Raw genomic sequence first — 54,811 nt, forward strand, 5'->3', positions numbered from 1 at the left:
GAAAAGTCGACCAAGGTCGGCATCGCTACCAAACGCTTAAAAGCTGGCTGGAGTGCCGACTATCTTGCCAAGGTCTTGGGCTTACCGACTTGATGCTTCATGCAATCGCCCTGCCTGTGCCCGCCTGCCTACAATGCGGGTTTTATAGGTGGACTTGCAAGAATATCTTGGCTAGAATCGGCAAGCAGCAGATTAATTGTCAACCTTAATTGTCAATACATAAAATCAATAAAAACCAGCTCTGGCGTTTCTCCGATTACCTCTGTTCACTTTGCCACTATGAAAAAAATATTTGCACTTCTCGTGCTTGCCGGCATAGCAAATGCCGTCACAGCGGCTGACATTGTAGGAAACGCCAAGGCAGCGACTGCCAAGGTGGAAATGTGTATCGGTTGCCACGGCATTCCCGGTTACAAGGCGACCTTCCCCGAAGTGTTCCAGGTACCGATGATCGGTGGCCAGCCGGCAAAATATATCGAAAATGCGCTGCAAGCCTACAAGAAGGGCGATCGCAAGCACCCTAGCATGAAGGGCATTGCCAGCAGCCTGTCGGACCAGGATATCGCCGATGTCGCCGCGTATTATGCGCAACAAGCCAAGCCGAACTGAGGATCAGCCCGATGAAAACACTACTCGCCGCCCTCGTTTGTGTCACCGTCTCGTTCGGCGCCAGCGCCGCCGGCAATATCAACACGGGCAAGGCCCTGGCCGAAAAATACAGCTGCGCCACCTGCCACGGCAAGGATTACGGCTCGCCCATCGACCCGTCGTACCCAAAACTGGCGGGCCAGCACAAGGATTACCTGGAACACGCCTTGACGGCGTATAAACGCGGCGACAAGGCCAATGGCCGCAATAACGCCATCATGACAGGCCAGGTAAAACCGCTGAGCAACCAGGACATCAAGGACCTGGCCGCCTACTTCCACAGCCTGCCGACGACCCTGGTGATTCACCGCTGAGTTGCATCGCCGCGTCAGGCTTTCAGCCCGACGCGGCGCGCCAGCTTGTGCAAATTGCTGGCGTCCAGCCCCAGATGGCGCGCCGCGGCGGCCCAATTATCCTGATGCAGGACCAGCGCTTGCCGGATGGCCTGGCGCTGGCTCGCTTCCACGATCTGATGCATGGATAGCAGCGGCGCCGCCGGCGTGCCGCATGTGGCCGGCGCTGGCAGTAGCGCGTCTGTGCCCGCCGGCGCTTCCAGCGCATCGAGATCGAGCATATCCGTTTCCAGGGTCACGATGTCCTTGCGGTTCGCGCCGCGGATGACGGCTTTCAGCGCGGCCCGGCTGATCACATGTTCGAGTTCGCGCACGTTGCCGGGCCAGCGGTAGTGGCAGAGCGCGTTTTCGGCGGCGGCCGATAGGCGCAGGCTGCGCAGCCCCAGGCGCGCACGGTTGAGCTCAAGGAAACCGCCGGCCAGCAGCAGCACGTCATTGCCCCGCTCGCGCAGCGGCGGAATCGGCACGGGATAGACCGATAAACGGTGATACAGGTCGGCGCGGAACGTGCCGTCGCGCACATGCTCGCGCAAGCTGCGGTTGGTGGCGGCGATCACGCGCACGTTGACCCGGCGTGGCCGGTCCGCGCCCAGGCGCTGAATTTCGCCATTTTGCAGGGTACGCAGCAGCTTGGCCTGTATCGACAGCGGCAACTCGCCCACTTCATCGAGAAACAGCGTGCCCCCTTCGGCCGCTTCGAATCGGCCTGGCCGGTCGCTGACGGCGCCGGAAAACGCGCCGCGTACATGGCCGAACAATTCGCTCTCGGCCAGGGATTCCGGCAAGGCTGCGCAATTGACGTGGATCAGCGGCTTGCCGGCGCGGCGTGACAGGCGGTGCAGGCGGTGTGCGCATAGTTCCTTGCCGACACCCGTTTCGCCCAGCAGCAGCACGGGCAAGTCCGATTCGGCCACCACCTGCAATTCATGCAGCAACTGCGTGATGGCTCTGCTCTGGCCGACAAAATCGTGTTCCTCGCGCGGCGCTTGCGCATCGGCCAGCATGGCGCCGCCCGACAGGCGCAGGGCGCGGATTTCCGTTTCCAGGCGGGTCACGCGCACGGCCGCCTCGATGGCGCAGGCCAGCTCGCCCAGGTCGCGCTGCGCGCGCGCGTCGAAGGTGCCCACCTGCAGGGCGTCGAGCGTGATCACGCCCCAGCGTTCGCCTTCCAGGTCGAGCGCCATGCCCATGCAGTCGTGCACGGGCAAGGGCTCGCCGGCCCGTTCGGCGATCAGACCATCGTAGGGATCGGGCAGGGAACTGTCGTGATGGAAGCACAGCACGCCGCGCCGTTGCAGGATGGCGGCCAGGCGCGGATGGTCGGCGATGGCGAAGCGGCGTCCCAGCGCGTCGCTGGCCAGGCCGGCCATCGCCACGGGGCGCAGGTGCTCGCCATCGAGCTTGAGCAAGGCCACGGCCTCGCAGCCGAAGTGCGCGCGCAGGCTGCCAACCAGGCGCTGCAGGCGCACGGCCACGGGCAGGTTGGCGACCAGGTCGGTGAGTAGCAATAGGTGGATAGCAGTGGTGGTCATAAGTACCATGCAGGGTACATGGAACCACGGCAAACAAGGGTCATAACGACCCTGTATTTTTCAAATCGTTGATTTAAAACAAGTTTTCCCTGGCACGTCGTTTGCGTAGGTAAGAGTGCCGAACCGGCATACAAGACCAAGGAAAGCTTGATGAAAACGACTCCCTCCCTCCGCGCCATTGCCGCCGCCGTCTGCGTCCTGGCCATGCCCCTGTCCGTGCAAGCCCAGGCGAGCCTGCCGGCCAGTGCTGCCGCCACTGTCACCAAACCCGCCACCGCCGCGGTCAAACGCTATGAACTGCAAACCAATATCGTTGACGGCAAGATGGTATTCATCGACGCCAAGGGCCAGGTCAATCCCGTGCTGACAGCCAAGGTGGGTGACACGGTGGAACTCGTGCTGAAAAGCGGCGAAGGCGCCGAGCACGACCTGCTGATCCCGCAGCTCAACGTGGCCTCAAGCAAATTCAGCGCCAATAGCGGCAGCACCACAGTGCGCTTCACGGTCACGCGCGCCGGCACGTTCACCTATTACTGCTCGATTCCCGGCCACCGCCAGATCGGCATGGAAGGCAAGCTGGAAGTGAGCGGCACTTCGCTGGCCGAAGCCGCAGCTCCGAAGGCTGCTGGCGCCGGCTCCGCTGCCAACGAGTCCAGCCAGGCTGCGGCACTGGCCCTGTACACGCCCGCGCCGTCGCCGATGCGCGGCCCCGATCCCTCGGCCGTCAGCGTGGCCGCCAACCCGGCGCAGGTACCCGCCGCCATCGGCGCGCGCGCGCCGCAAACCTTGAAGTACCGCATGGAGACGGTGGAATTGCCGGGCAAGCTCGATGACGGCACCAGTTTTACGTATTGGACTTTCAATCGCCAGGTGCCCGGCCCGATGCTGCGCGCGAAGGTGGGCGACACGGTGGAACTGACCCTGTTCAACGCCAAAGACAGCAAGATGATCCACTCGATCGACCTGCACGCCGTGACGGGCGGCCATGGCGGCGGACAACACACGCAGGTGGCGCCGGGTCAGGAAAAAACAGTCACCTTCAAGGCGCTCAATCCTGGCCTGTACGTGTATCACTGTGCCACGCCCTTGGTGCCGCAGCATATCGCGGCCGGCATGTACGGCATGATCCTGGTCGAACCGGAAGGCGGCCTGTCAAAAGTGGACCGCGAGTATTACGTGATGCAGGGCGAGATGTACACGGGCCGTCCGCACGGCGCGCCCGTGCACCAGGAACCGAACCTGGAAAAGATGGCCAATGAACTGCCCGATTACTACGTCTTCAACGGCGAAGTGGGCGCCCTGAGCAAGACGCACAAATTGCAGGCGAAAGTCGGCGAGACGGTGCGCATCTATTTCGGCGTCGGTGGCCCGAACAAGATTTCGTCCTTCCACATCATCGGCGAGATCTTCGACAAGGTATATAGCGAAGGCTCCATCAGCAGCCCGAAACACGACGTGCAAACCACCCTCGTGGCACCGGGCGGGGCGACCATCGTCGAACTCAAGGTGCAGCACCCGGGCAGCTATCTGCTGGTCGACCATGCGCTGTCGCGCGCCGGCAAGGGCGCCGTGGGCGTGCTTGAAGTGACTGGAGAACCCGTGCCCGGCGTCTACCACGCGGGCGCGGTGCAATAAATCTACCTATTCATCCTCAAGGAACTGTTATGGAAATGATCGAGCTATCCCTGGGCCAGCTGGCCCGCCGCATCCCCGGCGCCACGCGCCTGTTCGATGCGCACCGCCTGGATTTCTGCTGCGGCGGCAACAAGACCCTGCGCGCGGCGGCCGAAGCGGCCGGCGTGGATACGGCGCCCATCGTCGCGGAACTGCGGCTGCTGGCAGAGCGCGCAGATACCAGCGGCGAGCGTGACTGGCAGGACGCCTCGGCCACCGAGCTGGTGGAGCACCTCTTGGCGCGTTACCACGCCGTGCACCGCGAGCAGCTGCCCGAGCTGATACGCCTGGCGCGCAAGGTCGAGCAGGTGCATGGCGACCGCGCCGACTGTCCGCACGGGCTGGCGGAACACCTGTCGGCCATGGCGCAGGAGCTGGAAAGCCATATGCGCAAGGAAGAAGACGTGCTGTTCCCGATGATCGTGCGCGGCCAGGGCCCCCGGGCCGGCGCGCCCATCAACGTGATGCGCATGGAGCATGACGACCATGGCGTGGCCTTGCGCGCCATGGAGGCAATGACGAACGATATCACCGCGCCGGCTGGCGCCTGCACCACTTGGCGCGCGCTGTACACGGGCTTGCGCACCTTCCGTGCAGACCTGATGGCGCACATCCATACTGAAAACAATATCCTGTTCGAGCGCTTTGCGCCGGCCGTGGTGCACTGACAAAGGAAAGACCCATGGGTCCCTACAAAAAACTCTGGTTCACCCTGATCGGTGTGCTGATCGTGACGTTTTCGCTACTCGGCTACTACGGCGTCGAAGTTTACCGGCAGGCGCCGCCCATCCCCGCGCAAGTGCTGGCGCAGGATGGCCGGCAGCTGTTCGACCGCGAGGGCATCCTCGATGGCCAGACGGCCTGGCAATCGGTCGGCGGCATGCAGCTGGGCTCCATCTGGGGCCACGGCGCCTACCAGGCGCCCGACTGGACGGCCGACTGGCTGCACCGCGAACTGACGGCCTGGCTGGAGCTGGCTGCGCAAGAGCAGCATGGCAAGGCATACGCGGCGCTCGACGGCCCCGCGCAGGCGGCGCTGCGCGAAGCGCTCAAGATGGAATACCGCGGCAACCGCGTCGATGATGCACAAGTGCTGCGCCTGTCGCCGCGCCGCGTGCAAGCCATCGCCAACACGGCGCACTATTACGACCAGCTGTTTTCCGATGCGCCCGCGCTGCACGCCAGCCGCGAGCATTTCGCCATGAAGGAAAATACCCTGCCCAGCGCCGCGCGACGCGCGCAGATGACGCAGTTCTTCTTCTGGACGGCATGGGCCGCCGCCACCGAGCGTCCGGGCCAGAAAGTGACCTACACGAACAACTGGCCGCATGAACCGTTGATTGGCAACCAGCCCAGCGGCGAGAACCTCGTCTGGTCGGTCGCCAGCGTGGTGGTGCTGCTGGCCGGCGTAGGCTTCCTGGTCTGGGGCTGGGCCTTTTTGCGCAACCACGACGAAGCGCTGCCGGCCCCCGGTCCGCGCGATCCGCTCACCACTTTCGCGCTGACGCCTTCGCAGCGCGGACTGGGAAAATATCTGTTCCTGGTCGTGGCGCTGTTCATCTTCCAGGTCTTCATCGGCGGCTTTACGGCGCATTACACGGTGGAAGGACAGCAGTTCTACGGCATCGACGTCTCGCGCTGGTTCCCGTATGCGCTCACGCGCACCTGGCATATCCAGGCCGCGCTGTTCTGGATCGCCACGGGCTTCCTGGCCGCCGGCCTGTTCCTGGCGCCCTTGATCAATGGCGGCAAGGACCCCAAGTGGCAGCGTCTGGGCATCGATGTGCTGTTCTGGGCCCTGGTCGCGGTCGTCGTCGGCTCGTTTATCGGCAACTACCTGGCGATTGCGCAAGTGATGCCGCCCGAATGGAACTTCTGGCTCGGTCACCAAGGTTATGAATATGTGGACCTGGGACGCTTGTGGCAGATCGGAAAATACGTGGGCATCCTGCTGTGGCTGGTGTTGATGCTGCGCGGCGTGGTGCCGGCCCTGCGCAAGCCGGGCGGCGACAAGAACCTGCTGGCGCTGCTGACTGCGTCCGTCGGCGCCATCGGCCTGTTCTATGGTGCCGGCCTGTTCTACGGCGAACGCACGCATCTGTCGGTGATGGAGTATTGGCGCTGGTGGGTGGTGCACCTGTGGGTGGAAGGCTTCTTCGAAGTCTTCGCCACCACGGCGCTGGCCTTCATCTTCTCGACCCTGGGCCTGGTGTCGGTGCGCATGGCCACGGCGGCCAGCCTGGCGTCGGCCTCGCTGTTCATGTTGGGCGGCATACCCGGTACCTTCCACCACCTGTACTTTGCGGGCACTACAACGCCCGTGATGGCCATCGGCGCCAGTTTCAGCGCGCTGGAAGTGGTGCCGCTGATCGTGCTGGGGCATGAAGCGTGGGAAAACTGGCGCCTGAAGGAGCGTGCGCCATGGATGGAGCAGTTACGCTGGCCCATGATGTGCTTTGTCGCCGTCGCCTTCTGGAATATGCTGGGCGCGGGTGTGCTGGGCTTTATGATCAACCCACCCGTGGCGCTGTACTACATCCAGGGCCTCAACACGACTCCCGTGCATGCGCATGCGGCGCTGTTCGGCGTGTACGGCTTCCTGGCGCTGGGCTTTACCTTGCTGGTGCTGCGTTACCTGCGGCCCGACTACCGCTTCAGCCCTGCGTTGATGAAGACGGCGTTCTGGGGCTTGAACGCGGGCCTGGTGCTGATGATCTTTACCAGCTTGCTGCCGATTGGCATCATCCAATTCCATGCCAGCGTGACGGAAGGCCTGTGGTATGCGCGTAGCGAGGAGTTCATGCAGCAGCCGCTGTTGCAGAACCTGCGCTGGATACGCACCTTCGGCGACGTGGTCTTCATCGTCGGCGCCGTCGCCATGGCGTTGCAGGTGGTGCTGGGGTTGTTGTGCAAGGCGCCGAAGGCAGCTGTACTGCAGCCTTCGGCAGTGTAGCCATGTTAGCGGCGGCGGACGCAATCGATATACGCATCCGTATCGGGCGGCAAGCCCGAGCGCTGCGAAGCCCAGATCATCTGGCCCAGGCATTCCATCACTTCGTGCTGGGCTGCATGGGCCGAATCGAGGCGTTGCGTCAGTTGCTGCACGGCCGGGCGGATGCCGCGCGGCTGGTCCACCTGCACCTGCTCTGTGATCGACAGATGCATGGACAGGTGCAGGAAGGGATTGGCTTGTCCGCCTTCGACGGAATAGTCGCGCGCCAGTGCCGCTTCGACATCGGAGAGCTCGTTTTCATACTCGGGGTGTTCGAGAATCCAGTCGAGCGCGATGGCTTCCATCGGCGTGAGGATGTCATGGGCGCGGTGCTTGCGCAAAGTGTCGCAAAAGAAGCGGCGCACATCGTCGGAAGAGGGGTTGAACATGGCTGAAGAACTATGGCTAAAGGGCAGCCGGCATTGTACCGCGTACATACGCAAAGGGCATCGAGGATGCCCTTTTTGCCGTCTGGCGCCCGCTTTCATGACCTGATAGTCACCGTCATTTAATACCCTGCAGTAAGTATTATCCACTACCGCCGCAGCCTGGCGGTGCCAAATAACGGTGATAAAATCGCCGCTCTTGATATTTGCACTGGACATGACGGCGATTTTATTGCCGGTTTTTCAGCCGACAACGCAGTCCGCGCTGTCCATTGCCTGCACCTTTGCCACCAGATCTCGCTCCTGGCTTATCCCGGAGCGCGGCAGCATGCCTATCACCATCGACATTGACCTGTCCGGCCGTCTCGGCGCCGGAGTGCTGGCTGTCTTTCGTCAGATCAGCCGATAGCCGCGATGCTGCCGCCACGGTGGCGCGCAAGAATCATCCTTCAGTATTCATAAACGGAGTTACATATGCGTAAATCGCTATTACTTTTGATGTCGTGCCTGATCCTGGCGGCATGTGACAAGACCCCTCCGGCCTCGTCCGAAAAACCGGTCGACGTGCTGCTGATCGGCGCCGGCACCATGAGCGCCACCCTGGGCAGCATGCTCAAGGAACTCGATCCCTCGCTGACGATGGAAATGGTTGAGCGCCTCGATGCCGTGGCCGCCGAAAGCTCGGACGCGATGAACAACGCGGGCACGGGCCATTCGGCATTTGCCGAACTGAACTACACGCCGGAAGCGGCCGACGGCAGCATCGAGACCAAGAAAGCCGTCGACATCAACGAGCAATTCGAAATTTCCAAGCAGTTCTGGGCTTATCAGGTAGCCAACAAGCACTTGGGCGCACCGCAAACCTTCATCAACAATGTGCCGCACATGGCCTTTGTCTGGGGCGACGCCAATATTGCTTTCTTGCACAAGCGCTATGAGGCGCTGCAAAAGCAAAACTTGTTCAAGGGCATGCTGTACTCGGAAGACCAGGCGCAGATCGCGCAATGGGCGCCGCTGGTCATGCAAGGCCGCGACAAGGGGCAGAAAGTGGCCGCGACGCGCATGGAAATCGGTACCGACGTCAATTTCGGCAACCTCACGCGCGGCCTGGTAAGCTACCTGACGGACAGCCATGGCATGGTCCTGCACCTGCGCCACCAGGTGGAAGACATCCAGCGCGGCGCCGATGGCGTGTGGAATGTGACGGTGAAAGACTTGAACGCCGGCAAGGAAAAAACCGTGCGCGCCAAGTTCGTCTTCATCGGCGCCGGTGGCGGTTCGCTGCCGCTGCTGGAAAAATCGGGCATTCCTGAAGCCAAGGGCTACGGCGGCGTGCCGGTGGGCGGCCAATGGCTGGTCACCACCAATCCGCAACTGGTGGCGGCGCATGCGGCCAAGGTCTACGGCAAGGCATCCGTCGGTTCGCCGCCGATGTCCGTGCCGCATCTCGATACGCGCATCATCGATGGCAAGAAAGCCCTGCTGTTTGGCCCGTTTGCCACCTTCTCGACCAAGTTCTTGAAAAACGGTTCGTGGATCGACTTGCCTGCCTCGATCGGTACGGGCAATGTGAAACCGATGCTGCAAGCTGGCTACGACAATATTCCACTGACGAAATACCTGATTGAACAGGTCATGAACACGCCGGAAGACCGTTTGAAAACCCTGCGTGAATACTTGCCAAACGCCAAGATGGAAGACTGGACCCTGCAAAACGCTGGCCAGCGCGTGCAGATCGTCAAGGATGACCCTGTCAAAGGCGGCTTGCTGCAGTTCGGCACGGAAGTCGTCGGTGCCGCCGATGGCAGCATCGTTGCCTTGCTGGGCGCCTCGCCCGGTGCCTCGACCGCGCCGCCTATCATGATCAAGGTGCTGCAAACGGCCTTCAAGAGCCGCCTGGCGACACCGGAATGGCAAGCCAAGATGGTGGAAATGGTACCCTCGTATGGTCAAAAGCTGAACAGCGACCCAGCCCTGGCCAACAAGATCCGCCACTACAGCAGCAATATCCTGGGTTTGAAAGCGATCACCCTGGATGTACCGCCAGCACCAGCGCCTGCGGCCAAGTAAGTTGACTGGTCCGGCAGGGTGTTCCTGCCGGCATGAAAAAAGGGGCAGCCTGGTCAGGCTGCCCCTTTTGCGTGGGAAATTGCATTCATTGCGGCGGATTACCCCTTGCCCGGCAAGATCAGCTCCGGCGTACATCCTTCGGCGGCAATGCCGTCGCAAGGCCGGGCCAGTGCCGCGCCATCCTGCGCGCGTGGCGCGTGGGGTTGGCGCAGGTAGCGCGAGGTATGGCGGTGCGCTTGCTGTGCATTGCCATGCACGGGCCAGGTCAGGAAGCGGGACAGCTCCTGCAAGGCGCGCTGGTACACATCGCGTTTAAATTCAATCACGACATCGAGCGGGACCCAATATTCATGCCAGCGCCAGGCGTCGAACTCGGGATGGTCGGTCAGGCGCAGATTGACGTCGTTATCGCGCGCGCACATTCTCAGCAGAAACCAAATCTGCTTCTGGCCACGGTAATGGCCGCGAATCTCGCGCTTGATGAAGTGGTCTGGCACTTCATAGCGCAGCCAGTCGCGGGTGCGGCCGACAATTTTGACGTGTTCCTGTCTGAGTCCGATTTCCTCTTCAAGTTCGCGAAACATGGCTTGTTCCGGTGTTTCGCCATATTTGATACCGCCTTGCGGAAACTGCCATGAGTGCTCGCGCACCCGCTTGCCCCACCACACCTCGTTCTGGGCGTTTAGCAGGATGATGCCGACGTTGGGCCGAAACCCTTCACGGTCGAGCATAATGCACCTCAAACTTTCTGCGACAGTGCGTCCTTTTTTACATAATTACCCACAACTTCGCAAGCCGGTGACCTTTTCGGGGTGCGAAAAGCGCCGGAATCGCACCAATTGAGCGCATTTGTGTAAAGTATGGACGCATCAGCCAGCTAATCCTTTAAAATTAGGTTGATTATAACCCTCTCTTTTTAAAAAGAATTCACCGTTATGCGCGCCTCCCGTTTTTTTATTTCCACACTTAAAGATGCACCTTCTGACGCGGAAATCGTCAGCCACCAATTGATGATGCGTGCAGGCATGATCAAACGCCTCGGTTCCGGCATTTATACCTACATGCCGATGGGCTTGCGCGTGATCCGCAAGGTGGAAGCCATCATCCGTGACGAGATGAACAAAGCCGCCGGCATCGAACTGCTGATGCCGCTCGTGCAGCCAGCCGAACTGTGGCAGGAGACGGGCCGCTGGACCAAGATGGGTGACGAACTGATGCGCGTGAAAGACCGCCACGGCCGCGAATACGCGATCCAGCCGACATCGGAAGAAGTCATCACCGACGTCGTGCGCACGGAAATCAAGTCCTACCGCCAGTTGCCGCTGAACTTTTATCATATCCAGACCAAGTTCCGCGACGAGCGCCGTCCCCGCTTCGGCCTGATGCGCGGCCGCGAATTCACCATGAAGGACGCCTATTCCTTCGACCGCGACCTGGCCGGCATGCAAGCGTCGTACAAGGTCATGTTTGACGCCTACACGCGCATCTTCACGCGTTTTGGCCTGCAATTCCGCGCCGTGGCCGCCGACAACGGCGCCATCGGCGGTTCCGGTTCGCATGAATTCCACGTCATCGCCCACACGGGTGAAGACGCGCTCGTGTATTGCCCGACGTCCGACTACGCCGCCAACATGGAAGCGGCCGAAGCGCTGCCGCCAGCGGGCGAGCGTCCTGCCGCCGCCCAGGCACTGACCAAAACGGCCACGCCGGACACCGTCAAGTGCGAAACCGTGGCTGCCCTGTTAGGTATTGATTTGTCGCAGACCGTGAAAACCATCGCCCTGACGGTGGAAACCACGGGCAAGGACGAGAAAGTCACGAAACAGCATTTCATGCTGCTGCTGCGCGGCGACCATGAATTGAACGACATCAAGGTAGGCAAGGTTGCCGGCCTGGCCGGTCACCGTTTCTCGACCGAAGCGGAAATCCTGGAAATCTACGGCACGATTCCCGGCTACCTGGGCCCGATCGGCACCAAAGCGCCCGTCACCGTGGTGGCGGACCGCACGGTCGCTTATATGAGCGACTTCGTTTGCGGCGCGAATGAGGCCGGTTTCCACTACAAGGGCGCCAACTGGGGCCGCGACGTGGCCGAGGCAGCCATCGTGGCCGACTTGCGCAATGTCGTCGCCGGCGACGCTTCGCCGGACGGCCAAGGCCTGCTGGCCATCGAGCGCGGCATCGAAGTGGGCCACGTGTTCCAGCTGGGCACGGCGTACTCGGAAAGCATGAAAGCCACCTTCCTCGACGAAAACGGCAAGCCTGCGCCGCTGCAGATGGGTTGCTACGGCATCGGCGTGACGCGCATCCTGGGCGCCGCCATCGAACAGAACTTCGATGACAAGGGCATCATCTGGCCAGCGTCGATTGCGCCATTCGAGGTCGTGCTGTGCCCGATGGGCATGGACCGCAGCGAACTGGTCAAGGAAGAGACGGAGAAGCTGTACGCGGCCCTGCAAGGCGCTGGCGTGGATGTCATCGTCGATGACCGCGGCCTGCGTCCTGGCGCCATGTTTGCCGACTGGGAACTGATCGGCGTGCCGCACCGCATCGTCATCGGCGAGCGCGGCTTGAAAGAAGGCAAGCTGGAATACCAGGGCCGCCGCGACGTGGAAGCCACCGGCGTGGCGCCGGACGAGATCGTCGCCTTCATCCAGGGCAAAATGGCGCAGTGAAGCGCATATCGGTAAGTAAAACGGCTGGCGCGCTCGCGCTGGCCGCCTGCCTTGCCAGCGCTTTCCCGGCGCAGGCCGGTAACCAGAAAGAGGAGGCGCTGGCCGACTCCGTGCGCCTGGCCCTGTCGCACGCGATCCGCGACGAACGCCCGCCGCAGCCCAAATTTGCCACGTCCGCCGACTTGCAGCGCTACCAGCAATGGCTGGCGCAGATGTCCACGCGCCTGCAGCGCAAGCTGCCGGACGCGCAGTTGCGCACGGAATTCCTGGAAACGGTATGGTACGAAGCGCGTCGCGCGGGGCTGGAGCCGGCCCTGGTCTTGGGCTTGATCCAGGTGGAGTCGGCCTACCGCAAATATGCCGTCTCGCTGGCCGGCGCACGCGGCTACATGCAGGTGATGCCGTTCTGGACGGGCGTCATCGGCGACAGCGACCGCAGCAAGCTGTTCCACATGCAGACAAATCTGCGCTATGGCTGCGCGATCTTGCGCATGTACCTGGATATGGAACGAGGCGATTTATACTTGGCGCTGGGGCGGTATAACGGCAGCCGGGGGCGGGCCGAGTATCCGAATGCAGTGCGCGCCGCGTGGCGCCAGTGGGAATTCAAACCGGCCGGGTGATGGGCAAGCAAAAAAATGCCCCGCTCGCAGTGATGCGGCGGGGCACGCACACGGCGCGGAACGCCCTGTGCGTATCTGATTATTTCAAATGATCGGAGATCAGTTTCGTCATTTCAAACATGGAGACTTGGGCTTTGCCGCCGAAAACAGCTTTCAGCTTGTCGTCCGCATTGATCATGCGGCGGTTGGCCGGATCTTGCAAATCGAGTTTTTTGATGTAATCCCATACCTTTTTGGTCACTTCCGTGCGCGGCAGTGGTGCTGCGCCAACAACGGCGGCCAGCTCTTTCGATGGCGTCATTGCTTTCATGAATGCTGCGTTTGGCTTGCGTGGTGTTGCCGGTGCTGCCGCTTTCTTCGCCGCTGCTGGTTTAGCTGCTGCTTTGGCTGCGGGTGCTGCTTTCTTGGCGGCTGCAGGCTTGGCTGCTGCTGCTGCTTTGGCTGGCGCTGCTACTGGGGTTTTTTTGGCTGTTGCCATCTTCGAGCCTCCTTAACAAACACATGGGAAATTGCGCAATTAATCGCACGGCTAATATTGGTGTGGATTTACCTTGTATGCAAGTGTTTTTCACGTTTTCAAGAGGAAAAAGCAGGGAAATGGCGATGCTGTCGCCCGGGCGCACCGCTTGGGGGCGCAGAACGGCGTTTTTGCCCGTGAAGGGCATGGTTGCTGGCTATGCGGGGAGGGGCGCTGCGGGGCAGGGAAGAAACGATACCGGACGCATGAAAATGCAATCCGGCATGATTTTATAACAGTGTTTTCAGCGTATTGCGCTTGGATACGCGGCGTAAAAAAGGCCTTCAAAATCACAGCGAGCGGGGATGATTTGTGGCCGAGAAGCGCAAGCGCACTCTAGTGCGCTGAGCATCGCCGGCCGCAAAGACCACCGCGCAGCGGATTTTGAAGCCTTTCCTCATCGCGGATTTTGAAGCCTTACCTCATCCCAGGCATCATGCCCTTCATGGAGCGCATCATCTTCATCATGCCGCCGCCCGACAATTTCTTCATCATCGTCTGCATTTGCTCGAATTGCGTCAGCATGCGGTTGACTTCCTGCACTTGCACGCCGGCGCCGGCGGCGATGCGGCGCTTGCGCGTGGCCTTGATCAGTTCAGGCTTGGCGCGCTCCTGCGGCGTCATCGAATCGATGATGCCGCACATGCGGCGCACCTGTTTATCGGCTTGATCCATGTTCTTTCCGCCTGCCGCCTGCTGGAACTGCGCCGGCAGCTTGTCCATCAGGTTGGCCATGCCGCCCATTTTCTTCATTTGGCCAAGCTGCGCCTTGAAGTCGTTCATGTCGAACTTGCCGCCGACCTTGATTTTTTGCGCCAGGTCGGCCGCTGCCTTGCTGTCGACGCCCTTGCGCGCCTCTTCCACCAGCGCGAGGATGTCGCCCATGCCCAGGATGCGGTTGGCCATGCGGGTCGGATCGAACGCTTCCAGGCCGTCGAGTTTTTCCGAGACACCGGCAAACTTGATCGGTTTACCCGTGATGTGGCGCACCGACAGGGCCGCACCACCGCGCGCGTCGCCATCGAGCTTGGTCAGCACGATACCGGTCAGCGGCAGCGCATCGTTGAAGGCTTTCGCCGTGTTGATGGCATCCTGGCCCAGCATGGCGTCGACGACAAACAGGGTTTCGATCGGTTTCACGGCGCTGTGGACGGCGGCGATTTCGCGCATCATCTCTTCGTCGATACCCAGGCGGCCCGCAGTATCGATGATCAATACGTCGTGGTAGTGTTTTTTCGCCCAATCCAGCGCGGCCAGGGCGATATCGACCGGCTTGTCTGTGCTGGAAGACGGGAAGAAGTCGGCGCCCACCTGGGCGGTGACCGATTGCAACTGCGCGATCGCGGCGGGACGGTAGACGTCGGCCGAGACGGTCAGCACTTTCTTCTTCTTTTCTTCCTTCAGGTATTTCGCCAGCTTGCCGACGGTGGTGGTCTTACCCACACCCTGCAGACCGGCCATCAGGATGATGGCGGGCGGCTGCTGGGCAAAGCTGATCTGCGACGCTTCCGGTCCCAGGTCGGCGCCCATCAGGGCAGCCAGCTCGCGCTGCACCACGCCGACCAGGGCCTGGCCTGGCGTGAGCGAGGAAATGACATCCTCGCCCATGGCTTTTTCTTTGACTTTGGCGATGAATTCGCGCACGGCGGGCAGGGCGACGTCGGCTTCGAGCAGCGCCAGGCGCACTTCGCGCAGCATGTCGGCGGTGTTCGCTTCGGTCAGGCGCGCCTCGCCGCGCATGGTCTTGACGACTTTGGCAAGCCGTTGGGTGAGATTATCTAGCATGATGAACCTGCAATGAAAGCTTGGGAGTGGGCGGCGCAAACCGGACGATGGGCGTCATTTTACCCCATCGCGGGTGGCAGGCGGTCCTGCGCTGCATCGCCTGGCGGTTGGCCCGCTTTTGAATTAGTTGGTATTTCTGTCAATGCCGCGATTGCATGAAAGGCATTGCGCAGTTAAAATGAGAATAATTCTTATTTACATTCTCAGGCGCCGCACGCCTGAGCGGAAAGGGATGCCATGTCGGCCGCCGATTTTGCACAGCAACAAGACCTGCACTCACTCTACAGCAGCCATCACGGCTGGCTGCAGGGATGGCTGCGGCATAAGCTGGGCAATGCGGGCGAAGCGGCGGACCTGGCGCAAGATACCTTTATCAGCGTGCTGACCAACGGCACGCCGCCGCAGATCCGCGAAGCGCGGCCTTTTCTCGCCACCATCGCGCGGCGCCTGGTGGCGCACCGCTACCGCCGGCAAGTGCTGGAAGACGCCTACCTGGAGGCGCTGGCTTGTCTGCCGCCCGAGGCGGCGCCCGCGCCGGAAGCACGTTTGCTGGCGCTGGAAGCCTTGCAGGAAATCGATGCGGCCCTCGACGGCTTGCCGACACCCGTGCGTACGGCGTTTTTGCTGGCGCAGCTGGAAGGCCTCAGCTATGCCGAGATCGCCGCGCGCCTGAACGTGTCGGCCAGCTCGGTCAAGCAATATTTGACGCGTGCCAACCGCCAGGTGTTTTTCTCCCTGTCGGCATGAACACGGTGGCAGAACCTACGGCTCCGGCAGCCATCGACGAGGAAGTGCAGCAGCAGGCGGCCGAGTGGCTGACCGTGCTGATGTCGGACGAGGCCAGCGAAGCGGAACACGCCGCCTGGCAGCACTGGCGCGCGCTGGACCCCGAGCATGAGCGGGCCTGGCAGCATATCGACGCGGTGTCGCAGCGGTTCAAGGGCTTGCACGGCGGTGCGGCCGCGCAGGCGCTGGCTGGCACGCAGCAGCAAGCCGTCAATGGCAAGCGGCGCCAGCTGCTGGCGTGGCTGGGCGTGGCGGTTGGCGGCGGCTTGCTGGCCGCGCAGACGGGCGCCTGGGATGGTGTGCGCGCCCTGCGCGCCGACTACCGCACGGCCACGGGCGAACGGCGCGAGGTGGTGCTGGACGATGGCAGTGTGCTCCGCCTGAATACGGCATCGGCCGCAAACGTGCGTTTCGATGGCAGCCGTCGCCTGATTGAGTTGCTGGCTGGCGAAATCCTTGTCACCAGCGGCCGCGGCATCGGCAGCGACGCGCCGCTGGTGGTGGCCACGCGCGAAGGCCGGGTGCGCGCGCTGGGCACGCGCTTTGCCGTGCGCCAGCAGGATGGCTACAGCACCGTGGAGGTGTTTGAAAGCGTCGTTGAAATCCGTCCGCGCGACGGTGCTGGCGCGCCTTTGCTGCTGACGGCCGGCCGCGGCGCGGCATTTTCCCGTCATGCGCCGGACGCGCCGCACGCCATCGATGCGTATGCGGACGCCTGGTCGCGCGGGCAACTGATCGTCGACGACGTGACCCTGGGCGATTTCCTGGCCGACCTGGCCCGTTACCGCCCCGGCGTGATCGACTGCGCGCCGGCAGTGGCCCAACTGCGCCTGTCGGGCGTGTTCCCGCTGGCCGATACCCAGCGCATCCTGAACATGCTGCCCAACTCGCTGCCGGTGCAGGTGCGCAGCCGCACGCGTTACTGGGTGACGGTGGAACCGGCCACGTAGCCCGCCTCGATAAAAATATTTTTCAATCGGACTGCCCGTTTTCGATTCTCGCGGCACCTGTAGTTGAGAGACATAATTTCAAGTACCCATTCAAGGCGCCACGTTGCGCGGTTTCATGCCGCTGCGTGCCGCCGCCATAATTAACTTTGATGGAAGGACGCAGTGTGATGCATCTGATGTATATGGTCTGCCACCCGGCGCAACAGCAGTTGTCTGGGGTGCCGCAACGATGAAATCGGCCAACATGATGTTGTTCTCGCGCGTGCTCGCCGCCGTCTTTGGCGGCTATGCGCTGACGTCCGGCGTGGCCGTGCTGCTGTCGGCCGTGCTGCCGCTGTCGCGCGCCGAAGCCGTGCTGACGGCCACCCTGAGCGCCTTCGTCGTCTACACCTGCGCCGTGATCTGGGTCTTTGCCGTGCAAGACCTGCGCCGCGCCTGGCTCGGCATGCTGCTGCCGGCCATCGTCTGCGGCGGCATCGGCATGCTGCTGTCGCGGGGTGCCGCATGAACGCCGTCAAGGTAGATAAAGTGGTCAAGACGCCACAGCAGGGCGGCTTGCGCCAGGTCATGGCCTGGCTGCATACATGGAGCGGCCTGTGGATTTCCTGGCTGCTGTTCGCCATTTTCCTGACCGGTACCCTGGCCGTCTTCGACGACCCGATCGGCCACTGGATGACGCCCGAACACGCCCTGGAAGAGGCGGCGCACGCGAACGATCCGCCGCTGCCGAAGGTCACGGACCGCGCGCACCGCCTGGAACTGGCGCTCGATTTCATGGCGAAGGAGCACCCGAAGGCGGACATGTGGGAAATCTGGCCCGTGCAGCGTCCCGGCCACGGCCTGTCCGCTTACTGGTTCCAGCCCAGCGGCGGCTATGGCTCGGCGGACCTCGACCCGCTGACGGGAGCCATCGTCAAACATGCGCGTGAGGTAACGGAACGCGAAACCATCGGCGGTCACCATTTCGTCGATTTCCACTACGAGCTGCACGCGGGACGCATCGGCGTGTGGATCGTCGCCATCACCACCATGATCATGCTGGTGGCGCTGGTGAGCGGCGTCATCACGCACAAGCGCATCTTCAAGGATTTCTTTACCTTCCGCCCGGCCAAGGGCCAGCGTTCGTGGCTCGACGCGCACAACGCGGTGGCCGTGCTGACGTTACCGTTCCAGTTCATGATCGCCTACACGGGCCTGGCATTTTTCAGCGATGACTATGTGCCGGCCCCCGTGGTGGCGCAGTACGGCATGGACAATTCCAAGAAGGCCTTTTTGGCCGATTGGAACGATGCGGGCAAGCCTGCGCGTGTGGGACAGCCGCTGGCCATTCCCGCGCTGGAATCGTTCGCGCTGCGCGCCGAGCAGGCCATCGGCCAGGAAATCCGCGCCGTGGTGCTGGACAATCCGAACGACGCCTCCATGCGCGTGTGCATGTATGGCTGGAATGAAGACGCGGATTTGCTGGAACGGATCAGCGCCAATTCGGGCAGGGCCTGCTATGCGCTGGCCACGGGCGAGCAGGTCGCCGTGCGCCGGCCGGGCGAGTCGGATACGGGCGGCGCCGGCTTGACGCGCTCCGTCATGTCGAACCTGCACATGGTGGGTTTCGGCGGCACGCCGATGCGCTGGCTGTACTTCTTCTGCGGCTTGGCCGGCACGGCCATGATGGGCACGGGCGCCATCCTGTTCCTGGTCAAGCGGCGCCAGAAGTCCGGCGGCGAGTTCGGCGCCTACACGCGGCGCGTGTACCGCGTCATCGAATGCCTGAACGTGGCGGCGATTGCCGGCCTGGCCATCGCCTGCGTGGGCTTCCTGTGGGCTAACCGTTTGATCCCTGTCGGCCTCGAGCACCGCGCCGGCTGGGAAGTGCGCGCCTTCTTCGGCGTCTGGTTCCTGATGCTGGTGCATGCCTGTCTGCGCGGGGAAAAGAGGGCGTGGATCGAGCAATTGTGCCTGCTGGCCGCCCTGTGCCTGCTGCTGCCGGTCCTGAATGTCCTGAGCACCGGCGACAATCTGGTGGCGCAGGTCGCGCGCGGCGACTGGGAAAGCGCCGGCGTGGAACTGGGCAGCATGGCCTTCGGCCTGCTGGCCGCCTGGGGCGCGTGGAAAGTCCACAAGCGCAAGGAAAAACCGGCCAGGAAGGCTGCGGCCAAGGAAAGCGCTGCGCCCACGACCAGCCTGCAAGTCACTACGGAAGGACAGTCATGATCAATACCATCCTCTGTGCGCTGGGCCTGTCGTACGCGGGCATGGCGAGCCTCTCGCTGGCGATGGACCGCCATCATGGCCAAGTCTGGGGCAGGGACGCGGCGCCGAACGTGCGGCGCGCGCTGCAACTGGCCGGAGCCATCCTGCTGGCGCTGGCCATCTGGCCTTGCGTGGCCGGCTGGAGCGCTACCGTCGGCGTGGTCGCCTGGCTGGGATTCATCGGGGCGGGAGCGTTGCTGGTGGCCCTGCTGCTGCCGTATGCACCCCGATTGTTGTTGCGTAGTTCCCTGCTGGCAGCCGTCGCCGCGCTGGCAGGTCTTGTGACGTTCTTGCGGTGATGTTCACCGCCATTTTCAAGGATAGACCGATGTATTTTTCACGCCTGGCGACACCGTTTGACGTTTGTAATTTCGTTTTGACTTCATCCAAGGCGGCTTCCTGATGGCGGCCCGCCTGCCTTCCCGCCGCACCCGCATCCTGGGCGGCGCGGTCTTGCTTGCGCTGTTTGGCGCCGGTGCCCTGTGGGCCACGCGCGGCCCGACCACCGTGTTCGACACGGCCCCCGTCAAGCGCGGCAATATCGAAGCCAGCGTCACGGCCATCGGCACCCTGCAGCCGCAAACCTATGTCGACGTGGGGGCGCAGGTGTCGGGCCAGATCACGCGCCTGCACGTGCAGCCCGGCAGCGCCGTGGAAAAAGGCCAGTTGCTGGCCGAGATCGACCCCAGCGTGCAGCAAGCCACGGTCGATGCGGGCCGCGCCGCGCTGGCGGGCTTGCGCGCGCAACTGGCCGACCAGCAGGCGCAGCACCGCCTGGCGGGCCAGCAGCACGTGCGCCAGAAGCAGATGGCCAAGTTCGACTCGACGCCGCTGGCCGACCTGGAGACGGCCGAAGCCACGCTGGCCTCGGCTAGCGCCAAGATCGACCATCTGAAGGCGCAGATCGACCAGACCCAGGCCAGCCTGAAGGCGGACGAAGCGCGCCTGGGCTATACGCGCATCTACGCGCCGATGGCCGGCAAGGTCGTGGGCCTGGACGCGAAAGAAGGGCAAACCCTGAACGCCACGTACCAGACGCCGAACATCCTGCGCATCGCCGATCTGTCGGCCATGACGGTGTGGACGGAAGTGTCGGAAGCGGACGTGCGCCGCGTGCGCCCGGACATGCCCGTGTATTTCACTACCCTGGGCGGCGACCAGCGGCGCTGGAGCGGCAAGGTGCGGCAAGTGCTGCCGGCGCCGCCGGTACCCGGTGGTTCTGCCGCCGGCACGGCTCTGGCGCCGTCGACCAGTAAGGTGATTCTGTATACCGTGCTGTTCGACGTGGATAACGCCGATGGCGAATTGATGCCGCAGATGACGGCGCAGGTGGTGTTTGTCACGGCCGCGGCAAACAATGTGCTGGCCGTGCCCTTGCCGGCGCTGAAACCATCGACTGAGGAAGGCGCCAAGCCGGGGCAGTTTACGGCCCGCGTGATGGATGCGGACGGCAAGGTCGATACGCGCGCCGTCACCGTGGGCGTGCGCAACCGTCTCAGCGCGGAAGTGCTGCAAGGCTTGCGCGAAGGTGAATTGCTGGTCACGGGTGAGCAGCCGGCCGGCAGCGGCGCCAGCAGGTTCCAGTTATGAGTGCCATGAGCGAGGCCGCGTCACTGGAGCAATCAGGACGGCCGGACCAGCCGCCGCCCCTGACGCCTTTGATTTCCCTGCAGGGCATCCGCAAGCGCTACGGCGGCCATGACGGCGCGCCGGCCGTGGAAGTGCTGCGCGGCCTGACCTTGTCGATCGGCGCCGGCGAATTCGTCGCTATCGTGGGGGCATCCGGTTCCGGCAAATCGACCCTGATGCATTTGCTTGGGTGTCTTGATCGGCCCAGCGACGGCACGTACCGCTTCGCCGGCCAGGACGTGGCCAGCCTGAATCCCGATGAACTGGCGTGGCTGCGGCGTGTAGCGTTCGGCTTCGTCTTCCAGGGTTATCACCTGATCGCCACCGAATCGGCGCGCGAAAATGTGGAAGTGCCGGCGCTGTACGCGGGCATGCCGGCTGCGGCCCGCCACGCCCGCTCCGAAGCGCTGCTCAAGCGCCTGGGCTTGGGCGACCGGCTCGATCACCGGCCGAATCAATTGTCCGGCGGGCAGCAGCAGCGGGTGTCGATCGCGCGCGCGCTGATGAATGGCGGGCGCATCATCCTCGCCGATGAACCGACGGGGGCGCTCGACAGCAGCAGCGGCGCCGAAGTCATGGCCCTCCTGGGCGAACTGGCCGACGCGGGCCACACCATCATCCTCATTACGCATGACCGCAAGGTGGCGACCCAGGCGCGCCGCGTGATCGAGATCCGCGACGGCGAAATCATCGAAGACTCGGGCGCCGTCGCCATTCCCGCCACGTCGACGGCCCTGCCGCCGCTGGACATGTCGCGCGCCGCCCACGATCCGGGCGCGTCGCTGGGCACGGAATTGCTCGACGCGGCGCGCGCCGCCTGGCGCGTGCTGTGGATCAACCGCTTCCGCACGGGATTGACCCTGCTCGGCATCATCATCGGCGTCGCTTCCGTGATCGTCATGTTGGCCATCGGCCTGGGCACGCGCCAGCAAGTGATGGCGCAGCTGGGCGCGTTCGGCTCGAACCTCTTGTATATGTCGTCGATCGGTGAAAGCTCGCGCATTCCCGGGCGCAGCATTACCTTGGCCGATCTGGAAGCGCTGGAGGAAGTGCCTGGCATTTCCCACGTGCTGCCGAATGTCACGGGCAACAAGGTGATACGCCACGGCAACCTCGACGTGCAGACGTATGTGCGCGGCACGGGACCGGCCCTGCCGCAGATCCAGACCTGGCCGGTGGCCAAGGGTGGCTTCTTTACCAAGGAGGATGAGCGCGAGATGGCCACCGTGGCCGTGCTGGGCGCGCACCTGGCGCAAAAGCTGATGCCCGATGTGGCCAACCCCGTGGGGCAGAGCATCCTGATCGGCAATGTGCCGTTCCAGGTGATCGGCGTGATGAGCGCGAAGGGCGCGCTGACGGGCGAGAAGGATGAAGACGACGTGCTGCTGCTGCCGTTTTCCACGGCCGGCATCCGTGTCTTCGGCCAGCGCGAACCGACGTACACGGTGCTGGCGGTGACCGACGTCAAGCGCGTGACGGAGGTGGAGGCGGCGGTCGACGCCACCATGTTCGAGCGCCACCGCATCCGCGACTATGGCATCAGCAATGCGGCCGCGTCGATCGCCGCCGAAGCCAAGACGCAGGACAACATGACGATGATGCTCAGCCTGATCGCCGCAGTCTCCCTGGTGGTGGGCGGCATCGGCGTCATGAATGTGATGCTGATGACGGTGCGCGAGCGCACGCGCGAAATCGGCATCCGCATGGCGACGGGCGCGCGCCGGCGCGACATCCTGCGCCAGTTCCTTACCGAAGCCGTGCTGGTGTCGGTGGTGGGCGGCGTGGCCGGCATCGTGGTCGGCGTGACGGTGGCCGGCTTGCTGCTGGTATGGGACGTACCGGTGATCTTTTCGCTGAGCGCCATCGGTGGCGCGTTTGCCTGCGCCGTGGTGACGGGGCTGGTGTTTGGCTTCATGCCGGCGCGCAAGGCGTCAGGACTCGATCCGGTGGTGGCACTGGCGGGCCAGTAAGCCGGCTGTTGTAACAATGCCGGCAGCGTGGCTGCCGGCAAAAAAATGTTGCCCTGGCTCTAACACACGGTACTATCTCCCCATAATAAAAAAAAGCTGTGTTTTATGCCCTTGCGGGCACACACCAACCACCACAGGAGAACCCGATGCAGACAAAATCAACCTTGAAAACCGGTATCGCCGCCGCCCTCATGCTGGCCTTCAGCGTGGGTGCCGTCCAGGCGCAGGCGCAGGAAGTCGTGCGCTTGGGCAATTTGAAATTCGCCCATTACGGCGCCGTGTCGTACATCAAGGAAATCGCGCCCAAGTGCGGCATCAAGGTCGAAGAGCATATCTTTGCCAAGGGCCTTGATGTCATGCAGGCCATTATCGCGGGCGAGCTTGACGTGGGTGCGACGGCATCCGAAGCGGCCATTTCCGGCCGCGCCGGCGGTGCGCCCATCTATGTGGTGGCCGGCTTTGCCAAGGGCGGTGCGCGCCTGGTGGGCGGCATGGGGCAAAAGATCGCCAGCGTCAAGGATTTGAAGGGCAAGCGCGTGGGTGTGACGCGCGGCGGTATCCAAGAAGTGCTGCTGCTGGCCGAGCTGTCGCAAGCGGGCCTGACATATTCCGAAACCAAGGGCAAGGACGTGCAACTGGTGTTCCTGGCCTACGCCGACTTGAACCAGGCGCTGATGGGCAAGAATATCGACGCCATGATGCAGTCGGAGCCGCAATCGTCGCAGGCGATCAACAAGGGATTCGGCACCGAAGTCATCAAACCTTACGACACGCCGATCGGCGAACCCGTGCGCACCATGGTGATGACGGAAAAGTTTTACAAGGATCGTCGCCCCGTGGCGGAAAAATTCATGCGCTGCTTTGTCGAAGCCACCAAGACCTTTATCGACAACAAGGCGACGGCGGAAAAGTATGTGCGGGAAGTCGTGTTCCGCGGCCAGATCACGAAGGATGATTTCGACGACGCGATCAGCAATTCGCCGTATTCCTATGATATTTCGCCCGAACATATTCAGGTGACCACCGATGTGATGGTGAAAACGGGCGTGGGCCGCATGAGCAAGCCGCCCGTGGCCAAGGACTGGGTCAAGACGGACTTGCTGGAGCAGGCGAAAAAGAGCCTGAACGTGAAATAAACCAGAAATTCGCAGTGCCCGATGGTTCGCTTAAGCGGGCCATCATTTTTTTGCGGCATACTAATATATAGGCAGGTGGCACGCGGCGGCGCGAAAGATTACCGAAATCTTGAGGCTGCGCCACCCCGTTGCGCCTCAGGCGCGATATCATGGCAGGCTTGCAGCATTGGTTGGCGGCGGAATGCCTGTCACCCGGGCTGTCGCTTGAATCGCGCTTGTCGGCTATGGTGTAAACTTAAACTATGCAGATCTATTTCTTTTTTTTCGCCGCTTTGTTGTACGTGGCGTGCGCGGTGCTTCCCTCGTCCCGTGCCCGGCTCATTGCCGGCCTGACCGGTGTCGGCTGGCTGGCGCATGCCGCCACCCTGTGGTTCGACCTGATGGCGCCTGGCACTTTGCGTTTCGGTTTTTCCGCCATGCTGTCGGCCGCGCTGTGGGTCTCGGTGGGCGCCTACTGGATCGAGAACCGCAATTTCAGCCTGGACGGATTGCGCCGCATGGTCATGCCCAGCGCCGTCATCGCCATCGGCCTGGCCTGGGCCTTTCCTGGCAGCCAGGTCAGCATGGAGGGCAAGTCCGCCGTCTTCGGCTGGCATATTGCCGTGGCGGTGCTGGCCTACAGCACCTTGACGATTGCTGCCTTTCACGCCGTGCTCATGGCGCTGCAGGAATCGCGCCTGCATACGCGCAGCGAAAGCCGTGGCTTCATCGGCAGCGCGCTGGACCAGTTGCCAGCGCTGCTGACGATGGAAAAGTTGCTGTTCCGCATGATCGGTCTGGGTTTTATCCTGCTCAGCTTGACCGTGCTGTCGGGCATCGTCTTTTCCGAGCAATTATTTGGCAAGGCGCTCAACTGGGATCACAAATCCGTGTTCACCATGCTGTCGTGGCTATTGTTTGCCGCCCTGCTGGCAGGGCGCCGCTATCGCGGCTGGCGCGGCAAGACGGCCTTGAGCTTCACCCTGGCCGGTTTCGCCACCTTGCTGCTGGCCTATGTCGGCAGCCGTTTTGTACTGGAAGTGGTTTTACACCGAGGATACGCATGACACGTGTTTTATTCTGGCTGGCGCTGGTGTTCCTGGTGCTGTTTGCTATTCGCAGCAAGATCCGGGGCATGCAGCAGCGCGCTCGCGCGCAGCAACAGCGGTCGCAGCCGTTTGCGCCGCCGGGCCGGCCGCAGGAATTGCCGGATGCCGAGCTGATGCTGTGTTGCGCCCATTGCGGCGTGTACTATCCGGTCTCCGAAAATGTGCAGGCCAAGGGGCACGATTACTGCAGCCACGCGCACGCCACGCTGTAAGGGGAAGCGCGCGCCGCGTTGCTCATCCGTATCGTAACGTCCTCCGGCAGCAGTCCGGCGTAGCATCTGCAGCAAGCGGTTTGCCACCGCCCTCGCAGAAAGGCGCGCTCCCCTATGCCCAGTCCCAACCCGCAGACCGCGACCGCCGCCGGCAACACGGCGGCCAGCGGCCTGCCGTCGGCGCCGCAACTAGGTGGCAATTCGCTGCCCATGCAGGCACTGCGCGCGCAGATCGGCCGCATCGCCCGCTGCGGCGCGCCGGTGGCCATCCGCGGCGAATCAGGCACGGGCAAGGAATTGGCGGCACGCGCCATCCACGCGCAGGGGGCGCGCGCCAGCGCCCCGTTTATCGCCGTCAACTGCGGTGCCATTCCCGAAGCGCTGATGGAAGCCGAATTCTTCGGCTGCCGGCCGGGCGCCTATACGGGCGCGCTGCACGAACGTCAGGGATTCTTCCAGGCAGCCCATGGCGGCAGTTTGTTGCTTGATGAAGTCGATGATCTGCCGCTGGCCATGCAGGTGAAGCTGTTGCGCGTGCTGCAGGAGCGCCGCGTGCGCAAGCTGGGCGGCAGTAGCGACGAAGCCGTGGACGTGCGCATCCTGTGCGCCAGCCAACATGGCCTGGCGCGCGGCGTGGCCGCCGGCACGTTTCGCCAGGACCTGTTTTTCCGGCTCAATGTCATCGAGTTGGCGCTGCCGCCGCTGCGCGAGCGGCGCGGCGATCTGCAGGTATTATGTGAGGCAATCCTGGCGCGTCTGGCACCGGGCCAGGCCATGAGCCTGGCGCCGCCGGTGCTGGCGGCCCTGGCCGCGTATGCGTTTCCCGGCAATGTGCGCGAACTGGAAAATATGCTGGAACGGGCGCTGGCTTTTGCAGATGGCGGCGTGATCGCGCTCGACGGGCTGGGGCTGCAGTCGGCGGCGGGCATCACCCCGTTGCAGGCGGGGCCGGCCTTGCCGGAACGGCAACTGTGCCTGCCGGGCATGGCCGTGTGCGGCGTGCCGCTGGATGTGTATTTGCGCCAGGTCGAGCGCGACATGATCATGCAGGCGCTGGTGCAGGCGTGCTATCACCGCGGACGGGCGGCGCGCCAGCTGGGGCTGAGCGTGCGCCAGTTGCGTTACCGCATGCAGAAATTGACGATACAGGAAGCGCTACCTTGATGACAGCATGGACGATAGATGAAGACGGCTGGTGTGACGGCGCGCTGCGCTATGACTCGCCGTACCAGGATGCGCGCCCGGACGGTGCGCAAGTCGACTTGCTGGTGATCCATAACATCAGCTTGCCGGGCGGCCACTTTGGCGGACCACATGTGTCGGACTTGTTTACCGGTCGGGTAGATTATAATGCCGATCCTTCTTTCGCCGACCTGCGTGGCTTGCAGGTGTCGGCGCACTTTTTTGTGCGGCGCGATGGTGCGCTGTTGCAATATGTTTCTGCTGATCAACGTGCCTGGCATGCTGGCGCGTCCACCTTCAAAGGACGCCCGCAGTGCAATAGCTATTCCATCGGTATCGAAATGGAAGGCGCGGACTTTGTCCCCTTCCAGCCGCAGCAATATCGCGTGCTGGCGGCGCTGACGGCGACGCTGGTGGCGCGCTATGGCTTGTCCCAGGTGCGCGGCCACGAGCATATTGCACCGGGGAGGAAAACGGATCCGGGACCGTTTTTTGACTGGCATTTTTATCAAGAATGCTGGTTGGAAACTGTGCGCGGGCAGCCTGCGTTAGCGCTTACTACGCGGGGATTGGGCTTTCCATCCAAGCCCTGAAAAGTCAACCGAAATCGTATATGAAAATACAAAAAATTACGCTGGCGGATGCCGGAAAACTATTGCATCGCCTTTCGATGGGCACTACAATTAGTGCATAACTTGGATTTAAAGACTATATGTAGTGCCATCACAGACGTTTTCAGAATTATTACCAAAGCTACCCTGCTTGTTGATATGGCAACGGGAACTGGCGTTTCACCACCCTTGATCGTGTTTCGCGCCAGCCGGGCTGTACAGGTTGGCCGCATGATTTTTGGTTGTGCATTATTTACTATTTGGCAACAAACACCTGAAGAAACCCTGACCATCGGGCGTTCTATTCAACAACACACGCGGCAGCAAAACTGCAGGCTGACTTTAGCTGACAACGGGAGCTTCAATGCAATCACCACAAGATATTTCCATCCATCCAACGCCAGTATCGCCAGCGCCAGGCGCGGCCAATAGCGTGGCGAGCAAGGGCGCGGCATTGGGCGACTATCGCATCATCCGCCGCAACGGCGCGGTGGTGGCATTTGAGCCTTCGAAGATCGCCATCGCCATGACCAAGGCGTTTTTGGCCGTTAACGGCGGCCAGGGTGCCGCCTCGGCACGCATCCGCGACCTGGTGGAACAACTGACCGATGGCGTCGTCGCCGCGCTGGTACGCCGCCATCCGGGTGGCGGCACCTTCCATATCGAAGACGTGCAAGACCAGGTGGAACTGTCGCTGATGCGTTCGGGCGAGCACGACGTGGCGCGTGCCTACGTGCTGTACCGTGCCAAGCACATGGAAGAGCGTCGCCTGCAGAAGGAAGCGCTGGGCGCTTCCGCGCAAGTGACCGCACCCCAACTGAACGTGCTTGATAATGGCGTGCGCCGTCTGCTGGACATGCAGGAAGTGCGCGACCTGATCAACGCCGCCTGCGCCGGCCTGGAAAAGCATGTCGATGCCGACGCCATCCTGGCTGAAACGGTGAAGAACCTGTACGACGGCGTGCCCGTCGAAGAGCTGCACAAGTCGGCCATCCTGGCGGCGCGCGCGCTGATGGAAAAAGATCCGGCCTACAGCCAGGTCACGGCCCGCATCCTGCTACACACGGTGCGCAAGGAAGTGTTCGGCAAGGAAGTGCCGCAAGCGGCCGCTGCTGCCGAGTACCTGACGTATTTCCCGCAATATATCGCCAAGGGCATCGCCAACGAGCTGCTGAACCCGGTACTCGCCAGCTTCGACCTGGAACGCCTGGCCAAAGCCATCGTTGCCGACCGCGACTTGCAATTCGGCTACATCGGTCTGCAAACCCTGTATGACCGCTACTTCCTGCACATCCATGACGTCCGCATCGAAATGCCGCAAGCGTTCTACATGCGTGTGGCCATGGGCCTGTCGCTGAACGAAGCGGACCGCGAAGCGCGCACCATCGAGTTCTACAATCTGCTGTCCTCGTTCGACTTCATGAGCTCGACCCCTACCCTGTTCAACTCGGGCACCCTGCGCTCGCAGCTGTCGTCGTGCTACCTGAGCACCGTCTCGGACGACCTGGAAGGCATCTACGACGCCATCAAGGACAACGCGCTGCTGGCCAAGTACGCCGGCGGCCTGGGCAACGACTGGACGCCAGTGCGCGCCCTGGGCGCCCACATCAAGGGCACCAACGGCAAGTCGCAAGGCGTGGTGCCGTTCCTGAAAGTGGTTAACGACACGGCCGTGGCAGTTAACCAGGGCGGCAAGCGCAAGGGCGCCGTCTGCGCCTACCTGGAAACCTGGCACATGGACATCGAGGAATTCCTCGACCTGCGCAAGAACACGGGCGACGACCGCCGCCGCACGCACGACATGAACACGGCGAACTGGATTCCCGACATGTTCATGAAGCGCGTCATGGAAAAAGGCGAGTGGACCCTGTTCTCGCCGAGCGAAACGCCAGACTTGCACGACTTGGTGGGCAAAGCCTTTGAAAAGGCTTACCTGGGCTACGAAGCCAAGGCAGCCGCCGGCGAAATCCGCTCGTTCAAGAAGGTCCAGGCGCTGGACCTGTGGCGCAAGATGCTGTCGATGCTGTTTGAAACGGGCCACCCATGGATCACGTTCAAGGATCCTTGCAACATCCGCAGCCCGCAGTCGCACGTCGGCGTCGTCCACAGCTCGAATCTGTGCACCGAAATCACGCTGAATACGGGGCCTGACGAAATCGCCGTCTGCAACCTCGGTTCCGTGAACATGCCGGCGCACATGAAGGAAGGCAAGCTCGATCACGTCAAGCTGGCCAAGACCATCCGCACCGCCATGCGCATGCTCGACAACGTCATCGACATCAATTACTACGCCGTCGAGAAGGCCCGCAATTCGAACATGCGCCATCGTCCGGTCGGCATGGGCGTCATGGGCTTCCAGGATTGCCTGCACATGATGCGCATCCCGTTCGCCTCGGACGCAGCGGTCAGCTTCGCCGACACCTCGATGGAAGCGGTCTGCTACTACGCCTACCTGGCGTCGACGGAACTGGCCGAAGAGCGCGGCCGCTATGAATCGTATGCCGGTTCGCTGTGGGACCGTGGCATCCTGCCGCAAGACTCGGTGAAACTGCTGGCGGAAGAGCGCGGCGGCTACCTGGAAGTCGATTCCTCGTCGGCCATGGACTGGACGCCGGTGCGCGAACGCATCGCCAAGTTCGGCATGCGCAACTCGAACTGCGTGGCGATCGCCCCGACGGCGACGATTTCGAACATCATCGGCGTGTCGGCCTGTATCGAGCCGACGTTCCAGAACCTGTACGTGAAATCGAACCTGTCGGGCGAATTCACCGAGATCAACGGCTATCTGGTGCGTGACCTGAAGGCACGCGACTTGTGGGATGAAGTCATGATCTCCGACCTGAAGTACTTCGACGGCTCCCTGGTGAAGATCGACCGCATCCCGCAAGACCTGCGCGACATCTACGCTACGGCCTTTGAAGTGTCGCCAAGCTGGCTGGTGGAAGCGGCTTCGCGTCGCCAGAAGTGGATCGATCAGGCCCAGTCGCTGAACATCTACATGGCGGGTGCTTCCGGCAAGAAGCTGGACGAGACCTACAAGCTGGCATGGCTGCGTGGTCTGAAAACCACCTACTACCTGCGTACCATCGCCGCTACCCACATGGAGAAATCGACCTCCAAGACGGGCGCCCTGAACGCCGTGGCAGTCGATGGCGGCATGTCGGCCAGCGCACAGAGCGCCCAGGCAGCGGTCATGGCGGCAGCCGCTGCCGCCGCGGTGGCACCCGTGGTGGCTGCGGCAGCAGACGACGCCGATGGTGAAGCCTGCTACCTGCGTCCGGGTGATGACGGTTTCGAAGAGTGCGAAGCCTGCCAGTAAAAACCTGCTGCGCAGCCCCCTCTCGGGTTCTGTGTTGCTCACCGTACTAAAGTACGGCTCCGCTACTCAACCCGATATCGGGCTTGCTCGCGACGGTTTTTAAAAAATTTAAAGTTGTCAGCCCAGCGCTGCTGGGCTGATTCAATGTTGTTAATGTCCGTATTGTCCGATTCAACGGGCCTGTTGCGGATCGCCGGCTTGCCGGCATGGAAAGGAAGAAGATTATGTCGTTGTCCTGGGATGATGAAAACACGTCGGCAGCAGTGCCGCGTCCGGCGCAGCAAGCGCCGTTGGGAAATGCCGAATTGAACGCGCCAGCGGGCGCCGAGCCGTCCGAAGCCAATGCCGAACAAGTGGCGCGCCGCGTGAATGCCGACGACAAGCGCATCATCAACGGCAAGACGGACGTCAACCAACTGGTGCCGTTCAAGTACAAATGGGCGTGGGACAAATACCTGGCCGGTTGCGCCAACCACTGGATGCCGCAGGAAGTGAACATGCAGCGCGATATCGAGCTGTGGAAAAACCCGAACGGCCTGACGGAAGACGAGCGCCGTCTGGTCAAGCGCAACCTGGGCTTCTTCGTGACGGCCGACTCGCTGGCAGCAAACAATATCGTGCTGGGCACTTATCGCCACATCACGGCGCCGGAATGCCGCCAGTACCTGCTGCGCCAGGCGTTCGAGGAAGCGATCCATACGCACGCCTACCAGTACATCGTCGAGTCGCTGGGCCTGGATGAAGGCGAGATTTTCAACGCCTACAACGAAGTCAAGTCGATCCGCGACAAGGATGAGTTCCTGATCCCGTTCATCGACATGCTGACCGATCCGACCTTCACCACGGGCACGACCGAAAACGACCAGAAGCTGCTGAAGTCCCTGATTGTGTTTGCCTGCCTGATGGAAGGCCTGTTCTTCTACGTCGGCTTCACGCAGATCCTGGCGCTGGGCCGCCAGAACAAGATGATGGGCGCGGCGGAACAGTACCAGTACATCCTGCGCGACGAATCGATGCACTGCAACTTCGGCATCGACTTGATCAACACGATCAAGATGGAAAATCCGCAGCTGTGGACGGCCGAATTCCGCGAAGAAATCAAAGTGCTGTTCCTGCGCGCCGTCGACCTGGAATACGCGTATGCGGAAGACACCATGCCGCGCGGCGTGCTGGGTCTGAATGCGCCGATGTTCAAGGGCTATTTGCGCTTCATCGCCAACCGCCGCGCGCAGCAGATCGGCATCGAGCCGCTGTTCGCGCAAGAGGAAAACCCATTCCCTTGGATGAGCGAAATGATCGATATGAAGAAGGAACGCAACTTCTTCGAGACGCGCGTGACCGAATACCAGACCGGTGGTGCGCTGAACTGGGAATAAGCATTTTCCCGCCAACGCCAAAAGCGCCGTCATCGTGACGGCGCTTTTTTTTTGGCGTGCATGGCGGTGAAAAATGCCGCTGCCGCTGGAGGTTAAAAGTGCCGCCAGCGGGACGGAAAAATGCGTGCTTCATTCAGCGATGCGAAGAGGCTTGCGCCAGGTTTTTTGGATGCCGCGAACGGCCGCATTGGCGGCCAAAAAAATCGTTTCCGGAGACGCTGGCGGCAGCATTTGCCACGCGATTGTGCGATAGCACGCGTAACGTGCAAAAAAGCGGTCGAAAACGTGTCGTGCCGGTTGCGCATTGACAAGGTTTTCGTGTACTTTATGAGATTGCAAATGCGAGCGTTAGAATGCGGGGTTTTTTAACCAGCGCGGTAGCGAAAAAACCTCGCAAAACAGGGATACAGATTTACACGGATATGCACAAAACCACACCGTTTTCGTCTGCCGCCGTGCCCGAATTTTTTCAGGCATGGCGGTTTTTTATTTGACGCATGGGTGTTGTCGCGAGCGCGATGCGAGGAGCGAAAAACGCACGGCATCGAAAACGAAGGACCGAATTCAGACTTTGCCACCAGCTGCGAGATAAAGCAGGGTGGCACCGACGATGGCTGAAGTGCTGCAAACGTGAGGAGTTGCAGCAGTTCAGCTGGTGCCGAATTCATTAGCGCAAACGACCGTTTGTGCCGATGAATAATTCGCCTGGCCTATCCCTGTGGTGGGTCGGACGGGTTTAAATCTTGTAGCTTAAATTTCTCATCTCAGATGAAGGAGAGACAAATGGCAACAGCCGCTAAGAAATCAGAAGTAAAGAAACCAGCCGCCAAGGCTGCTCCTGCCGCGAAGAAGCCGGCAGCCGCAGCCAAGACGGTTGCCGCTAAACCAGCTGCCAAAGCCGCAGCCAAACCAGCCGCCAAACCAGTCGCCAAAGCCGCAGCCAAGCCTGCAGCAAAAGTGGCTGCCAAGCCAGTAGCGAAAGCCGCAGCAAAACCAGCGGCCAAGCCAGCAGCCAAGCTAGCAGCGAAACCTGTCGCCAAGGCAGCAGCGAAGCCGGTGGCGAAAAAAGCCGTTGCCAAGCCTGCAGCAAAAGCCGTAGCGAAGCCTGCCGCCAAGGCAGCAGCCAAGCCTGCAGTGAAAAAAGCCGCAGCGAAACCTGCAGCCAAGGCAGCAGCGAAACCGGTCGCCAAGGCGGCAGCCAAGCCAGCAGCGAAAAAAGTCGTCGCCAAGGCAGCAGCCAAGCCGGCCGCCAAAGCAGCAGCGAAGCCAGCAGCAAAAGCTGCAGCCAAGCCGGCAGCCAAGGTAGCAGCGAAGCCAGCAGCAAAAGCGGCAGCCAAGCCAGCTGCCAAAGCAGCAGCGAAGCCAGCAGCGAAAAAAGTCGTTGCCAAGCCGGCAGCCAAAGCAGCAGCCAAGCCAGCAGCGAAAGCCGCAGCGAAACCTGCCGCCAAAGCAGTAGCGAAGCCAGCGGCCAAGCCTGCAGCGAAAAAAGCGGCAGCGAAACCAGCTGCCAAACCGGTAGCCAAGGCAGCAGCGAAGCCAGCAGCAAAAGTGGCAGCCAAGCCCGCAGCCAAGGTAGCAGCAAAGCCGGCAGCGAAAGTTGCCGCCAAGCCAGCCGCCAAAGTAGCAGCCAAGCCGGTAGCCAAAGCTGCAGCGAAACCTGCCGCCAAGATTGCAGCGAAACCTGCAGCGAAACCGGCAGCCAAGCCAGCGGCCAAGGTAGCAGCCAAGCCAGCAGTAAAAGCAGCCGTCAAACCGGCAGCGAAAGCAGCAGCGAAACCTGCCGCCAAGCCAGCCGCAGCGCCAGTCGTGGCAGCCGCACCAGCAGCAGTGCCGGCAGCAGCTCCAGCGGCAACAGCCGCCGTGGCCGCCAAGCCAGCCGCCAAGAAGGCCGCGCCTAAAAAAGCCGCGCCGAAGAAGGCAGCTCCTGTCGCCAAGCCATCGGCACCCATCGCACCTGTAGCAAAAACCGTGTTGGCACCGGCTGCAGCCTGGCCATTCCCAACCAGCACCCGCCCATCGTAATTCCAACGATACGGGTGCCTGGATGAGGCAACACGCCGCTGTGTGACTCAATCACACAGCGGTTTTTTTTTGGAGAATTAGTCGTGCTGATCGTTATCCTTACATTGGTCGTTGATACCATTGCCACCTTGCTGGGCGGCGTGTTGCTGCTGCGCTTCTGGATGCAGGCGGTGCGCGTGCGGCCTCCCTCGTCTGTGGCGCAATTCACGTTTCAATTGTCCGACTGGCTGGTGCGCCCCCTGCGCCGCATAGTGCCGGGCGTGGGCGGGTATGACTGGGCCAGCCTGATCGGCGCCTTCCTGATCGTGCTGCTGGCCAGCTCGGTTCTGTTTATTTCCGGCGCTCCCGTCGAAGTGGTGCTGCTCAAGTCGCTGCAACGCTTCCTGCAATGGATACTCTACGGTTTCATGGCCTTGCTGATCATCGAAGCCATCTTCAGCTGGGTCAACCCGCATGCGCCGCTGGCGCCGTTTGTACGTGCCCTGAACGAGCCGCTGCTGCGTCCTATCCGCAAGGTCGTGCCGCTGGTCGGCAGCCTGGACCTGTCGCTGCTGGTGGCGCTGATCCTGTTGCAGATCGCGCAAGTGCTGGTGGGGATGATTATCGTGTTGAGGTAAAGCGGGGAGGCCGGCCTGGCGCTGGCGCGCAAGCCGACCGGACTACATATTAATAGCGGTATCCAAACGCCGCTTCAAACTGCTCGGCGATGCTGGCCGGCGTAAATACATGGTTTTGCGCGCCTTGGGTGGCGATCTTGATGGCGCCCAGCAGGCTGGCCAGGCGGCCGCTGGTTTCCCAGCCCAGGTCGTTGGTGATGCCGAACAGCAAGCCAGCACGGTAGGCGTCGCCGCAACCGGTCGGGTCCAGCACTTCCTTGGCGGTCACGACAGGAATGTCGATGCGCTTGCCGTCCGCATAAATTTCCGAACCCTTTTCGCCGCGCGTGACGATCAGCGCTTCCAGGCGGCTGGCGATGTCCGGCAGGGTCAAGCCCGTGCGTTCCATCAACATTTCCATTTCATAGTCGTTGGCCGATACATACGTGGCTTTGTTGATGAAGTCGATCAACTGGTCGCCATTGAAACGTGGCAACTGCTGACCTGGGTCGAACATGAAGGGGATGCCCAGCTCGGCCAGGTCGGCGGCGTGCTTGAGCATGCCCTGGTCGCCGTCCGGCGAAATGATGGCCACTCTGGCCGGCCCCGCATTGGCAATCGGGTTTTCATGCGCAAACGACATGGCGCCCGGGTGGAAGGCATTGATCTGGTTATTGTCCGCATCAGCCGTGACGAAGCACTGCGCGTTGTAGCTGTCGGCCTTAATCAGGATGTTGGCGGTGGAAATGCCCAGCTTTTGCAGGCGTTCCAGGTAGGCGGCGCTATCCTGGCCCATGACGCCGACGATGCGCGGGTCGCCGCCCAGCATTTTCAGGCTGTAGGCGATATTGCCCGAGCAGCCGCCGAACTCCGTGCGCATGGTGGGCACAAGGAAGGAGACATTCACCTTGTGCAACTGGTCGGCCAGCAGGGATTCGCCGAAGCGGCCGGGGAATTGCATGATGGTGTCGGTGGCAAGCGAGCCGCAGATCAGCGATGTTTTGGTCATGATAGTGTCCGTTAAGGATAAAAGATGGCGATATGGTAGCCAGACGCCGTGAGCTGGTCTAATGCAAAGTACAGTTTGATGGTTTGTTCCGAGCGCGGTGCAAAACCCTTGCTCACGTCGATATGGGCCGGCAGGTAGTCGCGCGGCGCGATCACGCGGCGCAAGAGCGGCTTGTCGTTGGCATCGTTGAGTATCAGTTCGATGCTGGGCCAGGCTTGCACGCTGCGGCTCTGGTTGCGCAGCAGCGAGACGTAGGAAAAGGTCTGTTCCTTGAGGGTTTGCAATTCACCCTGTTCGATGGCCAGCGCCTCGATCTGCGCCGGCAAGTCGACCTGGCAGCCACTGAGCTTGCACAGTGCGACCAGGGTTGGCTTCCACTGCGGGAATTGTGCCGCCAGCGGATTGCGGAAGGTGGTCATCACTTGCAGCAATAGCAAGAGCAGCAGCACCGCCGAGCCGATGGCCATGGCCATGCGCAGGGCCTTGCCGCTCTGTTCGCGGCGCCGTCCCCGGGTCACAAAGGCCGGTTCGTCGTCGGCCGGCGCCACTGCCGTTTCCTCGGCCTCGCCCTCAATCGCTGGCTCGGGCCTAACAGGGGCGGGCATGGCTTCAAACGAGTGGTCGGCCAAGGTCGGTTCCAGGCGCGCGGGTGCGGGCGCGACGGGCACGGGCTTGTGCAGGCTGACTTTGTCGGCGGCAGGCAATACTGGGGCTACTGGGGTGACCACCGTTTCCAGGTTCGGCTCGCGGCGGCTGTCGCGCAAATACGTGGCGAAGGCGGGTGCGTCATCGACCTGGCGGCGCTTGAAGGGCGCCATCGGCTGGGGCAGCGGCGCTTCGGGCGGCTCGGCCGGTGCAATGACAGGGGTGGCGACAGGCGCGTCGACCGGCGCCTCGGCGGGCAGGGTGACGTCGAGGTCCAGCTCGATGTGGTCGCCGTCGTCTTCCTTGAGCTGCGCCGTTTCCGGCAGGATGCCGAACGGGTCGAACGAGGTATCGAAGTCGAGAGAATAGATGGGTTCGTCGTCCGTGGCGGACGGCAGGCTGTTGTCGGCCGGATACGTGGTCGACAGCGGGGCGGCAGCGCCGGGGTCAGACGTTAACAACGGCGATGCGGCAGCTGGATCGACCAGCGCAGCATTGCCGTCAAACACTTCCCTGCACGTGCCACAGCGTACGATGCCCCCACGTAACTTCAACTGGTCAGCAGCGACCCGAAATATCGTGTTGCAATGGGGGCATTTGGTGGCGAGGGCCATTGCTGTGCTTATGCACCTTCCGCGCGGGGCGCAGGTGCTTGCGTACTGCCCAGGCGGCCATGCAGGGCCACCCAGCCATCTTGCTCGGCCCAGACACCCAGTTCGATGAATGGTGCGTAGGCAGCGGCCACTTCTTCCGCCTGGCGTGCCAGCACGCCGGACAGGATCAGGGCGCCGCCGTCGGCGACGCGACCCGACAGCATCGGCGCCATCAGCTTCAATGGGCTCGACAGGATGTTGGCGACGACGATGTCAAATTTCGCCGTGGCGTGTGCCGAAGTGGCAAACGTGTCTGGCAAGAAATATTCGATCTCGCACTGGTTGCGTTCGGCATTCTCGCCAGCCGATTCGATGGCTTGCGGGTCGATATCGACGCCGACGACAGTTTGCGCACCGAGTTTCTTGGCCACCATGGCCAGGATGCCGGAGCCGCAACCGTAGTCGAGCACGCTCTTGCCAGGGGCGGGATTGGCTTCCAACCACTCCATGCACAGGCGCGTGGTCGGATGGCTGCCCGTGCCGAAGGCCAGGCCCGGGTCCAGTTCCAGGATCAGGCCATCAGGATCCGGTGCCTCGTGCCAGCTGGGTACGACCCAGATATTCTTGCCGATGTGAATCGGCGCGAATTGCGACTGGGTCAGGCGCACCCAATCCTGCTCTTCCACGGGGCGCATGGTAAATGCCGGTACCGTTGCCATGCCGACAGCTGCGGCGGCTGCGGCCACGATGGCGGCCTGGTCGGCGTCGACGTCGGTCAGCGCCACCACGCGGCTGCGTTCCCACGCCGCTTCCTTCGGTTCCATGCCGGGCTCGCCAAACAAGGGCTGCTCGGCATCCGTGCCTTCATCGGCGTCTTCCACCGAGACCGACAGAGCGCCCGCTTCCATCAACGCGTCGGACATGGCCTCGGCGTTGTCACGGGCGATTTCGATGACGATTTCCGTCCAGCTCATGCGCCCGCCTTGATTTCGGACTTCTTGGCGATGCTGGGGCTGCCGCCATTCAGATTCTTGCCCAGGTCCGGCATGTCGGCCAGTTTCTGTTCCAGATAGTGAATGTTGGTGCCGCCTTCGATGAAGCGCGCATCGATCATCAATTCGCGGTGCAGGGCGATATTCGTGTTGATGCCTTCGACCACCATTTCGGACAGGGCGATCTGCATGCGGCGGATCGCTTGCTCGCGCGTGGCGCCGTAAGCGATCACTTTGCCGATCATCGAGTCGTAGTGCGGCGGCACGTAGTAGCCGGCGTAAGCGTGCGAGTCGACGCGGATGCCAGGGCCGCCCGGTGCATGCCACGACACGATCTTGCCTGGCGATGGCGTGAACTTGAAGGGATCTTCGGCATTGATGCGGCACTCGATGGCGTGGCCCGACAGCAAGACGTCGCGCTGGCGGAAACGCAGTTTTTCGCCGGCGGCGATGCGGATCTGTTCTTGTACGATATCGATGCCGGTGATCATCTCGGTGACGGGATGCTCGACTTGCACGCGGGTATTCATTTCAATGAAATAGAACTCGCCGTTTTCGTACAGGAATTCGAACGTGCCGGCGCCGCGGTAGCCGATTTTGCGGCAGGCTTCGGCGCAACGGTCGCCAATTTTCTCGATCAGCTTGCGCGGGATGCCCGGCGCTGGCGCTTCTTCGATGACTTTCTGGTGGCGGCGCTGCATGGAGCAATCGCGCTCGCCCAACCAGACGGCGTTCTTGTGTTCGTCGGCCAGGATCTGGATTTCCACGTGCCGCGGATTTTCCAGGTACTTCTCCATATACACTTCAGGGTTGCCGAAAGCCGTGCCGGCTTCCGTCTTGGTCATCGCCACGGCGTTGATCAGGGCAGCTTCCGTGTGCACCACGCGCATGCCGCGTCCGCCACCGCCGCCGGCAGCCTTGATGATGACCGGGTAGCCGACCTTGCGGGCAATTTGCACGATCGCTTTCGGATCGTCCGGCAACGCGCCTTCCGAGCCGGGGACGCACGGTACGCCAGCCTTGATCATGGTTTGCTTGGCCGACACTTTGTCGCCCATCAAACGGATCGATTCGGAGCGGGGGCCGATGAAGACGAAGCCCGATTTCTCGACGCGTTCGGCAAAGTCGGCGTTTTCCGACAGGAAGCCATAGCCAGGGTGAATCGCTTGTGCATCCGTCACTTCAGCGGCGCTGATGATGGCGGGCATGTTCAGGTAGCTCAGGGATGACTGTGCCGGGCCGATACAAACGGATTCGTCGGCCAGCTTGACGTATTTCGCGTCCTTGTCGGCTTCGGAGTGGACTACAACCGTTTTAATGCCCATTTCGCGGCAGGCGCGCTGAATACGGAGGGCAATTTCACCACGGTTGGCAATCAGGATTTTTTCAAACATGGTAGGTTCGCGTATGTCTGTGAGAGCCGGCGAGCCGGCGAAACAACAAGTGTGAGGGGCTAAAACTGCAAACGGCCGTTGCCGGCCGTGTGGACTGGGTTTTAGCCGATCACAAACAAGGGTTGACCGAATTCGACCGGTTGGCCGTTTTCGACCAGGATCTGGGTCACGACACCGGCTTTATCGGTGTCGATTTCATTCAGGAGCTTCATCGCTTCGATGATGCACAGGGTATCACCTTCCTTGACGGTCGCGCCCACTTCAACGTACGCGGCGGTGCCAGGAGCGGAGGAGCGGTAGAAGGTACCGACCATCGGCGACTTGACCACATAGCCCGTTGGCTCGGCGGCCACCACGACGGCAGACGCCGCAGCGGGAGCGGCGGCTGGCGCGGCCGGCTGATAGTGGGCTTGCATGCCTTGCGGCTGCATCATGACCATCTGGTTTTGCGGCATGGCCGACGATTTGACGATGCGAACCTTGCTTTCGCCTTCGGTAACTTCCAGCTCTGCGATATCCGATTCGGCGACCAGGTCGATCAAGGTCTTGAGTTTTCGTAGATCCATGTAAAACCCCTAGGAATGTAGTTTGTTTTATGAGTGATGCGGTGATGTCCAGAACCTATCGCCGCGCTAAATGCGTGCAGATCGCGTAGATTAACGTTTTTTAAGCGCAAAGTCGATGGCAAACCGATATCCATCGATACCCAGGCCGCAGATCGTCCCCTGCGCGATCGCGCTGAGAAATGAGTGATGTCGAAACGTTTCGCGTTGATAAATATTCGAGATATGCACTTCCACGAACGGAATGGCGACCCCGGCCAGCGCATCGCGCAAGGCAACGCTGGTATGGGTCAGGCCGCCCGGATTGATGACGATGGCATCGATCCCTTCCGCTCGCGCGGCATGGATGCGGTCGATCAGCGCGCCTTCATGGTTGCTTTGAAAGCAGACCAGGTCGGCACCGGCCGCCATGGCTTGCGCCATTGCTGCCTGCTCGATATCGGCCAAGGTGCTGGCGCCGTAGACCTCAGGCTCGCGCGTTCCCAGCAAATTTAGGTTGGGACCGTTGAGCAGAAGGAGGTTTTTTGCCATGTATGGAAGACCGTTTTAGCGAAAGTTCCGCATTTTGCCGCCAAAGATACGCATTGGCAAGAGAAAAAAGCACGCTCCGAATTTACAATTTATCCAGATCGGCGCGCAACTGATCAAATTTTAAGCGGCCCAGATAGGTCTTTTTGACTTCGCCATCGGCGCCGATCAGCACCGTAAAGGGCAAACCGCCCGTGGCATTGCCAAAATGGCGCGATAGATCGGTGCCGCTCAGGCCGGATACATACACGGGATAGGCGATCTTGAATTTGCTGGCAAAAGTGGCAATATTACTGGCCGAATCGATACCGATGCCGATCACTTGCAGGTTTTTCGCCGCGTAGTGGCCTTGCACTTCGGATAACTCCGGCATTTCTTCCACGCATGGCGGACACCATGGGGCCCAGAAATTGACCAGCAAATTCTTGCCTTTCCATTGTGATAAGGCTTGCGTGGTGCCTGCCGCGTCCGGCAGGGACAGCGCATACAGCTCGTTGACGGGACCCGTCGCGCCTGGCGCGATGGTGGTCGTCTGCGGCCCCGCTTCTTTCCCCGCTGCTTTCACTTTTTCCTTGCCCAAACCGACGTAGGCGCCCATGCCGCCAAACATCAGCGCAACGATGGCGCAGGCGATCCAATTCTTTTTTGTCATAACTTTATCTATATCAAGGTTAGTCGGCAGCCGGCACGCCATCGGCGAGGCTGGCGGCCAGCAGGCTGCGCAGCCCCGCGATGTCGGTGCGCAGCACTTTGCCGTCCGCCTTGGCTTTCAGCGCGCCGCGCATATCGTCGAGCTCATACATGGCTGCGTGCACGCCTTCGTTTTTCCATAAGAAATTGGCTGTCTCGACCGCATCATAACGCGCTCCCTTGAAATGCGGGCTTTCCGACATGTCGAGCACGACATTTTTATTCAGCAGGAAGATATGGATGTCCTTGGCGCTCTCGGCAAACAGCTGCACATAGATCTCGTCGTGCGGGCCGGCCGTGCCGTTCAGCACGGGGCCGCTGAGCAGGGGATGAAATTGTTGCAACGCTTCCATGACCTGCAGCGCTATCGTGCGCAGCTGGAACAGGCGCGCAGGCTGGCTGTCGGCGAGGAACAGGGCATTGTATTGCCGCAGCTGTTCCTCGATCATGTCGTTATCGGGCAGTATATTTGGCCGATTCGTGGGCCGGTTCGGCGCGTCGCCGAGGACCTGCCGCGCCGCCTTGCGCTTGGCGCTGCCATAGTCGGCGCCATCTTGCGCCACCAGGCGCGCGGCAGCGGCGGCAATTTCCAGGCGCAACTGCGCGCTATCGTCAAATGCATCGTTCGTCATGAGCGAGATGATACTCCGAAGCGGAAAAAGTCATGGCGTCAGGTAAAATCCCACACTTGCTCTTTTTTATCTCACCGTCTTACTTACTTAAGCGTGCACCTTTCGCACTGAACACATGCATATTCATATTCTCGGCATTTGCGGTACCTTCATGGGCGGCCTGGCCGTGCTGGCCAAGGAAGCCGGCCATAAAGTCACTGGTTGCGATGCCAACGTGTATCCGCCGATGAGCACCCAGCTGGAATCGCAGGGAATCGAACTGATCCAGGGTTTTGATCCGGAACAAACCCAGCTGAACCCGGATTTGTATGTGATTGGCAATGTGGTCTCGCGCGGCAATCCGCTGGTGGAAGAAATTCTCAACCGCAGCCTGCCGTATGTGTCTGGTCCGCAGTGGATCGGCGAACATATCTTGCGCAACAAGTGGGTGCTAGCCGTGGCCGGCACGCATGGCAAGACGACCACCTCGGCCATGCTGGCCTGGATACTCGAAGATGCGGGCTACGCGCCGGGCTTCCTGATCGGCGGCGTGCCGATGAACTTTGGCATTTCCGCCCGCCTCAGCGGCAAGATCGACGGCAAGAGCGCCGATTCTGACTTCTTCGTCATCGAAGCCGATGAATACGATACGGCCTTCTTCGACAAGCGCAGCAAGTTTGTGCATTACCACGCGAAGACGGCCATCATGAATAACCTGGAATATGATCACGCCGACATCTTCCCCGATTTGCACGCGATCGAGACGCAGTTCCACCATCTGGTGCGCACCGTGCCCGGTATCGGCCGCCTGGTGTTCAACGGCGACGAAGCGTCGCTACAGCGCGTGCTGGCGCGTGGTTGCTGGAGCGAAAAGGAAAGTTTTGGTCAGGATGCCAACTGGCAACTGCAAGAGCAGGCCGATGGCAGTTTCGACGTGTATTTCAATGGCCGGCAGGAAGGCCATGTGGCGTGGGCGCTCACGGGCAAGCACAACCGCAGCAATGCGCTGGCGGCCATCGCCGCCGCACGTCACGTGGGCGTGCCCATTGCCCAGGCCTGCGCCGCGCTGGCCACGTTTGACAGTGTCAAGCGCCGCATGGAAGTACGCGGCGTGGTCAACGATATTACCGTATATGACGATTTCGCGCATCACCCGACGGCCATTGCTACCACCGTGGGCGGGCTGCGGCAAAAAATCGGCAAGACAGTTGATAATAAGGGACGCATCCTGGCCGTGCTGGAACCGCGTTCGAACACCATGAAGCTGGGCGCCATGAAAGATGCGCTGCCCGGCAGCCTGAAGGACGCCGACCTGGTCTTCGGTTTCGGCAGCCATGCCGCGCTGGGCTGGAGCCTGGGCGACGCGTTGGCGCCGCTGGGCAAGATTGCCAGTGCCTATGAAGACATCGATACCTTGGTTGCCGCCGTGGCCGCTAGCGCCCGTCCCGGCGACCAGATCGTGGTCATGAGCAACGGCGGATTTGGCGGCGTGCACCAGAAATTGCTGGAGGCGCTGGGCCGATGATTCTGTACCTGCATGGATTTCGCTCGTCACCCCTGTCGATGAAGTCGCGCCTGCTGGCCGCGCAAATGCAGGCGCTGGGCCGCGAAGCAGAGTGGCTGTGCCCGCAATTGCCGGCCTCGCCCAAGCTGGCCATCGCACTGGCCTTGTCGCTGGTCAAGGATGTGGCGCCCGCCGAACTGACGATTATCGGCTCCTCGCTGGGCGGCTATTACGCCACTTGGCTGGCCGAGCAACTGGGTTGCCGCGCCGTGCTGCTCAATCCCGCCATCGTGCCCCTGATCGACCTGGAACAGCATGTGGGGGTGACGACAGAGTTTCATTCTGACAAGCCATTCGAGTTCAAGCGCGCATACATAGCCGAGCTGGGAACCTTTGCTGTAGAGAAGATTACTGAGCCGCAACGCTATTTCCTGATTGCCGCCACCGGCGATGAAGTACTCGACTACCGCGACATGCTGGCGCATTATCAGGGGGCGCAGCAGTGCGTCATCGACGGCAGCGACCATGGCATCAGCGAATTTGCCGCCTACCTGTCGCCCGTGCTCGCATTTTGCGGCATCCCGACGGACGCCGCCCGGTGAGGCCGGGTTCGCTGCGCCAGGCGCAATGGCATGCGCACGTCAACGCCATCAATGCGCCACCGGCCTTGCGCCACTGGCTGACGGGCGGCGGTTCGCTGACGGCCAAGCTGAAAGCGCATAGTCAGGCATTTCGCGTGCAATGTTTGCACCAGGAAACAGCGCGCTGTTTGAGCGACGAGGCCGCCAGCATCGGCTTGCACCGCGCGGGTCGGGTATGGGAACGCGAAGTGCTGTTGCGTTGTGATAATAAACCGGCCGTGTTTGGTCATACCGTCGTGCCCATGCAGGCGACGGCCACGGACTGGCCCTTGTTTTCCGCGCTGGGCGAACGTTCGCTGGGCACGACCCTGTTTGGCGACCGCATGGTGCGGCGCGGTACACTGAAATTTGCCCGCTTGCGCGCCGGCCACCCGCTGGTGCAGCGGGCGCAGGCGGCGCTGGCACGGGAAGGGCAGCGCGCCGACGAGCCGGCGCTGTTTTTTGCCCGCCGCTGCCTGTATCAGCGTTACCAGGGCTTGCTGCTGGTAACAGAAGTATTTTTGCCGGCGGTGCTCGAGTTGACGTCCATCACTCGTACCGTTGCAACCGACACATTAATAAACAAAGCATAACAATGAATCTATTTTTTGAAGAATCCGGCGATTTCAAGGTCGGCACGGTCCTGTCGCAAGCGGGTGAAGCGTATCAAGTGGAAATGGCCAGCGGCAAGCGCACCAAGGTCAAGATCAAGGATGTGCTGCTGCAGTATGAAAAGCCGGCCCCGGCCGAGCTGCTCGAGCAAGCCAAAGCTGTTGCTGCCGAGATCGATCTCGATTTCCTGTGGGAAGTAGCGGGCGAAGACGAGTTCGGCTTTGCCGAGCTGGGCGCCGAGTATTTCGGCCACGCCCCGTTGCCGCCGGAAGCGGCTGGGCTGATCCTGGCCCTCCATTCGGCGCCCGTATATTTCTACAAGAAGGGGCGCGGCCGCTACAAGGCGGCGCCGGAAGCGTCCTTGAAGGCGGCGCTGGCCGGCATCGAAAAGAAAAAGCAGCAGGCGCTGGTGCAAGCCGCGTATGTGGAAGAGCTGAAACAGAACCGCTTGCCTGCCTCGATGCAGACGATGGTGCTGCAACTGCTGTTCAAGCCCGACAAGAACACCATCGAATACAAGGCGCTGGAAGCGGCGTGCACGGAATTGCACACGACGCCGCCGCGTTTGATGCTGGCTGTCGGTGGTATTGCTTCGCCGAAAGACTTGCACCTGTCGAAATTCCTCTTTGAAAATTTCCCCAAGGGCGCCGGCTTCCCGAGCGTGCCCGTGCCGAGCGGGACGGCCAAGCTGCCGCTGGCCGATGTGGCCGCCTTTTCTATCGACGACGTGACCACCACCGAGATCGACGATGCCTTCTCCGTGCAACCGTTGCCCGATGGCACCGTGAAAGTGGGCATCCACATCGCCGCGCCCGGCCTGGGCATCCGCCCGGACGACGTGATCGACAAGATGGCGCGCCAGCGCATGTCGACCGTCTACATGCCGGGCGACAAGATCACCATGCTGCCGGACGAAATCGTGAATGCGTTCACGCTCGCGGAAGGCACGACGTGCCCGGCCCTGTCGCTGTACGCCACGCTGGACCCGAAAGCCGACTGGGCCGTGATCAGCACGCAGACGCGCGCCGAGCTGGTGCCGATTGCCAGCAATTTGCGCCACAACCAGCTCGATGACCTGGTCAACGAGGAAACCCTGGCCAGTGGCGAAGGCGAGTACCCGCACAAGGCCGATTTTGCCGTGCTGTGGCAATGGGCACAGCAGTTGGAGCAAGGCCGCATGAAGAAGCGCGAAGCGTTCGGCCTGAAGCCGGAACAGAATAACCGTGTCGATTTCAATTTCTATGTGGAAAATGATATCGTCAGCGTGGCGCGCCGCAAGCGTGGCGCGCCGCTCGACAAGATCGTCGCCGAACTGATGATTTTTGCCAACAGTACCTGGGGCAAGATGCTGCACGACCATGGCGTGCCCGGCATCTACCGCAGCCAGGGCGGCGGCAGTGGCAATAGCTGGGCGGCAAAGATGCAGGTGCGCATGGTCACCCATGCGGCGCCGCATCAGGGTCTGGGCGTGGATCAATACGCGTGGAGTACTTCCCCCTTGCGCCGCTACACGGACCTGGTGAACCAGTGGCAAATCATTGCCTGCGCCGAGCATGGCGTGACGGCGCCGCTGGTGGCCCCGTTCAAGCCGCGCGATGCGAATCTGTTCGCCATCGTCTCGGCGTTTGACGCCGCATATGCCGCATATGGCGATTTCCAGTCGAACATGGAACGCTATTGGTGCTTGCGCTGGCTGCACCAGGAAAACGCGCGCCAGGTCGATGCCGTGGTCTTGAAAGATGAAATCCTGCGCCTGGTCGACATTCCGCTGGTCATCAAGCTGCCAGGCATGCCATCGGTGGCGCGCGGCGCCCAGGTGAAACTGGACTTGCTGCGCTGGGATGAAGTCGACCTGAGCATTGAAGCGCGCCTGCTGGAAATCGCCACCGTGCCCGATGCGGCGGCCGATGCCGAGCTGGACTACGAGGAAGAGGCGGGCGATGCGTCCCCTGAAGATGGCGACGTGACGGCTGAAGCATCGCCGGAAGCGGCCAACCAGGTCAGCGACGCCGATGCGGAAGTGGCGGAACTGGCCAGCGAAGACGTGGTCAGCGAGCCCGAGGTCAAGTAAGGCATCCAAGCCACAAGGCGGTGCTGAAAACTGTTGCCGGCATCGCCCTTTGACGTAGAATTCAGCCATCTTGTATCTTGTGTTGTAAGGAACTGGGTTGCGCGTGAAGTCTTTCCGAGAGTATCGTTTCCTGATGATTGCCGTGGCGGTATCGCTGCTGGCGCACGGCGCCTTGCTGGCGATGCATTTTGTCGCCCCGGCCCCGCAGCGGGCCGTGGCCACGGATCCCGGCCTGGAAGTGATCTTGGTCAACGCCAAGCATGCCAATATACCCCTGAAGGCCGAGGCCCTGGCGCAAGCCAACCTCGACGGTGGTGGTCAGGCCGACAAGGGCCGGGCCAAGTCGCCCTTGCCTGACATGCGCAAGGTGGAAGAGGGCGACAGCGTCAAGGCCAACGCCCGGCGCATTGCCGAACTGGAACAAAAACAGCAGGAGCTGCTGACGCAGGCGGCCAAGCCGACGCCTTACAGCGCCGCGCCCGTCACGGAAAAGGACAAGCCCAATCCCCTGGCATCGGGCTCGGACTTGATGGAAAGCAGCAAGGCCATCGCGCGCATGGCGGCCGAGATCAGCCAGACCGTGGAAGACCAGAACAAGCGTCCCCGCAAGACCTTCATTACGCCCAGCACGCAGGAGGTCGGCTATGCCATGTATTACAAAACCTTGCAAAAGCGCATCGAGGAAATCGGTACCCTGAATTTCCCGCAAAAGAATGGCCGCAAGATGTATGGCGAACTGGTCGTGTACATTCCCATCTTCCAGGACGGCACGATTTACCAGAAGGAAGGCGGCGCCCGCGTGGAGAAAAGCTCGGGTAATCCCGCGCTGGACGCGGCGGCCCTGGCCATCGTGCGCCGCGCGGCGCCTTTCGGCCGTTTCCCACCGAATATGTTGTCGAGTGATAAAGATGACCTATGGGTCGTCATCACCCGTTTCAAATTTACCCGCGAAGAAAAAATGGAAGCTAACCTGACTGGCGGCAGCAATTGAGCAAGAAAAATATTAATCCTGATCAATATTGTGTATTCGGCAATCCTATCGCCCACAGCAAGTCCCCCCTGATACACGCCGCGTTTGCCCTGCAGACGGGCCTGGCCATGGTCTATGAACGCCGGCTGGCGCCGCTCGATGGCTTTGCCCTGGCGGCCCGCACGTTTGCCGCCGAGGGCGGCAAGGGCGCGAACGTGACGGTGCCGTTCAAGCTAGAAGCGTGTGCGCTGGCCACTGTCTTGACGCCGCGGGCCAGGGCGGCCGGTGCCGTCAATACCCTGCGTTTCGATGGCGAGACCATTCTTGGCGACAATACCGATGGCGCGGGCCTGGTGGCTGACATCGTGCGCAACGCGGGCGTGGCCATCGCCGGCAAGCGCATCCTGCTGCTGGGCGCGGGCGGCGCGGCGCGCGGCGTGGTGCTGCCCTTGCTGGAACAGGCGCCGCAGCAAGTGTTCATTGCCAACCGCACCGTGGCCACGGCCGAGGCGCTGGTGGCGCAGTTTGCCGATGCGGCGAGTCACGCTGTCCAGCTGCGCGCAGGTAGCTTCGCGCAGGCGGACGGCCAGTTCGATATCGTCATCAATGCCACCTCGGCCAGCCTGGCGGGCGACTTGCCGCCGGTGCCGCCGAGTATCTTCGGCAGCCACACCCTGGCGCTGGACATGATGTATGGCGCGCAAGCCACCGTCTTCATGGACTTTGCCGCGCAGCATGGCGCGCAGGTGCGCGACGGCCTGGGCATGCTGGTGGAGCAGGCGGCAGTAGCGTTTTACGTGTGGCGCGGCGTGCGGCCGCAGACGCAGGACTTGTTGGTGCAATTGCGGGGCAGCCTGTGAGCGGCGGCAAGAAGGGCGCGCGCAAAGGCGCTAGCCGCTACGGCTGGATCAAGTGGCTGTTCATCGTGCCCGTGCTGGCCTTCATCGTCGTGCAACTGTATTTCTTCCTGCAAATCTGGTGGTGGATCGACCATAACCCGTCCAGCACGGCCTTTATGCGCGAACAGTTGTCTGTCTTGCAGGACAAGAATCCGAACGCCACGATCAAGCAGAGCTGGGTGCCGTACAACCGCATCTCGAACAATCTGAAACGGGCCATCATCGCCTCGGAAGACGCGAATTTCTCCGAACATGAAGGCGTGGACTGGGAAGCCTTGCAAAAGGCATATGAAAAAAATAGCAAGAAGCAGAAGGTCGTGGCGGGCGGCTCCACCATCACGCAGCAGTTGGCGAAGAATCTGTTCCTGTCCGGTTCGCGCAGCTATGTGCGCAAGGGCCAGGAGTTGATCATCACGTATATGCTGGAAAGCCTGATGGAAAAGCAGCGTATTTTCGAGATTTATTTGAACGTGGTGGAATTTGGCACGGGCATCTTTGGTGCCGAAGCGGCCGCGCGCCACTATTACCGGGTCAGCGCGGCGGGCTTGAGCGCCGGACAGGCGGCGAAACTGGCCGTGATGCTGCCAAACCCGCGCTTTTACGACCGTCACCGCGATACGGGCTATCTGAACCGGCGCACGGGTGTCATCCTGCGCCGCATGGGAGCGGCCGAATTGCCTTGATGGCGGCCAGCTTTCTTTGCATAAAATCAAAGCTGCCTGATTGGCATTATTGCGGAACAGCATCTTAATCGGCGCCGTTGGTGCAACGCCGCACTTTTTCCGCGAAAAAGCGCTGCCGGGGGTGGTCGTGAAAAGGCCTTTGCGGGTACACTTGCGCTGTTTTCACTTTTGGCGCCAGCGCCAGCACATCACGATAACCCAACATCCGGCTGAGAGCGCGCATGATCAATGTCTTTGTATTACAGAATGGCCGGCTCAACCAGGTGCCGATCGACAGCCGCGCAGACCTCGAAAATGCCGAACCGGTGTGGGTCGACCTGACCGACCCCACCGATGATGAACGGGCCTGGGTCAAGGCCATCTACAACGTCACCCTGCCGGGTGAGGACGAAGTCAAGGATATTGAAGCATCGGCCCGCTATTACGAAGCGGAAAACGGCGACTTGCATCTGCGCACGGACTTCTTGCGCGAAGAAGACGACGGTCCCTCGCGCGTCATCACTGTGGCCTTCATTCTGGCCCGCAAGATTCTGTTTTCCATGCATACGGACGATTTGCCCGTGTTCCGCCTGGTGCGCATGCGCGCCCGTTCGCGGCCAGGTTCGATCGCCGACTACATGGATGTGCTGCTCGACTTGTACGCCACCGACGCCGAATATTCGGCTGACGTGCTCGAAGGCATCTACCAGAATCTGGAAGAGGTCAGCACGCGCGTGCTGCAAAAGGAATTTACCGATGCGCACGCGGCCGAAGCGCTGAATGCGATTGCCCACGAGGAAGATTTGAATGGCCGCATCCGTCGCAACATGATGGATACGCGCCGCGCCGTCAGCTTTTTGATGCGCGGCCGTCTGTTAAATTCCGAACAATTCGAGGAAGCGCGGCAGATTTTGCGTGATATCGAATCGCTCGACGGCCATACCTCGTTCCTGTTTGACAAGATCAACTTCCTGATGGACGCCACTGTCGGTTTCATCAACATCAACCAGAACAAGATCATCAAGATATTCTCGGTGGCCAGCGTGGCCTTCTTGCCGCCGACCCTGATCGCCAGCGTGTACGGCATGAACTTCAAGCTGATGCCGGAACTGGAATGGTCGTTCGGTTATCCTTGGGCCTGGGGCCTGATGATCACCAGCGCCATCGCGCCCTTCCTGTACTTCCGCCATCGCGGCTGGCTGAAATAAGCAAACGGGCCAGCAGGCCCGTTTTTTCAAGGAGCCGGTTTTTTCGGCGCGATGCCCGTGTATTGCGCGGACAGCAGTTTCCACACCGCTCCCTCCTTTTTCGCCACATAGCTGGCGCGCAGGGCCATGGCGCGCTGCTGTCCGCCCATCTGCACCGTCACCGCCAGCCTGGCGATCAGCACGGCGGTATCGCCCGCGACGCGCATGAACGGTTCTTCCACCATGATGACGGGGGCGGCGGATTTTTTCTCTGGCGCATAAAACGCCAGCATCTTTTCGCGCGTGTCGACGTCGCCCAGTGGCGAGACTTCGGCGTAATTGTCGGCCGTCAAGGCTGTCAGGGCCGGTACGTCAAAACTGGCTTGCGCCGCCACGTGCTGGCGCACGAGCTTGAGGACGGCAGCATCGTCGTCCGCCGCCCGTGCTGGCAGCGCAGCCGTCACGAAGGCAAACGCGGCAATTGTGGAAATCAGGGATAATCGGTCTTGCAAAAAGTGATTGCGAGTCATGGTATCGATCCTGTTGAGCCTGATTCAAACGATCAGGGCAAGGAGAGTATGCCATTGAAGTTATATAAAAGAAATTACTTCATGCCGCCGATGCCCGGCACGCAACGCACAGTATCGGGATGTGGCCGGCCAGGCGTAGCGCGCCACGTCCCCCTGTTTTATGCTGGCGGTGCGCACGGTGTGCGCCGCCCCTACTGGAGAATACATGCCTGACACCGTTCCTTCCCTTCCGCGTTTCACCCACCTGATCAGCGACTGCGATGGCGTGCTGATCGACAGCGAAGCCGTGGCCCTGCAAGCGCTGCTGGAATTGCTGGCGCCGCGCCTGCCCAACCTCCCCCAGGGCGTCACCCTGCAAGGCTTGATCGAGCCGCGCCTGGGCCAGCGCCTGGTGCCGCTGATGCAGGATATCTACAAGGAGCTGGGCTTGCCGCAATTGCCGGCCGATGACATCATGGCCATCGGCAACGCCGTCGATGCGGCCTGCGATGCGCAGCTGCGCGCCGTGCCCGGCGTGGCGCAGGCGCTGGCCGCCATTCCCCTGCCCAAGGCCGTGGCCTCGAACAGCGTCAGCGCACGCGTGCTGTCGGCGCTCGAACGCACGGGCATGGCGCCGCTGTTTGACCGTCGTGTTTTCACGCCGGACCTGGTGGGCCATGCCAAGCCGCATCCGGGCGTCTACCTGGCGGCGGCTGCCGCCTTTGGCGTGCCGCCAGGTCAATGCCTGGTGCTGGAAGACAGCGTCACGGGCGTGACGGCCGCCGTGGCGGCAGGCATGACGGTGCTGGGATTCATCGGCGGCGGGCATATCGCGCCGGGCCAGGAAGCGCGCCTGAAGGCGGCCGGCGCGCATGTCGTGTTCAGCGACATGGCCAGCCTGCCGGAATTGGTAGCGGCGCAGCTACAAAGTGCTACAGTGTAACGACACCTGACAAAACCGTAGCGAGCGGCAGTGATTTGTGGCCGAGAAGCGCAACCGTACTGAAGTACGGTGAGCATCGCCGGCCGCAAAGCGCGACGCGCAGTAGGTTTTGTCAGGTGTGTACCTTACGCCAGCTTGGCAAACACCTTGCGCGCCGCGGCGATGGTGGCGTCGATGACGGCATCATCGTGCTGAGCCGAGACGAAGCCCGCCTCGAAGGCGGCTGGCGCAAAGTACACGCCTTCGTCCAGCATGGCGTGGAAGAAGGCGTTGAACTTGCTGCGGTCGCCCGCCATCATTTCCGCGTAGCTGGTCGGTGGCGTGGCGCTGAAATAAATGCCGAACATGCCGCCGATGTAGTCGGCGCAGAAAACCACGCCCGCCTCTTTGGCGGCGGTCGTCAAGCCTTCGGCCAGGCGCTTGGCGGTGGCGCCCAGTTGCTCGTAGAAGCCTGGCTGCTGGATCAGTTTCAAGGTGGCCATGCCGGCCGCCACGGCGACCGGATTGCCCGATAGGGTGCCCGCCTGATAGACGGCGCCCAAGGGCGCCATGTGGTGCATCAGCGCCGCGCTGCCGCCGAAGGCCGCCACCGGCATGCCGCCGCCAATCACCTTGCCCAGCGCGGTGAGATCGGGTTTGATGCCGTATAGCGCCTGCGCGCCGCCCAGGGCCACGCGCAAGCCACACATGACTTCATCAAAAATGAGCAGGGCGCCGTGCTGCGTGCACAGATCGCGCATCGCCTGCAGGAATTGCGGCGTGGCTTTCACCAGGTTCATGTTGCCAGCCACGGGCTCGACGATCACGCAGGCGATCTCCGCGCCGAAGCTGTCGAAGGCGTCCTTCAGTTGCTCCACGTTGTTATAGTCGAGCACCAGGGTGTGCTTCACAAAATCTTCCGGCACGCCGGCCGAGGTCGGGTTGCCGAAGGTGAGCAAGCCGCTGCCCGCCTTTACCAGCAGTGAATCGGCGTGGCCGTGGTAGCAGCCTTCGAATTTGACGATCTTGTCGCGTCCCGTGGCGCCGCGCGCCAGGCGCAGGGCGCTCATGGTCGCTTCCGTGCCCGACGACACCAGGCGCACCTGCTCGATCGACGGCACCAGACGTGTGATTTCCTCGGCCATCAGCACTTCGCCTTCGGTTGGCGCGCCGAACGACAGGCCCAGCGCGGCCGCATCCTGCACTGCCTTGACCACCTCGGGGTGGGCGTGGCCGACAATGGCCGGGCCCCACGAGCCGATGTAGTCGATATAGCGCTTGCCGTCGGCATCCCAGAAGTACGGGCCTTCGGCGCGCGTGATGAAGCGCGGCGTGCCACCGACGGAACGGAAGGCGCGCACGGGCGAGTTGACGCCGCCTGGCGTGGTTTTTTGTGCGCGGGCAAACAGGATGTCGTTCTGTGAAGTCGTCGTCATGATAATCGTGCCTTGAAAGTGGATCGTTGTCTGTGTCGTCTGGTCTGTCTGGTCTGCTACAGAATTATTGGCCGTCGCGCTGCCGCTGCTGCCGGAACAGCCGGTTCGGCACCAGCTTGCCCATGCCGTGGCGCCGTGCGTGAGCCAGTGCGCCGGCGGTGAATTCCTGCGCCGCCACGACCACCTGTGGCACATCATCTTCGTTTTCCGCCAGGGCCAGCAGGGCGGTGGCCGCTGCCGACAAGGTGCTGCCGGCGCCGTTGAAGATGCCGGGCAGGTGCTGCCATATGTCGTGGCGTACCACGCCGTCTTCGCCGAACAGGGTATTGGCGCGCAACTTGCCTTCTGCCGTGCCGGACTTGCTGGCGTCGGCCGGCATGCCGGTGACGAGCACGTATTCGCAGCCCAGGGCTACCAGGTAATCGACATCGTTTTGCAGGGTGTCGTCCGGATCGGCGTCGCGCCAGGTTTCGGCCAGGCGCTCCAGCTCCACCGGCGAGAGCACCAGCAAGGTCGTTTGCGGGATCAAGAGCTGGCGCACGGCGGTGAGAATGTCTTCGTCGTCCATGCCCTGTTCCGGCAGCGCGGAAATGAAGGGATCGAGGATCAGCGGCACGTTCGGATAGTCGGAGACGATTTCTGCGATGGCTGTCACGTTTTCCACGCTGCCCAGGGCGCCGATCTTGATGGCCGCGACGGACATGTCTTCCAGCAGCACGCGCGCCTGGTCGGAAACCCAGTCCGGGTCGACCGCCTGCACGTCTTCCACGCGCGCTGTATCGCTGATCAACAGGCCCGTGGTGACCGACAGGCCATGGCAGCCGAAGGCTGAAAACGTGGCCAGGTCGGCCTGGATGCCGATCGCACCGACCGGATCGGACACGCCGAAGCTTAATATGAGGGGAGAAGTTTGGTTTTGCACGGCGGGTAGATTAAGATACCTAATTCAGCATTTTACTTGATTGAAGGGTGGCAGAACGTGAGTAGCAACGAAACAACGCAGCAATTCCAAACGTGGATGTGTCTAATTTGCGGCTGGGTTTATGATGAAGCGGCCGGTCTGCCCGACGAAGACATCGCTCCCGGCACGCGTTGGGCCGATGTTCCGATGAACTGGACATGTCCTGAATGTGGTGCGCGCAAGGATGATTTCGAGATGGTGGCGCTTTAATTCCTCCAGATCCGTGGCATGGTGCTGCCAGCACGCTGGTATCGCGGCAGCCTGTGCTATGGTATGAAAGATTGTCGAATAATCATATGACGCATCCCATCCTGCCCGAGGCACCGTCCGATGCCGAGTGCGTCAGCGCGACGATACTCGTCATCGACGACAGCGCGACGATACGCAGCGCGGCCGCGAAGATACTGGGCGAGGCAGGTTATCGCGTCGTGGTGGCGGAAAACGGCTTCGAGGCCTTGGCCAAGATCGCCGACTGCCAGCCGGCGCTGATCGTGTGCGACATTCTGATGCCGCGCCTGGACGGCTACCGCACGTGTGCGCTGATCAAGGCCAGTGCGGCCTTTCATGCCACGCCGGTGCTGATGCTGTCGTCGAAGGAGGGTTTGTTCGACCGCGCGCGCGGCGCCATGGCAGGCGCCAGCGCTTGCCTGGTCAAGCCGCTGGCGCGCGAGGCGCTGCTGGAGGCCGTGCGGCTGCACCTGGCCAGGCATTTTGAGTAAGTGGTTTATTGATTGACAACGCAGCAAGGAAGCAGATGGCCATACACACAATTCTGATCGTCGATGACTCGCCGACAGAACGCTATTACCTGAGCGAGATGCTGGTGCGTGCCGGTTATGCCGTCGTCACGGCGCAGGACGGTGCCGACGCGTTGGCGCAACTGAAGCAGTCCAAGCCCGACCTGATCTTGATGGATGTGGTGATGCCCGGTGCGAATGGCTTCCAGATCACGCGCGCGATTGCGCGCGATCCCGAACTGCAGGACGTGCCGGTGATTATCTGCTCCAGCAAGAGCCAGGAAACGGACCGCATCTGGGGCTTGCGCCAGGGCGCG

The 54,811-nt window shown here is 61.8% G+C and carries 57 protein-coding genes (1 of these 57 cut by a window edge); 39 read left to right on the forward strand and 18 right to left on the reverse strand.

The window, feature by feature from the left end:
* Positions 1 to 279: 279 nt before the first annotated feature.
* Together ACQ4W7_RS19810 and ACQ4W7_RS19815 are read left to right on the forward strand one after the other, a co-directional pair.
* Positions 280 to 609 (forward strand): c-type cytochrome, encoded by a 330-nt coding sequence (locus tag ACQ4W7_RS19810; protein ID WP_092796428.1) that lies wholly within the window; start codon positions 280 to 282, stop codon positions 607 to 609.
* A gap of 11 nt (positions 610 to 620) precedes the next feature.
* On the forward strand, positions 621 to 962 hold the full coding sequence (locus ACQ4W7_RS19815) for a c-type cytochrome (protein WP_436532682.1): 342 nt from the start codon (positions 621 to 623) through the stop codon (positions 960 to 962).
* 14 nt (positions 963 to 976) lie between these two features.
* Here the strand turns inward: ACQ4W7_RS19815 and norR are convergent, their stop codons facing one another.
* The gene (norR, locus tag ACQ4W7_RS19820; protein WP_436532684.1) at positions 977 to 2,533 is read right to left on the reverse strand and encodes a nitric oxide reductase transcriptional regulator NorR; all 1,557 of its coding nucleotides are present in this window, start codon (positions 2,531 to 2,533) and stop codon (positions 977 to 979) included.
* Positions 2,534 to 2,683: 150 nt separating this feature from the next.
* Between norR and nirK the strand changes: the two genes are divergently transcribed.
* The 3 genes from nirK to ACQ4W7_RS19835 are packed head-to-tail and all read left to right on the forward strand — an operon-like array spanning position 2,684 to position 7,160.
* Complete coding sequence (nirK, locus tag ACQ4W7_RS19825; protein WP_426072016.1) at positions 2,684 to 4,168, forward strand: copper-containing nitrite reductase; 1,485 nt, start codon at positions 2,684 to 2,686, stop codon at positions 4,166 to 4,168.
* A gap of 29 nt (positions 4,169 to 4,197) precedes the next feature.
* A complete protein-coding gene (gene ytfE / locus ACQ4W7_RS19830; protein ID WP_353659987.1) occupies positions 4,198 to 4,875 on the forward strand; it encodes an iron-sulfur cluster repair protein YtfE in 678 nt (225 codons plus the stop codon).
* Positions 4,876 to 4,889: 14 nt separating this feature from the next.
* Positions 4,890 to 7,160: a nitric-oxide reductase large subunit gene (locus ACQ4W7_RS19835; protein ID WP_426072018.1), complete on the forward strand. Its 2,271-nt coding sequence runs from the start codon at positions 4,890 to 4,892 to the stop codon at positions 7,158 to 7,160.
* A 5-nt stretch (positions 7,161 to 7,165) separates the two neighbouring features.
* Here the strand turns inward: ACQ4W7_RS19835 and ACQ4W7_RS19840 are convergent, their stop codons facing one another.
* Positions 7,166 to 7,636 (reverse strand): DUF1841 family protein, encoded by a 471-nt coding sequence (locus ACQ4W7_RS19840; protein ID WP_426072019.1) that lies wholly within the window; start codon positions 7,634 to 7,636, stop codon positions 7,166 to 7,168.
* A gap of 166 nt (positions 7,637 to 7,802) precedes the next feature.
* Here ACQ4W7_RS19840 and ACQ4W7_RS19845 point away from each other — a divergent pair, with 166 nt between their 5' ends.
* The gene (locus ACQ4W7_RS19845) at positions 7,803 to 7,994 is read left to right on the forward strand and encodes a hypothetical protein (RefSeq protein WP_436532687.1); all 192 of its coding nucleotides are present in this window, start codon (positions 7,803 to 7,805) and stop codon (positions 7,992 to 7,994) included.
* Positions 7,995 to 8,059: 65 nt separating this feature from the next.
* Positions 8,060 to 9,655, forward strand: coding sequence for a malate dehydrogenase (quinone) (gene mqo / locus ACQ4W7_RS19850; RefSeq protein WP_436532689.1), 1,596 nt, complete (start codon positions 8,060 to 8,062; stop codon positions 9,653 to 9,655).
* Between the two features lie 98 nt (positions 9,656 to 9,753).
* Here the strand turns inward: mqo and ACQ4W7_RS19855 are convergent, their stop codons facing one another.
* Positions 9,754 to 10,386 carry an RNA pyrophosphohydrolase gene (locus tag ACQ4W7_RS19855; RefSeq protein WP_436532691.1) on the reverse strand — a complete coding sequence of 211 codons (633 nt, stop codon included), beginning with the start codon at positions 10,384 to 10,386 and terminating at the stop codon, positions 9,754 to 9,756.
* A gap of 204 nt (positions 10,387 to 10,590) precedes the next feature.
* On the opposite strand from ACQ4W7_RS19855, the gene ACQ4W7_RS19860 reads away from it, so the two are divergent.
* Complete coding sequence (locus tag ACQ4W7_RS19860) at positions 10,591 to 12,330, forward strand: proline--tRNA ligase (protein WP_436532693.1); 1,740 nt, start codon at positions 10,591 to 10,593, stop codon at positions 12,328 to 12,330.
* Positions 12,327 to 12,953 (forward strand): lytic transglycosylase domain-containing protein, encoded by a 627-nt coding sequence (locus tag ACQ4W7_RS19865; RefSeq protein WP_426072024.1) that lies wholly within the window; start codon positions 12,327 to 12,329, stop codon positions 12,951 to 12,953. The genes ACQ4W7_RS19860 and ACQ4W7_RS19865 overlap by 4 nt, the downstream gene beginning before the upstream one ends.
* A 79-nt stretch (positions 12,954 to 13,032) precedes the next feature.
* On the opposite strand, the gene ACQ4W7_RS19870 is transcribed toward ACQ4W7_RS19865, so the two are convergent.
* On the reverse strand, positions 13,033 to 13,431 hold the full coding sequence (locus tag ACQ4W7_RS19870) for an SWIB/MDM2 domain-containing protein (RefSeq protein ID WP_099376516.1): 399 nt from the start codon (positions 13,429 to 13,431) through the stop codon (positions 13,033 to 13,035).
* Positions 13,432 to 13,508: 77 nt separating this feature from the next.
* On the opposite strand from ACQ4W7_RS19870, the gene ACQ4W7_RS19875 reads away from it, so the two are divergent.
* Positions 13,509 to 13,706, forward strand: coding sequence for a hypothetical protein (locus ACQ4W7_RS19875; RefSeq protein WP_426072025.1), 198 nt, complete (start codon positions 13,509 to 13,511; stop codon positions 13,704 to 13,706).
* A 181-nt stretch (positions 13,707 to 13,887) separates the two neighbouring features.
* On the opposite strand, the gene ffh is transcribed toward ACQ4W7_RS19875, so the two are convergent.
* Positions 13,888 to 15,255 carry a signal recognition particle protein gene (gene ffh / locus ACQ4W7_RS19880; protein ID WP_010401368.1) on the reverse strand — a complete coding sequence of 456 codons (1,368 nt, stop codon included), beginning with the start codon at positions 15,253 to 15,255 and terminating at the stop codon, positions 13,888 to 13,890.
* Between the two features lie 237 nt (positions 15,256 to 15,492).
* On the opposite strand from ffh, the gene ACQ4W7_RS19885 reads away from it, so the two are divergent.
* The 15 genes from ACQ4W7_RS19885 to ACQ4W7_RS19955 all read left to right on the forward strand — a co-directional run bounded on the left by ACQ4W7_RS19885 (position 15,493) and on the right by ACQ4W7_RS19955 (position 31,761).
* Positions 15,493 to 16,002 carry a sigma-70 family RNA polymerase sigma factor gene (locus tag ACQ4W7_RS19885; RefSeq protein WP_426072026.1) on the forward strand — a complete coding sequence of 170 codons (510 nt, stop codon included), beginning with the start codon at positions 15,493 to 15,495 and terminating at the stop codon, positions 16,000 to 16,002.
* On the forward strand, positions 15,999 to 16,991 hold the full coding sequence (locus ACQ4W7_RS19890; RefSeq protein ID WP_436532696.1) for a FecR domain-containing protein: 993 nt from the start codon (positions 15,999 to 16,001) through the stop codon (positions 16,989 to 16,991). The genes ACQ4W7_RS19885 and ACQ4W7_RS19890 overlap by 4 nt, the downstream gene beginning before the upstream one ends.
* A gap of 229 nt (positions 16,992 to 17,220) precedes the next feature.
* Positions 17,221 to 17,499, forward strand: coding sequence for a hypothetical protein (locus tag ACQ4W7_RS19895; protein ID WP_436532698.1), 279 nt, complete (start codon positions 17,221 to 17,223; stop codon positions 17,497 to 17,499).
* Positions 17,496 to 19,199, forward strand: a complete 1,704-nt coding sequence (locus tag ACQ4W7_RS19900) for a PepSY-associated TM helix domain-containing protein (protein WP_436532700.1) — start codon at positions 17,496 to 17,498, stop codon at positions 19,197 to 19,199. Before ACQ4W7_RS19895 ends, ACQ4W7_RS19900 begins: the two co-directional genes overlap by 4 nt.
* Positions 19,196 to 19,537: a DUF3325 domain-containing protein gene (locus ACQ4W7_RS19905; protein ID WP_071075502.1), complete on the forward strand. Its 342-nt coding sequence runs from the start codon at positions 19,196 to 19,198 to the stop codon at positions 19,535 to 19,537. Before ACQ4W7_RS19900 ends, ACQ4W7_RS19905 begins: the two co-directional genes overlap by 4 nt.
* A gap of 103 nt (positions 19,538 to 19,640) precedes the next feature.
* The gene (locus ACQ4W7_RS19910) at positions 19,641 to 20,828 is read left to right on the forward strand and encodes an efflux RND transporter periplasmic adaptor subunit (RefSeq protein WP_426072030.1); all 1,188 of its coding nucleotides are present in this window, start codon (positions 19,641 to 19,643) and stop codon (positions 20,826 to 20,828) included.
* Positions 20,829 to 20,833: 5 nt separating this feature from the next.
* Positions 20,834 to 22,837, forward strand: coding sequence for a MacB family efflux pump subunit (locus tag ACQ4W7_RS19915; protein ID WP_436532703.1), 2,004 nt, complete (start codon positions 20,834 to 20,836; stop codon positions 22,835 to 22,837).
* Positions 22,838 to 23,028: 191 nt separating this feature from the next.
* Positions 23,029 to 23,973, forward strand: a complete 945-nt coding sequence (locus ACQ4W7_RS19920) for an ABC transporter substrate-binding protein (RefSeq protein WP_426072177.1) — start codon at positions 23,029 to 23,031, stop codon at positions 23,971 to 23,973.
* A 242-nt stretch (positions 23,974 to 24,215) separates the two neighbouring features.
* Complete coding sequence (locus tag ACQ4W7_RS19925) at positions 24,216 to 25,019, forward strand: cytochrome C assembly family protein (protein WP_436532705.1); 804 nt, start codon at positions 24,216 to 24,218, stop codon at positions 25,017 to 25,019.
* Complete coding sequence (locus ACQ4W7_RS19930) at positions 25,016 to 25,273, forward strand: PP0621 family protein (protein ID WP_426072033.1); 258 nt, start codon at positions 25,016 to 25,018, stop codon at positions 25,271 to 25,273. Before ACQ4W7_RS19925 ends, ACQ4W7_RS19930 begins: the two co-directional genes overlap by 4 nt.
* Positions 25,274 to 25,387: 114 nt before the next feature.
* Positions 25,388 to 26,437 carry a sigma 54-interacting transcriptional regulator gene (locus tag ACQ4W7_RS19935; protein ID WP_436532707.1) on the forward strand — a complete coding sequence of 350 codons (1,050 nt, stop codon included), beginning with the start codon at positions 25,388 to 25,390 and terminating at the stop codon, positions 26,435 to 26,437.
* Positions 26,437 to 27,048, forward strand: a complete 612-nt coding sequence (gene ampD / locus ACQ4W7_RS19940) for a 1,6-anhydro-N-acetylmuramyl-L-alanine amidase AmpD (protein ID WP_436532894.1) — start codon at positions 26,437 to 26,439, stop codon at positions 27,046 to 27,048. Before ACQ4W7_RS19935 ends, ampD begins: the two co-directional genes overlap by 1 nt.
* 48 nt (positions 27,049 to 27,096) lie before the next feature.
* Positions 27,097 to 27,498, forward strand: coding sequence for a hypothetical protein (locus tag ACQ4W7_RS19945; RefSeq protein WP_436532709.1), 402 nt, complete (start codon positions 27,097 to 27,099; stop codon positions 27,496 to 27,498).
* Entirely contained in the window at positions 27,431 to 30,385 is a 2,955-nt protein-coding gene (locus tag ACQ4W7_RS19950) for a ribonucleoside-diphosphate reductase subunit alpha (RefSeq protein ID WP_436532711.1), read from the forward strand. Before ACQ4W7_RS19945 ends, ACQ4W7_RS19950 begins: the two co-directional genes overlap by 68 nt.
* Before the next feature lie 224 nt (positions 30,386 to 30,609).
* Positions 30,610 to 31,761: a ribonucleotide-diphosphate reductase subunit beta gene (locus ACQ4W7_RS19955; protein WP_426072036.1), complete on the forward strand. Its 1,152-nt coding sequence runs from the start codon at positions 30,610 to 30,612 to the stop codon at positions 31,759 to 31,761.
* A gap of 764 nt (positions 31,762 to 32,525) precedes the next feature.
* Here the strand turns inward: ACQ4W7_RS19955 and ACQ4W7_RS19960 are convergent.
* Positions 32,526 to 33,320, reverse strand: coding sequence for a hypothetical protein (locus tag ACQ4W7_RS19960; protein WP_436532713.1), 795 nt, complete (start codon positions 33,318 to 33,320; stop codon positions 32,526 to 32,528).
* On the opposite strand from ACQ4W7_RS19960, the gene ACQ4W7_RS19965 reads away from it, so the two are divergent.
* Both ACQ4W7_RS19965 and ACQ4W7_RS19970 read left to right on the forward strand, forming a co-directional pair.
* On the forward strand, positions 33,310 to 33,783 hold the full coding sequence (locus tag ACQ4W7_RS19965; protein WP_436532715.1) for a hypothetical protein: 474 nt from the start codon (positions 33,310 to 33,312) through the stop codon (positions 33,781 to 33,783). The two genes, ACQ4W7_RS19960 and ACQ4W7_RS19965, sit on opposite strands and share 11 nt — an antisense overlap.
* Positions 33,784 to 33,866: 83 nt before the next feature.
* Entirely contained in the window at positions 33,867 to 34,400 is a 534-nt protein-coding gene (locus tag ACQ4W7_RS19970; protein WP_436532717.1) for a YggT family protein, read from the forward strand.
* 49 nt (positions 34,401 to 34,449) lie between these two features.
* On the opposite strand, the gene ACQ4W7_RS19975 is transcribed toward ACQ4W7_RS19970, so the two are convergent.
* From ACQ4W7_RS19975 to ACQ4W7_RS20010, 8 genes are all read right to left on the reverse strand, one after another.
* Positions 34,450 to 35,388, reverse strand: a complete 939-nt coding sequence (locus tag ACQ4W7_RS19975) for a carbohydrate kinase family protein (RefSeq protein ID WP_436532719.1) — start codon at positions 35,386 to 35,388, stop codon at positions 34,450 to 34,452.
* An 11-nt stretch (positions 35,389 to 35,399) separates the two neighbouring features.
* Complete coding sequence (locus ACQ4W7_RS19980) at positions 35,400 to 36,647, reverse strand: DUF3426 domain-containing protein (protein ID WP_436532721.1); 1,248 nt, start codon at positions 36,645 to 36,647, stop codon at positions 35,400 to 35,402.
* Between the two features lie 8 nt (positions 36,648 to 36,655).
* On the reverse strand, positions 36,656 to 37,600 hold the full coding sequence (prmA, locus tag ACQ4W7_RS19985; RefSeq protein ID WP_426072042.1) for a 50S ribosomal protein L11 methyltransferase: 945 nt from the start codon (positions 37,598 to 37,600) through the stop codon (positions 36,656 to 36,658).
* The gene (gene accC, locus ACQ4W7_RS19990) at positions 37,597 to 39,012 is read right to left on the reverse strand and encodes an acetyl-CoA carboxylase biotin carboxylase subunit (protein WP_101482775.1); all 1,416 of its coding nucleotides are present in this window, start codon (positions 39,010 to 39,012) and stop codon (positions 37,597 to 37,599) included. The genes prmA and accC overlap by 4 nt, the downstream gene beginning before the upstream one ends.
* Positions 39,013 to 39,113: 101 nt before the next feature.
* Complete coding sequence (gene accB, locus ACQ4W7_RS19995; RefSeq protein WP_426072043.1) at positions 39,114 to 39,578, reverse strand: acetyl-CoA carboxylase biotin carboxyl carrier protein; 465 nt, start codon at positions 39,576 to 39,578, stop codon at positions 39,114 to 39,116.
* 90 nt (positions 39,579 to 39,668) lie between these two features.
* Positions 39,669 to 40,106, reverse strand: coding sequence for a type II 3-dehydroquinate dehydratase (gene aroQ, locus ACQ4W7_RS20000; RefSeq protein WP_034746628.1), 438 nt, complete (start codon positions 40,104 to 40,106; stop codon positions 39,669 to 39,671).
* Between the two features lie 82 nt (positions 40,107 to 40,188).
* On the reverse strand, positions 40,189 to 40,755 hold the full coding sequence (locus tag ACQ4W7_RS20005; protein ID WP_426072044.1) for a TlpA family protein disulfide reductase: 567 nt from the start codon (positions 40,753 to 40,755) through the stop codon (positions 40,189 to 40,191).
* Positions 40,756 to 40,774: 19 nt separating this feature from the next.
* Positions 40,775 to 41,425 carry a hypothetical protein gene (locus ACQ4W7_RS20010; protein WP_426072045.1) on the reverse strand — a complete coding sequence of 217 codons (651 nt, stop codon included), beginning with the start codon at positions 41,423 to 41,425 and terminating at the stop codon, positions 40,775 to 40,777.
* Between the two features lie 115 nt (positions 41,426 to 41,540).
* Between ACQ4W7_RS20010 and mpl the strand changes: the two genes are divergently transcribed.
* The 7 genes from mpl (at position 41,541) to mtgA (ending at position 48,763) form a co-directional block, all read left to right on the forward strand.
* Entirely contained in the window at positions 41,541 to 42,929 is a 1,389-nt protein-coding gene (gene mpl / locus ACQ4W7_RS20015) for a UDP-N-acetylmuramate:L-alanyl-gamma-D-glutamyl-meso-diaminopimelate ligase (RefSeq protein WP_426072046.1), read from the forward strand.
* Positions 42,926 to 43,510, forward strand: a complete 585-nt coding sequence (locus ACQ4W7_RS20020; protein WP_436532724.1) for a YqiA/YcfP family alpha/beta fold hydrolase — start codon at positions 42,926 to 42,928, stop codon at positions 43,508 to 43,510. Before mpl ends, ACQ4W7_RS20020 begins: the two co-directional genes overlap by 4 nt.
* Positions 43,507 to 44,121 (forward strand): chorismate--pyruvate lyase family protein, encoded by a 615-nt coding sequence (locus ACQ4W7_RS20025; RefSeq protein WP_436532726.1) that lies wholly within the window; start codon positions 43,507 to 43,509, stop codon positions 44,119 to 44,121. Before ACQ4W7_RS20020 ends, ACQ4W7_RS20025 begins: the two co-directional genes overlap by 4 nt.
* Positions 44,122 to 44,123: 2 nt before the next feature.
* A complete protein-coding gene (locus ACQ4W7_RS20030; protein ID WP_436532728.1) occupies positions 44,124 to 46,211 on the forward strand; it encodes an RNB domain-containing ribonuclease in 2,088 nt (695 codons plus the stop codon).
* Positions 46,212 to 46,344: 133 nt separating this feature from the next.
* Positions 46,345 to 47,202 (forward strand): energy transducer TonB family protein, encoded by an 858-nt coding sequence (locus ACQ4W7_RS20035; RefSeq protein WP_436532896.1) that lies wholly within the window; start codon positions 46,345 to 46,347, stop codon positions 47,200 to 47,202.
* On the forward strand, positions 47,199 to 48,041 hold the full coding sequence (aroE, locus tag ACQ4W7_RS20040; protein WP_426072050.1) for a shikimate dehydrogenase: 843 nt from the start codon (positions 47,199 to 47,201) through the stop codon (positions 48,039 to 48,041). The genes ACQ4W7_RS20035 and aroE overlap by 4 nt, the downstream gene beginning before the upstream one ends.
* Positions 48,038 to 48,763 carry a monofunctional biosynthetic peptidoglycan transglycosylase gene (mtgA, locus tag ACQ4W7_RS20045; protein ID WP_426072051.1) on the forward strand — a complete coding sequence of 242 codons (726 nt, stop codon included), beginning with the start codon at positions 48,038 to 48,040 and terminating at the stop codon, positions 48,761 to 48,763. Before aroE ends, mtgA begins: the two co-directional genes overlap by 4 nt.
* A 64-nt stretch (positions 48,764 to 48,827) precedes the next feature.
* Here the strand turns inward: mtgA and ACQ4W7_RS20050 are convergent, their stop codons facing one another.
* A complete protein-coding gene (locus ACQ4W7_RS20050) occupies positions 48,828 to 48,986 on the reverse strand; it encodes a hypothetical protein (RefSeq protein ID WP_426072052.1) in 159 nt (52 codons plus the stop codon).
* On the opposite strand from ACQ4W7_RS20050, the gene corA reads away from it, so the two are divergent.
* The gene (gene corA, locus ACQ4W7_RS20055; protein WP_034746658.1) at positions 48,985 to 49,950 is read left to right on the forward strand and encodes a magnesium/cobalt transporter CorA; all 966 of its coding nucleotides are present in this window, start codon (positions 48,985 to 48,987) and stop codon (positions 49,948 to 49,950) included. The two genes, ACQ4W7_RS20050 and corA, sit on opposite strands and share 2 nt — an antisense overlap.
* Before the next feature lie 26 nt (positions 49,951 to 49,976).
* Here the strand turns inward: corA and ACQ4W7_RS20060 are convergent, their stop codons facing one another.
* Positions 49,977 to 50,459: a nuclear transport factor 2 family protein gene (locus ACQ4W7_RS20060; RefSeq protein WP_426072053.1), complete on the reverse strand. Its 483-nt coding sequence runs from the start codon at positions 50,457 to 50,459 to the stop codon at positions 49,977 to 49,979.
* Between the two features lie 205 nt (positions 50,460 to 50,664).
* On the opposite strand from ACQ4W7_RS20060, the gene ACQ4W7_RS20065 reads away from it, so the two are divergent.
* Entirely contained in the window at positions 50,665 to 51,381 is a 717-nt protein-coding gene (locus ACQ4W7_RS20065) for an HAD family hydrolase (protein ID WP_426072054.1), read from the forward strand.
* Positions 51,382 to 51,506: 125 nt separating this feature from the next.
* Here ACQ4W7_RS20065 and hemL read toward each other — a convergent pair whose 3' ends face one another.
* Together hemL and thiD are read right to left on the reverse strand one after the other, a co-directional pair.
* On the reverse strand, positions 51,507 to 52,796 hold the full coding sequence (gene hemL / locus ACQ4W7_RS20070; RefSeq protein WP_436532732.1) for a glutamate-1-semialdehyde 2,1-aminomutase: 1,290 nt from the start codon (positions 52,794 to 52,796) through the stop codon (positions 51,507 to 51,509).
* Positions 52,797 to 52,860: 64 nt separating this feature from the next.
* On the reverse strand, positions 52,861 to 53,718 hold the full coding sequence (gene thiD / locus ACQ4W7_RS20075; RefSeq protein ID WP_436532734.1) for a bifunctional hydroxymethylpyrimidine kinase/phosphomethylpyrimidine kinase: 858 nt from the start codon (positions 53,716 to 53,718) through the stop codon (positions 52,861 to 52,863).
* Between the two features lie 96 nt (positions 53,719 to 53,814).
* On the opposite strand from thiD, the gene ACQ4W7_RS20080 reads away from it, so the two are divergent.
* The 3 genes from ACQ4W7_RS20080 to ACQ4W7_RS20090 all read left to right on the forward strand — a co-directional run.
* Entirely contained in the window at positions 53,815 to 53,967 is a 153-nt protein-coding gene (locus tag ACQ4W7_RS20080) for a rubredoxin (protein WP_010401308.1), read from the forward strand.
* An 86-nt stretch (positions 53,968 to 54,053) separates the two neighbouring features.
* Positions 54,054 to 54,476: a response regulator gene (locus tag ACQ4W7_RS20085; RefSeq protein ID WP_426072057.1), complete on the forward strand. Its 423-nt coding sequence runs from the start codon at positions 54,054 to 54,056 to the stop codon at positions 54,474 to 54,476.
* Between the two features lie 35 nt (positions 54,477 to 54,511).
* Positions 54,512 to 54,811 carry the 5' portion of a response regulator gene (locus ACQ4W7_RS20090; protein ID WP_426072058.1) on the forward strand. 66 nt of this gene lie beyond the right edge of the window, so the window shows 300 of its 366 coding nt (coding positions 1-300); the start codon lies at positions 54,512 to 54,514; the stop codon falls past the right edge of the window.

Source organism: Janthinobacterium algoris, assembly GCF_051380935.1.
Classification (GTDB): Bacteria; Pseudomonadota; Gammaproteobacteria; order Burkholderiales; family Burkholderiaceae_D; genus Janthinobacterium.

What these genes read in the sequence shown, in the direction of transcription:
- ACQ4W7_RS19835 (WP_426072018.1), top strand. Translation starts at nt 4,890, where the DNA reads ATGGGTCCCTACAAAAAACTCTGGTTCACCCTGATCGGTGTGCTGATC.
- ytfE (WP_353659987.1), top strand. Translation starts at nt 4,198, where the DNA reads ATGGAAATGATCGAGCTATCCCTGGGCCAGCTGGCCCGCCGCATCCCC.
- ACQ4W7_RS19895 (WP_436532698.1), top strand. Translation starts at nt 17,221, where the DNA reads ATGAAATCGGCCAACATGATGTTGTTCTCGCGCGTGCTCGCCGCCGTC.
- ACQ4W7_RS19875 (WP_426072025.1), top strand. Translation starts at nt 13,509, where the DNA reads ATGCAAGTGTTTTTCACGTTTTCAAGAGGAAAAAGCAGGGAAATGGCG.
- ACQ4W7_RS19910 (WP_426072030.1), top strand. Translation starts at nt 19,641, where the DNA reads ATGGCGGCCCGCCTGCCTTCCCGCCGCACCCGCATCCTGGGCGGCGCG.
- ACQ4W7_RS20020 (WP_436532724.1), top strand. Translation starts at nt 42,926, where the DNA reads ATGATTCTGTACCTGCATGGATTTCGCTCGTCACCCCTGTCGATGAAG.
- mpl (WP_426072046.1), top strand. Translation starts at nt 41,541, where the DNA reads ATGCATATTCATATTCTCGGCATTTGCGGTACCTTCATGGGCGGCCTG.
- ffh (WP_010401368.1), bottom strand. Translation starts at nt 15,255, where the DNA reads ATGCTAGATAATCTCACCCAACGGCTTGCCAAAGTCGTCAAGACCATG.
- ACQ4W7_RS19900 (WP_436532700.1), top strand. Translation starts at nt 17,496, where the DNA reads ATGAACGCCGTCAAGGTAGATAAAGTGGTCAAGACGCCACAGCAGGGC.
- aroQ (WP_034746628.1), bottom strand. Translation starts at nt 40,106, where the DNA reads ATGGCAAAAAACCTCCTTCTGCTCAACGGTCCCAACCTAAATTTGCTG.
- ACQ4W7_RS19915 (WP_436532703.1), top strand. Translation starts at nt 20,834, where the DNA reads ATGAGCGAGGCCGCGTCACTGGAGCAATCAGGACGGCCGGACCAGCCG.
- hemL (WP_436532732.1), bottom strand. Translation starts at nt 52,796, where the DNA reads ATGACGACGACTTCACAGAACGACATCCTGTTTGCCCGCGCACAAAAA.
- mqo (WP_436532689.1), top strand. Translation starts at nt 8,060, where the DNA reads ATGCGTAAATCGCTATTACTTTTGATGTCGTGCCTGATCCTGGCGGCA.
- ACQ4W7_RS19860 (WP_436532693.1), top strand. Translation starts at nt 10,591, where the DNA reads ATGCGCGCCTCCCGTTTTTTTATTTCCACACTTAAAGATGCACCTTCT.
- ACQ4W7_RS19935 (WP_436532707.1), top strand. Translation starts at nt 25,388, where the DNA reads ATGCCCAGTCCCAACCCGCAGACCGCGACCGCCGCCGGCAACACGGCG.
- ACQ4W7_RS19840 (WP_426072019.1), bottom strand. Translation starts at nt 7,636, where the DNA reads ATGTACGCGGTACAATGCCGGCTGCCCTTTAGCCATAGTTCTTCAGCC.
- ACQ4W7_RS19905 (WP_071075502.1), top strand. Translation starts at nt 19,196, where the DNA reads ATGATCAATACCATCCTCTGTGCGCTGGGCCTGTCGTACGCGGGCATG.
- ACQ4W7_RS20050 (WP_426072052.1), bottom strand. Translation starts at nt 48,986, where the DNA reads ATGCGCGCTCTCAGCCGGATGTTGGGTTATCGTGATGTGCTGGCGCTG.
- ACQ4W7_RS19845 (WP_436532687.1), top strand. Translation starts at nt 7,803, where the DNA reads ATGACGGCGATTTTATTGCCGGTTTTTCAGCCGACAACGCAGTCCGCG.
- ACQ4W7_RS20035 (WP_436532896.1), top strand. Translation starts at nt 46,345, where the DNA reads ATGATTGCCGTGGCGGTATCGCTGCTGGCGCACGGCGCCTTGCTGGCG.
- ACQ4W7_RS19930 (WP_426072033.1), top strand. Translation starts at nt 25,016, where the DNA reads ATGACACGTGTTTTATTCTGGCTGGCGCTGGTGTTCCTGGTGCTGTTT.
- ACQ4W7_RS19920 (WP_426072177.1), top strand. Translation starts at nt 23,029, where the DNA reads ATGCTGGCCTTCAGCGTGGGTGCCGTCCAGGCGCAGGCGCAGGAAGTC.
- ACQ4W7_RS19815 (WP_436532682.1), top strand. Translation starts at nt 621, where the DNA reads ATGAAAACACTACTCGCCGCCCTCGTTTGTGTCACCGTCTCGTTCGGC.
- ampD (WP_436532894.1), top strand. Translation starts at nt 26,437, where the DNA reads ATGACAGCATGGACGATAGATGAAGACGGCTGGTGTGACGGCGCGCTG.
- ACQ4W7_RS19810 (WP_092796428.1), top strand. Translation starts at nt 280, where the DNA reads ATGAAAAAAATATTTGCACTTCTCGTGCTTGCCGGCATAGCAAATGCC.
- accB (WP_426072043.1), bottom strand. Translation starts at nt 39,578, where the DNA reads ATGGATCTACGAAAACTCAAGACCTTGATCGACCTGGTCGCCGAATCG.
- ACQ4W7_RS19945 (WP_436532709.1), top strand. Translation starts at nt 27,097, where the DNA reads ATGCCGGAAAACTATTGCATCGCCTTTCGATGGGCACTACAATTAGTG.
- nirK (WP_426072016.1), top strand. Translation starts at nt 2,684, where the DNA reads ATGAAAACGACTCCCTCCCTCCGCGCCATTGCCGCCGCCGTCTGCGTC.
- ACQ4W7_RS20010 (WP_426072045.1), bottom strand. Translation starts at nt 41,425, where the DNA reads ATGACGAACGATGCATTTGACGATAGCGCGCAGTTGCGCCTGGAAATT.
- ACQ4W7_RS20060 (WP_426072053.1), bottom strand. Translation starts at nt 50,459, where the DNA reads ATGACTCGCAATCACTTTTTGCAAGACCGATTATCCCTGATTTCCACA.
- ACQ4W7_RS19975 (WP_436532719.1), bottom strand. Translation starts at nt 35,388, where the DNA reads ATGACCAAAACATCGCTGATCTGCGGCTCGCTTGCCACCGACACCATC.
- ACQ4W7_RS20065 (WP_426072054.1), top strand. Translation starts at nt 50,665, where the DNA reads ATGCCTGACACCGTTCCTTCCCTTCCGCGTTTCACCCACCTGATCAGC.
- ACQ4W7_RS19890 (WP_436532696.1), top strand. Translation starts at nt 15,999, where the DNA reads ATGAACACGGTGGCAGAACCTACGGCTCCGGCAGCCATCGACGAGGAA.
- ACQ4W7_RS20030 (WP_436532728.1), top strand. Translation starts at nt 44,124, where the DNA reads ATGAATCTATTTTTTGAAGAATCCGGCGATTTCAAGGTCGGCACGGTC.
- ACQ4W7_RS19950 (WP_436532711.1), top strand. Translation starts at nt 27,431, where the DNA reads ATGCAATCACCACAAGATATTTCCATCCATCCAACGCCAGTATCGCCA.
- ACQ4W7_RS19925 (WP_436532705.1), top strand. Translation starts at nt 24,216, where the DNA reads ATGCAGATCTATTTCTTTTTTTTCGCCGCTTTGTTGTACGTGGCGTGC.
- ACQ4W7_RS19955 (WP_426072036.1), top strand. Translation starts at nt 30,610, where the DNA reads ATGTCGTTGTCCTGGGATGATGAAAACACGTCGGCAGCAGTGCCGCGT.
- ACQ4W7_RS20080 (WP_010401308.1), top strand. Translation starts at nt 53,815, where the DNA reads ATGTGTCTAATTTGCGGCTGGGTTTATGATGAAGCGGCCGGTCTGCCC.
- ACQ4W7_RS19855 (WP_436532691.1), bottom strand. Translation starts at nt 10,386, where the DNA reads ATGCTCGACCGTGAAGGGTTTCGGCCCAACGTCGGCATCATCCTGCTA.
- ACQ4W7_RS19870 (WP_099376516.1), bottom strand. Translation starts at nt 13,431, where the DNA reads ATGGCAACAGCCAAAAAAACCCCAGTAGCAGCGCCAGCCAAAGCAGCA.
- ACQ4W7_RS19980 (WP_436532721.1), bottom strand. Translation starts at nt 36,647, where the DNA reads ATGGCCCTCGCCACCAAATGCCCCCATTGCAACACGATATTTCGGGTC.
- accC (WP_101482775.1), bottom strand. Translation starts at nt 39,012, where the DNA reads ATGTTTGAAAAAATCCTGATTGCCAACCGTGGTGAAATTGCCCTCCGT.
- ACQ4W7_RS20005 (WP_426072044.1), bottom strand. Translation starts at nt 40,755, where the DNA reads ATGACAAAAAAGAATTGGATCGCCTGCGCCATCGTTGCGCTGATGTTT.
- ACQ4W7_RS20085 (WP_426072057.1), top strand. Translation starts at nt 54,054, where the DNA reads ATGACGCATCCCATCCTGCCCGAGGCACCGTCCGATGCCGAGTGCGTC.
- ACQ4W7_RS19885 (WP_426072026.1), top strand. Translation starts at nt 15,493, where the DNA reads ATGTCGGCCGCCGATTTTGCACAGCAACAAGACCTGCACTCACTCTAC.
- corA (WP_034746658.1), top strand. Translation starts at nt 48,985, where the DNA reads ATGATCAATGTCTTTGTATTACAGAATGGCCGGCTCAACCAGGTGCCG.
- prmA (WP_426072042.1), bottom strand. Translation starts at nt 37,600, where the DNA reads ATGAGCTGGACGGAAATCGTCATCGAAATCGCCCGTGACAACGCCGAG.
- norR (WP_436532684.1), bottom strand. Translation starts at nt 2,533, where the DNA reads ATGACCACCACTGCTATCCACCTATTGCTACTCACCGACCTGGTCGCC.